Source organism: Oerskovia sp. PE-21s (genome assembly GCF_056158145.1).
Genome location: NZ_JBUXJM010000011.1, coordinates 1 through 55,790, shown reverse-complemented (window position 1 = coordinate 55,790; position 55,790 = coordinate 1). Strand labels below are relative to the sequence as shown.

At 72.9% G+C, this 55,790-nt stretch carries 58 protein-coding genes; 14 read left to right on the top strand and 44 right to left on the bottom strand.

All coding sequences use genetic code 11. The annotated features are described in order from the left end of the window. Positions 1 to 50: 50 nt before the first annotated feature. The gene (locus tag ACZDYF_RS17910) at positions 51 to 560 is read right to left on the bottom strand and encodes a MarR family winged helix-turn-helix transcriptional regulator (RefSeq protein ID WP_475060696.1); all 510 of its coding nucleotides are present in this window, start codon (positions 558 to 560) and stop codon (positions 51 to 53) included. Between the two features lie 196 nt (positions 561 to 756). Here ACZDYF_RS17910 and ACZDYF_RS17905 point away from each other — a divergent pair, with 196 nt between their 5' ends. Beyond that, complete coding sequence (locus ACZDYF_RS17905) at positions 757 to 1,308, top strand: YceI family protein (protein WP_475060693.1); 552 nt, start codon at positions 757 to 759, stop codon at positions 1,306 to 1,308. 101 nt (positions 1,309 to 1,409) lie between these two features. Here ACZDYF_RS17905 and ACZDYF_RS17900 read toward each other — a convergent pair whose 3' ends face one another. Further along, entirely contained in the window at positions 1,410 to 2,105 is a 696-nt protein-coding gene (locus ACZDYF_RS17900; protein WP_475060690.1) for a redox-sensing transcriptional repressor Rex, read from the bottom strand. 97 nt (positions 2,106 to 2,202) lie between these two features. Continuing rightward, positions 2,203 to 2,538, bottom strand: coding sequence for a glutaredoxin family protein (locus ACZDYF_RS17895; protein WP_475060688.1), 336 nt, complete (start codon positions 2,536 to 2,538; stop codon positions 2,203 to 2,205). 106 nt (positions 2,539 to 2,644) lie between these two features. Here ACZDYF_RS17895 and ACZDYF_RS17890 point away from each other — a divergent pair, with 106 nt between their 5' ends. Next, positions 2,645 to 3,454, top strand: coding sequence for an HAD family hydrolase (locus ACZDYF_RS17890; RefSeq protein WP_191791710.1), 810 nt, complete (start codon positions 2,645 to 2,647; stop codon positions 3,452 to 3,454). A 117-nt stretch (positions 3,455 to 3,571) separates the two neighbouring features. On the opposite strand, the gene ACZDYF_RS17885 is transcribed toward ACZDYF_RS17890, so the two are convergent. Both ACZDYF_RS17885 and ACZDYF_RS17880 read right to left on the bottom strand, forming a co-directional pair. After that, positions 3,572 to 3,670, bottom strand: a complete 99-nt coding sequence (locus ACZDYF_RS17885; protein ID WP_003792170.1) for a 30S ribosomal protein bS22 — start codon at positions 3,668 to 3,670, stop codon at positions 3,572 to 3,574. A gap of 191 nt (positions 3,671 to 3,861) precedes the next feature. After that, entirely contained in the window at positions 3,862 to 5,058 is a 1,197-nt protein-coding gene (locus ACZDYF_RS17880; protein ID WP_307823978.1) for an acetoin utilization protein AcuC, read from the bottom strand. Positions 5,059 to 5,274: 216 nt separating this feature from the next. On the opposite strand from ACZDYF_RS17880, the gene ACZDYF_RS17875 reads away from it, so the two are divergent. After that, a complete protein-coding gene (locus ACZDYF_RS17875; RefSeq protein ID WP_191791709.1) occupies positions 5,275 to 6,651 on the top strand; it encodes a TrkH family potassium uptake protein in 1,377 nt (458 codons plus the stop codon). 99 nt (positions 6,652 to 6,750) lie between these two features. Then, positions 6,751 to 7,422, top strand: a complete 672-nt coding sequence (locus tag ACZDYF_RS17870; RefSeq protein ID WP_191791708.1) for a potassium channel family protein — start codon at positions 6,751 to 6,753, stop codon at positions 7,420 to 7,422. 48 nt (positions 7,423 to 7,470) lie between these two features. On the opposite strand, the gene ACZDYF_RS17865 is transcribed toward ACZDYF_RS17870, so the two are convergent. From ACZDYF_RS17865 to ACZDYF_RS17835, 7 genes are all read right to left on the bottom strand, one after another. Beyond that, on the bottom strand, positions 7,471 to 8,205 hold the full coding sequence (locus ACZDYF_RS17865) for a hypothetical protein (RefSeq protein WP_475060679.1): 735 nt from the start codon (positions 8,203 to 8,205) through the stop codon (positions 7,471 to 7,473). Between the two features lie 96 nt (positions 8,206 to 8,301). Further along, on the bottom strand, positions 8,302 to 9,021 hold the full coding sequence (locus ACZDYF_RS17860) for an ABC transporter permease (protein ID WP_475060865.1): 720 nt from the start codon (positions 9,019 to 9,021) through the stop codon (positions 8,302 to 8,304). 101 nt (positions 9,022 to 9,122) lie between these two features. Continuing rightward, a complete protein-coding gene (locus ACZDYF_RS17855; protein WP_475060676.1) occupies positions 9,123 to 9,899 on the bottom strand; it encodes an ABC transporter ATP-binding protein in 777 nt (258 codons plus the stop codon). Further along, positions 9,889 to 10,539, bottom strand: a complete 651-nt coding sequence (locus ACZDYF_RS17850) for a TetR/AcrR family transcriptional regulator (RefSeq protein WP_475060673.1) — start codon at positions 10,537 to 10,539, stop codon at positions 9,889 to 9,891. Before ACZDYF_RS17850 ends, ACZDYF_RS17855 begins: the two co-directional genes overlap by 11 nt. Positions 10,540 to 10,585: 46 nt before the next feature. Further along, positions 10,586 to 11,452 (bottom strand): pyrroline-5-carboxylate reductase, encoded by an 867-nt coding sequence (gene proC, locus ACZDYF_RS17845; RefSeq protein ID WP_475060667.1) that lies wholly within the window; start codon positions 11,450 to 11,452, stop codon positions 10,586 to 10,588. Between the two features lie 117 nt (positions 11,453 to 11,569). Beyond that, complete coding sequence (locus ACZDYF_RS17840; RefSeq protein WP_475060662.1) at positions 11,570 to 12,268, bottom strand: hypothetical protein; 699 nt, start codon at positions 12,266 to 12,268, stop codon at positions 11,570 to 11,572. An 87-nt stretch (positions 12,269 to 12,355) separates the two neighbouring features. Then, the gene (locus tag ACZDYF_RS17835; protein ID WP_475060655.1) at positions 12,356 to 12,886 is read right to left on the bottom strand and encodes a potassium channel family protein; all 531 of its coding nucleotides are present in this window, start codon (positions 12,884 to 12,886) and stop codon (positions 12,356 to 12,358) included. A 141-nt stretch (positions 12,887 to 13,027) separates the two neighbouring features. Between ACZDYF_RS17835 and radA the strand changes: the two genes are divergently transcribed. Both radA and disA read left to right on the top strand, forming a co-directional pair. Continuing rightward, complete coding sequence (gene radA, locus ACZDYF_RS17830; protein ID WP_475060652.1) at positions 13,028 to 14,512, top strand: DNA repair protein RadA; 1,485 nt, start codon at positions 13,028 to 13,030, stop codon at positions 14,510 to 14,512. A 116-nt stretch (positions 14,513 to 14,628) separates the two neighbouring features. Further along, entirely contained in the window at positions 14,629 to 15,684 is a 1,056-nt protein-coding gene (gene disA, locus ACZDYF_RS17825) for a DNA integrity scanning diadenylate cyclase DisA (RefSeq protein ID WP_191791764.1), read from the top strand. Positions 15,685 to 15,752: 68 nt separating this feature from the next. Here the strand turns inward: disA and ACZDYF_RS17820 are convergent, their stop codons facing one another. Further along, on the bottom strand, positions 15,753 to 16,583 hold the full coding sequence (locus ACZDYF_RS17820) for a hypothetical protein (protein WP_475060648.1): 831 nt from the start codon (positions 16,581 to 16,583) through the stop codon (positions 15,753 to 15,755). Between the two features lie 147 nt (positions 16,584 to 16,730). Here ACZDYF_RS17820 and ACZDYF_RS17815 point away from each other — a divergent pair, with 147 nt between their 5' ends. Beyond that, positions 16,731 to 17,702, top strand: a complete 972-nt coding sequence (locus ACZDYF_RS17815; protein WP_475060643.1) for an HhH-GPD family protein — start codon at positions 16,731 to 16,733, stop codon at positions 17,700 to 17,702. 42 nt (positions 17,703 to 17,744) lie between these two features. Here ACZDYF_RS17815 and ACZDYF_RS17810 read toward each other — a convergent pair whose 3' ends face one another. Both ACZDYF_RS17810 and ACZDYF_RS17805 read right to left on the bottom strand, forming a co-directional pair. After that, the gene (locus ACZDYF_RS17810; protein ID WP_191791690.1) at positions 17,745 to 18,272 is read right to left on the bottom strand and encodes an amino-acid N-acetyltransferase; all 528 of its coding nucleotides are present in this window, start codon (positions 18,270 to 18,272) and stop codon (positions 17,745 to 17,747) included. 37 nt (positions 18,273 to 18,309) lie between these two features. Beyond that, positions 18,310 to 19,314 carry a sugar-binding transcriptional regulator gene (locus ACZDYF_RS17805; protein ID WP_191791689.1) on the bottom strand — a complete coding sequence of 335 codons (1,005 nt, stop codon included), beginning with the start codon at positions 19,312 to 19,314 and terminating at the stop codon, positions 18,310 to 18,312. A gap of 252 nt (positions 19,315 to 19,566) precedes the next feature. Here ACZDYF_RS17805 and ACZDYF_RS17800 point away from each other — a divergent pair, with 252 nt between their 5' ends. The 5 genes from ACZDYF_RS17800 (at position 19,567) to ACZDYF_RS17780 (ending at position 28,229) form a co-directional block, all read left to right on the top strand. After that, positions 19,567 to 21,315: a glycerol-3-phosphate dehydrogenase/oxidase gene (locus ACZDYF_RS17800; protein ID WP_475060633.1), complete on the top strand. Its 1,749-nt coding sequence runs from the start codon at positions 19,567 to 19,569 to the stop codon at positions 21,313 to 21,315. Between the two features lie 218 nt (positions 21,316 to 21,533). Further along, positions 21,534 to 22,295, top strand: coding sequence for an MIP/aquaporin family protein (locus ACZDYF_RS17795; RefSeq protein ID WP_191791687.1), 762 nt, complete (start codon positions 21,534 to 21,536; stop codon positions 22,293 to 22,295). Between the two features lie 171 nt (positions 22,296 to 22,466). Beyond that, positions 22,467 to 23,984, top strand: coding sequence for a glycerol kinase GlpK (glpK, locus tag ACZDYF_RS17790; protein ID WP_475060627.1), 1,518 nt, complete (start codon positions 22,467 to 22,469; stop codon positions 23,982 to 23,984). Positions 23,985 to 24,079: 95 nt separating this feature from the next. Further along, positions 24,080 to 25,378, top strand: a complete 1,299-nt coding sequence (locus ACZDYF_RS17785) for an alpha/beta fold hydrolase (protein WP_475060624.1) — start codon at positions 24,080 to 24,082, stop codon at positions 25,376 to 25,378. A 220-nt stretch (positions 25,379 to 25,598) separates the two neighbouring features. Continuing rightward, positions 25,599 to 28,229, top strand: coding sequence for a helix-turn-helix transcriptional regulator (locus ACZDYF_RS17780; protein ID WP_475060621.1), 2,631 nt, complete (start codon positions 25,599 to 25,601; stop codon positions 28,227 to 28,229). A 57-nt stretch (positions 28,230 to 28,286) separates the two neighbouring features. On the opposite strand, the gene ACZDYF_RS17775 is transcribed toward ACZDYF_RS17780, so the two are convergent. Next, positions 28,287 to 28,886, bottom strand: coding sequence for a hypothetical protein (locus ACZDYF_RS17775; protein WP_475060618.1), 600 nt, complete (start codon positions 28,884 to 28,886; stop codon positions 28,287 to 28,289). Between the two features lie 386 nt (positions 28,887 to 29,272). Between ACZDYF_RS17775 and ACZDYF_RS17770 the strand changes: the two genes are divergently transcribed. Together ACZDYF_RS17770 and ACZDYF_RS17765 are read left to right on the top strand one after the other, a co-directional pair. Then, positions 29,273 to 30,229 carry a hypothetical protein gene (locus ACZDYF_RS17770; RefSeq protein WP_475060615.1) on the top strand — a complete coding sequence of 319 codons (957 nt, stop codon included), beginning with the start codon at positions 29,273 to 29,275 and terminating at the stop codon, positions 30,227 to 30,229. A 153-nt stretch (positions 30,230 to 30,382) separates the two neighbouring features. Next, positions 30,383 to 31,669 (top strand): hypothetical protein, encoded by a 1,287-nt coding sequence (locus ACZDYF_RS17765; protein ID WP_475060610.1) that lies wholly within the window; start codon positions 30,383 to 30,385, stop codon positions 31,667 to 31,669. Between the two features lie 98 nt (positions 31,670 to 31,767). On the opposite strand, the gene csrA is transcribed toward ACZDYF_RS17765, so the two are convergent. The 28 genes from csrA to fliD form a co-directional block, all read right to left on the bottom strand. Further along, a complete protein-coding gene (gene csrA, locus ACZDYF_RS17760) occupies positions 31,768 to 32,025 on the bottom strand; it encodes a carbon storage regulator CsrA (protein ID WP_307823973.1) in 258 nt (85 codons plus the stop codon). Between the two features lie 49 nt (positions 32,026 to 32,074). Next, positions 32,075 to 32,923 (bottom strand): hypothetical protein, encoded by an 849-nt coding sequence (locus ACZDYF_RS17755; protein ID WP_475060603.1) that lies wholly within the window; start codon positions 32,921 to 32,923, stop codon positions 32,075 to 32,077. Continuing rightward, positions 32,895 to 34,943: a flagellar biosynthesis protein FlhA gene (locus ACZDYF_RS17750; RefSeq protein WP_475060859.1), complete on the bottom strand. Its 2,049-nt coding sequence runs from the start codon at positions 34,941 to 34,943 to the stop codon at positions 32,895 to 32,897. The genes ACZDYF_RS17755 and ACZDYF_RS17750 overlap by 29 nt, the downstream gene beginning before the upstream one ends. Positions 34,944 to 35,121: 178 nt before the next feature. Beyond that, positions 35,122 to 36,270, bottom strand: a complete 1,149-nt coding sequence (locus ACZDYF_RS17745; RefSeq protein ID WP_191791679.1) for an EscU/YscU/HrcU family type III secretion system export apparatus switch protein — start codon at positions 36,268 to 36,270, stop codon at positions 35,122 to 35,124. Next, the gene (locus ACZDYF_RS17740; protein ID WP_191791678.1) at positions 36,270 to 37,022 is read right to left on the bottom strand and encodes a flagellar biosynthetic protein FliR; all 753 of its coding nucleotides are present in this window, start codon (positions 37,020 to 37,022) and stop codon (positions 36,270 to 36,272) included. The genes ACZDYF_RS17745 and ACZDYF_RS17740 overlap by 1 nt, the downstream gene beginning before the upstream one ends. 5 nt (positions 37,023 to 37,027) lie before the next feature. Beyond that, a complete protein-coding gene (gene fliQ / locus ACZDYF_RS17735; RefSeq protein ID WP_191791677.1) occupies positions 37,028 to 37,303 on the bottom strand; it encodes a flagellar biosynthesis protein FliQ in 276 nt (91 codons plus the stop codon). A 1-nt stretch (position 37,304) separates the two neighbouring features. Continuing rightward, entirely contained in the window at positions 37,305 to 38,153 is an 849-nt protein-coding gene (fliP, locus tag ACZDYF_RS17730) for a flagellar type III secretion system pore protein FliP (RefSeq protein ID WP_204807823.1), read from the bottom strand. Beyond that, positions 38,150 to 38,836 carry a FliO/MopB family protein gene (locus tag ACZDYF_RS17725; protein ID WP_475060588.1) on the bottom strand — a complete coding sequence of 229 codons (687 nt, stop codon included), beginning with the start codon at positions 38,834 to 38,836 and terminating at the stop codon, positions 38,150 to 38,152. The genes fliP and ACZDYF_RS17725 overlap by 4 nt, the downstream gene beginning before the upstream one ends. 4 nt (positions 38,837 to 38,840) lie before the next feature. Next, on the bottom strand, positions 38,841 to 39,545 hold the full coding sequence (gene fliN, locus ACZDYF_RS17720; RefSeq protein WP_191791674.1) for a flagellar motor switch protein FliN: 705 nt from the start codon (positions 39,543 to 39,545) through the stop codon (positions 38,841 to 38,843). Positions 39,546 to 39,548: 3 nt separating this feature from the next. Continuing rightward, positions 39,549 to 40,448 carry a flagellar motor switch protein FliM gene (locus ACZDYF_RS17715; protein ID WP_307823972.1) on the bottom strand — a complete coding sequence of 300 codons (900 nt, stop codon included), beginning with the start codon at positions 40,446 to 40,448 and terminating at the stop codon, positions 39,549 to 39,551. A gap of 61 nt (positions 40,449 to 40,509) precedes the next feature. Next, a complete protein-coding gene (locus ACZDYF_RS17710) occupies positions 40,510 to 41,412 on the bottom strand; it encodes an OmpA/MotB family protein (RefSeq protein WP_191791673.1) in 903 nt (300 codons plus the stop codon). Then, on the bottom strand, positions 41,412 to 42,185 hold the full coding sequence (locus tag ACZDYF_RS17705) for a motility protein A (RefSeq protein WP_191791672.1): 774 nt from the start codon (positions 42,183 to 42,185) through the stop codon (positions 41,412 to 41,414). The genes ACZDYF_RS17710 and ACZDYF_RS17705 overlap by 1 nt, the downstream gene beginning before the upstream one ends. Before the next feature lie 5 nt (positions 42,186 to 42,190). Continuing rightward, entirely contained in the window at positions 42,191 to 42,496 is a 306-nt protein-coding gene (locus ACZDYF_RS17700; protein WP_191791671.1) for a flagellar FlbD family protein, read from the bottom strand. A gap of 238 nt (positions 42,497 to 42,734) precedes the next feature. Further along, entirely contained in the window at positions 42,735 to 43,916 is a 1,182-nt protein-coding gene (locus ACZDYF_RS17695; RefSeq protein ID WP_191791670.1) for a flagellar hook protein FlgE, read from the bottom strand. A gap of 15 nt (positions 43,917 to 43,931) precedes the next feature. Beyond that, positions 43,932 to 44,411, bottom strand: coding sequence for a flagellar hook assembly protein FlgD (locus ACZDYF_RS17690; RefSeq protein ID WP_475060574.1), 480 nt, complete (start codon positions 44,409 to 44,411; stop codon positions 43,932 to 43,934). Between the two features lie 52 nt (positions 44,412 to 44,463). Then, a complete protein-coding gene (locus tag ACZDYF_RS17685) occupies positions 44,464 to 46,005 on the bottom strand; it encodes a flagellar hook-length control protein FliK (protein WP_475060571.1) in 1,542 nt (513 codons plus the stop codon). Further along, positions 46,002 to 46,745, bottom strand: a complete 744-nt coding sequence (locus ACZDYF_RS17680) for a C40 family peptidase (protein WP_475060567.1) — start codon at positions 46,743 to 46,745, stop codon at positions 46,002 to 46,004. The genes ACZDYF_RS17685 and ACZDYF_RS17680 overlap by 4 nt, the downstream gene beginning before the upstream one ends. After that, positions 46,742 to 47,179, bottom strand: a complete 438-nt coding sequence (locus ACZDYF_RS17675) for a flagellar export protein FliJ (RefSeq protein WP_191791666.1) — start codon at positions 47,177 to 47,179, stop codon at positions 46,742 to 46,744. Before ACZDYF_RS17675 ends, ACZDYF_RS17680 begins: the two co-directional genes overlap by 4 nt. After that, complete coding sequence (locus ACZDYF_RS17670; RefSeq protein WP_475060564.1) at positions 47,179 to 48,582, bottom strand: FliI/YscN family ATPase; 1,404 nt, start codon at positions 48,580 to 48,582, stop codon at positions 47,179 to 47,181. The genes ACZDYF_RS17675 and ACZDYF_RS17670 overlap by 1 nt, the downstream gene beginning before the upstream one ends. Further along, on the bottom strand, positions 48,579 to 49,268 hold the full coding sequence (locus ACZDYF_RS17665) for a FliH/SctL family protein (protein WP_475060561.1): 690 nt from the start codon (positions 49,266 to 49,268) through the stop codon (positions 48,579 to 48,581). Before ACZDYF_RS17665 ends, ACZDYF_RS17670 begins: the two co-directional genes overlap by 4 nt. Continuing rightward, the gene (fliG, locus tag ACZDYF_RS17660) at positions 49,258 to 50,415 is read right to left on the bottom strand and encodes a flagellar motor switch protein FliG (RefSeq protein ID WP_239527331.1); all 1,158 of its coding nucleotides are present in this window, start codon (positions 50,413 to 50,415) and stop codon (positions 49,258 to 49,260) included. The genes ACZDYF_RS17665 and fliG overlap by 11 nt, the downstream gene beginning before the upstream one ends. Next, on the bottom strand, positions 50,412 to 52,037 hold the full coding sequence (gene fliF / locus ACZDYF_RS17655; RefSeq protein ID WP_475060557.1) for a flagellar basal-body MS-ring/collar protein FliF: 1,626 nt from the start codon (positions 52,035 to 52,037) through the stop codon (positions 50,412 to 50,414). Before fliF ends, fliG begins: the two co-directional genes overlap by 4 nt. Position 52,038: 1 nt before the next feature. Continuing rightward, complete coding sequence (fliE, locus tag ACZDYF_RS17650; RefSeq protein ID WP_475060552.1) at positions 52,039 to 52,380, bottom strand: flagellar hook-basal body complex protein FliE; 342 nt, start codon at positions 52,378 to 52,380, stop codon at positions 52,039 to 52,041. A gap of 5 nt (positions 52,381 to 52,385) precedes the next feature. Next, positions 52,386 to 52,778: a flagellar basal body rod protein FlgC gene (locus ACZDYF_RS17645; protein WP_191791661.1), complete on the bottom strand. Its 393-nt coding sequence runs from the start codon at positions 52,776 to 52,778 to the stop codon at positions 52,386 to 52,388. 1 nt (position 52,779) lies between these two features. Beyond that, positions 52,780 to 53,121: a flagellar basal body rod protein FlgB gene (locus ACZDYF_RS17640; protein WP_191791660.1), complete on the bottom strand. Its 342-nt coding sequence runs from the start codon at positions 53,119 to 53,121 to the stop codon at positions 52,780 to 52,782. Between the two features lie 266 nt (positions 53,122 to 53,387). Then, a complete protein-coding gene (locus ACZDYF_RS17635; protein ID WP_475060546.1) occupies positions 53,388 to 53,885 on the bottom strand; it encodes a hypothetical protein in 498 nt (165 codons plus the stop codon). After that, positions 53,875 to 54,300 (bottom strand): flagellar export chaperone FliS, encoded by a 426-nt coding sequence (gene fliS / locus ACZDYF_RS17630; protein ID WP_475060542.1) that lies wholly within the window; start codon positions 54,298 to 54,300, stop codon positions 53,875 to 53,877. Before fliS ends, ACZDYF_RS17635 begins: the two co-directional genes overlap by 11 nt. A gap of 21 nt (positions 54,301 to 54,321) precedes the next feature. Then, on the bottom strand, positions 54,322 to 55,692 hold the full coding sequence (gene fliD, locus ACZDYF_RS17625) for a flagellar filament capping protein FliD (protein ID WP_475060538.1): 1,371 nt from the start codon (positions 55,690 to 55,692) through the stop codon (positions 54,322 to 54,324). Between the last annotated feature and the right edge of the window lie 98 nt (positions 55,693 to 55,790).

Here is a 55,790-nt window from a genome sequence, read left to right as displayed (position 1 = left end):
GCAGGCGGCGTGCTCCCGGACACAGCGCCCGCGCGCCCGAGCCCGCGCGCCTAGCGCGGCTGGGGCTCCTCCGCGAGGCGGCAGGCCTCGGCGATCGCCGCCATGGCCTCGCCGAGGTTGCGGAGCTGCTCGGGGGTCAGGACGTCGACCATGAAGCGGCGCACCGCACGGACGTGCCCCGGCGCCGAGGCGACGAGCTCGGCGTACCCCGCGTCGGTCATGACGCAGTTCACCCCGCGACGGTCGGTCTCGCTCGCGGAGCGGCGGACGAGCCCGCGCTGCTCCATGCGGTGCACGGTGTGCGTGACGCGGGACCGGGACCGGGCGAGCCCGTCGGCCAGTGCGGACATGCGCATGGTGTGGTCGCCGGCCTCCGAGAGCCGTACGAGCAGCTCGTACTCGCCGAGCGTGAGGCCCGAGTGCTCCTCGTGGTCCCTGCTGAGGGCTTCGACGAACCGCGCCGTGCCGTCGAGGTACTGGCGCCACGAGTGCTGCTGCCCCTCGTCGAGCCAGGGTGCGTCCTGCGGCGCGTCCGCGCGCTTGTCCTGCTGAACCGTCATCTCCGCCTTCATCCGCCACGCCCCCACCGTCCGAACAACCGTCCCAGTCTCCCATCCGGGAACTGGTCCGCCCTCCAGGGAATAGAGGGGTGGGGGCTTGCGTTGATGCGTTCGTATGAAGTTGAATCTTCAACTAATGGCACGTCGGACGGCGCGCCTGACGCATACGCACCACGACTTCCACAGGAGAACACCCATGGCCACGACCCTTCCCGCCGGACTGACCGCAGGCACCTACGCGATCGACCCCTCGCACTCGCAGGCGACCTTCACGGTCCGCCACGCAGGCATCTCCAAGGTCCGCGGCTCGCTCGCGATCGCCGAGGGCACGCTGAACATCGGTGACGACGTCGAGTCGTCCAACGTCGTCGCGGCGATCGACGCCAAGTCCGTCAACACCGGCGACGCAGGGCGCGACGGCCACCTCCAGTCGGCCGACTTCTGGGACGCCGAGAAGAACCCCACCTGGAACTTCGTCTCGACCTCCGTCGAGGCCGACGACGACGACTTCGTCATCGCGGGCGACCTGACGATCAACGGCGTGACCAAGCCGGTCAAGCTCGAGACCGAGTTCACGGGCGCAGCCGTCGACGCCTACGGCAACTCCCGCGCAGGCTTCGAGGCCGAGACCGAGATCTCCCGCAAGGAGTTCGGCCTGACCTGGAACGTGGCCCTCGAGGCCGGCGGCGTGCTCGTCGGCGACAAGATCAAGATCGCGCTCGACCTCTCGGCGATCAAGCAGGCCTGAGCCTCTCGCCCCCGACCGGCCTCCGCGTCCTGACGCGGACCGGTGCGCCAGGAGCCGGCGACCCGTGACGGGTCGCCGGCTCCTGCGCTGTCCGGACGCCCCTAGGCGCCCTCGCTCTCGACCCCTCGGCCCTCCTCGCCCCGGCCCCGGTTCGCGAGCGCCCTGGCCTGCGCGTGGAACGCCAGGATCTGCAGCTCGCTCCCGACGTCGACCGACCGCACGATCACGTCCTCGGGAAGCTGGAGCGCGCGCGGTGCGAAGTTCAGGATCTCCCGCACGCCCGCGGCGACGACCCTCTCCGCGACGTCCTGCGCCACGTGCGCCGGGGTCGCCAGGACGACGATCGTCACGTTCTCGCGGGCGAAGACCTCCTCGAGCGCGTCGACGTGCTCGATCACGAGCCCCGCGGCCTCGGTGCCGACGACGTGCGGCGAGGCGTCCAGCAACGCCGCGACCTCGAACCCTCGCGTGCCGTAGCCCGAGTAGTTCGCGAGGGCGTGCCCCAGGGAGCCGATGCCGACGATCGCGATCCGGTGCTCGTCCTCGACCCCCAGCGCGGACGTGATGTACGTCGCGAGCGAGTCGACGACGTATCCCACCCCGCGGGTGCCGTACGACCCCAGGAAGGACAGGTCCTTGCGCAGCTGCGCGGACCCGACGCCCGCGAGCTCCGCGAGCTCGGTCGACGAGGTCGTCTCGACGCCGCGCCCCTCGAGGTCGCGCAGCGCGCGCAGGTACGCGGGGAGGCGCGCCACGGTCGCGCCAGGAATGCCGGTATCACCCAGGGTCTCTGCCACCCGAACCACCCATGCTTCGTCATGTCGTCGTCATCGTTGACGATCTCGCTGTCCTGCTGTCTCGGATCATCCCAGGCTCGGCGCCCGCGGCGGAGCGTCAGCCAGTGGCGCGCCCCCGCGAGAGCGCCCGGGCGAGCCTGGCTCGGTCGACCTGCCAGAACCCCTGCTGGACGCCGTCCACGGTCACGACCGGGACGTAGTCACCGTACTGTGCCGCGAGCGCGCCCGACGGGTCGGAGTCCACGTCGACCTCCGTCCAGCCCACCCCCTGGTCCGCGCACACGGAGCCGACCACCTCGCGGGCCTCCTCGCACAGGTGGCACCCGACGCGGCCGTAGAGCACGACGCGCTCGGGCGCGCTCACGACCTGGTCTGCGTCACGTCCGGCGGCGGTCTCAGGAACCTGTCCTGCGGCGGGATCTGCGGGGCTCACGACCTCAGCCTACGCATCTCGGACACCCCCTTCCGCCGACCCCCCGGCGGTAGTGCCCGGTGAACGCCGTCGGCGAGGGTCTGCGAGCGCCGATAGAGTGGACGCCATGCCGACGTCTGCTCCTGGGTCCACCCATCCCACGGCAGCCTTCTTCGACGTCGACAACACGATCATCCGCGGCGCCAGCTCGTTCCACCTCGCCCGCGCGCTGTACCAGCGAGGCTTCTTCTCCACGCCGGACCTCGTGACGTTCGCCCTCCACCAGGCCCGCTACCTCCTCCTCGGCGAGAACAAGCGCCAGATCGACCAGGTGCGCAGCCGGGCCCTGGACCTCGTCGCGGGCCGCTCGGTCGCGGAGGTCGTCGCGATCGGCGAGGAGGTCTACGACCAGGTCCTGTCGCTGCGCATCTTCCCCGGCACCCAGAAGCTCCTCGACGAGCACATCGCGGCCGGCCACCAGGTGTGGCTCGTGTCCGCGACCCCGCTCGAGATCGGGCAGCTCATCGCCCGCCGCCTCGGTGCCACCGGGGCCCTCGGTACGGTCGCCGAGCACGAGGAGGGCCTCTACACGGGTCGGCTCGTGGGCGACATGATGCACGGACGGGCCAAGGCGGCAGGTGTGCGCGAGCTCGCCGAGCTCCACGGGATCGACCTGGCGTCGTCGTACGCCTACGGGGACTCGCTCAACGACGTGACCATGATGCAGTCCGTGGGGCACCCGTGCGCCATCAACCCGGACACGCGCCTGCGCCGTCACGCCAAGGACGTGGGCTGGCCCATCCGCGAGTTCCGCGGCAGGCGCCGTCGGGTCGCGGGGCGTGGGCTCAAGACCGCGAGCTGGGCCGGGGCCGCGTGGGTCCTCGGGCTCGTGCTGCGCTCCATCCGGCGCTCGATCAAGGGCCGCGCAGGACTCTGACCGGCCCCGGCGCCCGGCCCGGGCGCGCACGGCGGGATCGGTCCAGGCATGCGAAGAGCCCGGACCCCTGCGGGGACCGGGCTCTCGCGACAGCATACGCGTGACCGCGCAGCGCTGCTACTTCTTGTTGCGACGCTGGTGGCGCGTCTTGCGAAGCAGCTTGCGGTGCTTCTTCTTGGCCATACGCTTGCGGCGCTTCTTGATGACGGAGCCCATGGGTCCTCACAATGCTGGATCGGTGTGCGATCGGGATCGCCCCGATCATGGTGGTCCACGGCTGATCGGGAACCGACCAACACGAGAAAAAGTCCGTCTCCTAGACTACCTGCTCCCGGCGGGTGGCCCGAAATCGACGCCGGGTGACGTCGTCGGGCCGCACGGTCCGGCGCTTGCCGTAGGCGCTCGGGTCAGTCGAAGTGTGCGTCCAGCCCCAGCAGCGGGAAGACCGCCTTGCGGGTCGCGACCACGGCGCGGTCCACCTCGTCCTCGGGGTCGTACCCCTTGCCCCACGCGCTGAACTCGACGTCGCCGTCGCCCATGAACGCGGGGGTCTCACGGTGCGCGACCGCACTGATGTGGTCCCGCCACGCCCCCGGTACGGGCGTCGAGGGGGCCACGGGCGCGTGCACGACCTCGGCCACGACGTTCGACCACGCGTACGGGACGACCGACGTGACCGAGTAGCCCCCGCCGCCCAGGGCGACCCAGCGTCCCCCGGCGAGCTCGTGCGCGAGCTCGTGGATCCAGTGCACGGCGGCACGCTGCGCGTCGACGCTCACGTCGAGGTCGCTCAGCGGGTCGTGACCGTGCGCGTCGCACCCGTGCTGGGACACGAGGACCTGCGGCTCGAAGGCCCGCAGGACGGCCGGGACCACGGCGTCGACGGCCCGCAGCCAGCGCGAGCCGTCGGTGCGGCGCGGCAGGGCCACGTTGACGGCCGTCCCCGCAGCCCGGGGGCCGCCCGTGTCGGTGGCGTGCCCCGTACCGGGGAACAGCGTCGCGCCGCTCTGGTGCACCGAGACGGTCAGGACCCGCGGGTCGTCCCAGAACGCCTGCTCGACCCCGTCGCCGTGGTGCGCGTCGAGGTCGACGTACGCGACGCGCTCGGCCCCGTCGTCGAGCAGCCGGCGGACCGCGGCCGCGGCGTCGTTGTAGATGCAGAAGCCCGACGCCGCCCCGCGCTGGGCGTGGTGCATGCCGCCGGCGATGTTGACGGCGTGCAGCGCCCGCCCCGACCACACGGCCCCGGCGGCTTCGTACGAGCCGGACAGGATGCGGGCCGCGGCCTCGTGCATGCCCGCGAAGACGGGGTCGTCCTCGGTACCCAGCCCGAGGGCCGGGTTCTCGACGCCGTGCTCCGACGCCTCGTGGACCGCGGCGACGTAGGCCGGGTCGTGGACCAGGGCGAGCACCTCGTCGGACGCGGGCGACGTGCCGACGACCTCCACGCCCGGCGCGTCGAGCAGGCCCAGCGCGCGCACGAGGCGCATCGTCAGGTCGAGCCGCGTCGGGGACATGGGGTGCCCGTGCCCGAAGTCGTAGCCCAGGAGGTCCGGGCTCCACACGACCTGCGCGGCGAACGGCACGGCGCCTGGCTCGTTCACGTGCGCTCCTCGGTCCGGTGGTCGGTGGCGGGCAGGGAACACGGTATCCCCCGCACGGCCCGACGGCGCCCCGCGGTTCAGCCGGTGGGCACCGGCCGTCCTGTGGCAGAGTTGGGCGACACATCGGCACGCACGGCGACCGGTTCGGTCCCGCAGGGGCCCCGGCACCACCCGTCCACCCGGACGAGGACGCACGGACAGGGAGACGGAGGACCGATGGCCCAGGGCGTCTCCGGGCGTTTCTTCGCAGGTCGCGAGCTGGTCGACCGCCTCGCCCGACACTCCCCTGCCCGCCTCGCGGTGACGGTCTTCGCGGCCGTGATCTCCCTCTTCACGCTGCTCCTCATGGCGCCGTGGGCCACGACGTCCGGGAGATCGGCGCCGTTCATCGACGCGCTGTTCACGGCGACGTCGGCCGTGTGCGTCACGGGCCTCGTGGTCGTCCCGACCGGGACGTACTGGTCCACCTACGGGCAGGTCGTGATCCTCGTGGGGATCAAGATCGGCGGCCTGGGCGTCATGACGCTCGCCTCGATCCTCGGCATGGCCGTCTCGCGACGCATCGGCCTCACGCAGAAGCTGCTCACCGCCTCGGAGACCAAGACGACGCGGCTCGGCGAGGTCGGCTCGCTCGTCCGGGTCGTCATCATCACCTCGACCACCATCGAGCTGACCATCGCGCTCCTGCTCCTGCCGCGCTTCATCGTGCTCGAGGAGACGTTCGGGGAGGCGGCCTGGCACGGGTTGTTCTACGGGATCTCGGCGTTCAACAACGCGGGCTTCATCCCGACGGCCGAGGGCCTGACGCCCTACGTGGGCGACTGGATGCTGCTCATGCCGATCATCGTCGGCGTCTTCATCGGGTCGCTCGGCTTCCCCGTCATCCTCAACATCATGCGCAACCGCAGGCGCGCCTCGCGGTGGAGCCTGCACACCAAGCTGACGCTGACGACGAGCGCGGTCCTGGTCGTCGTGGCCGTGGTCCTGTTCGCGGCGTTCGAGTGGACCAACGAGAAGACCCTGGGGCCGCTGAGCCTCAACGAGAAGGTCCTCGCCTCGCTCTTCGCCGGGGTCATGCCGCGGTCGGCGGGCTTCTCGACGATCGACATCAACGGCATGCACGAGTCGAGCTGGCTCATCACCGACGCGCTCATGTTCGTCGGTGGCGGCAGCGCGTCGACCGCAGGCGGCATCAAGGTCACGACGCTCGCTGTCATGCTGCTCGCGATCGTCTCGGAGGCCCGCGGGGACCGCGACCTGGAGGCCTTCGGACGTCGCGTCCCGCGCGAGACCCTGCGGCTCGCGGTCGCCGTGTCGTTCATCGGAGCCACGGCCGTGCTCGTCGCGAGCCTCCTGCTCCTGGAGATCACGGGCTGGACGCTCGACGTGATCCTCTTCGAGACCATCTCGGCGTTCGCGACCGTGGGCCTGTCGACGGGCGTGACCGCCGACCTGCCGACGGCCGGCAAGTACGTGCTCGTCGTGTTGATGTTCATCGGCCGTACCGGGACCATGACCCTGGCGGCCGCGCTCGCGCTGCGCGACCGGCGCCGCGTCATCCGCTATCCCGAGGAACGCCCCATCATCGGCTGACCGGCCCGGGCCGGCCGCCGCACAGGTCCCTCGGAACCCCTCAGAGACCCCAGTACCTACCCCAGCCTCCAGTACCCCTCTCGACGAAAGGCCCCCAAGGTGCCCGACAAGAAGGCCCCCGAGAAGAACGCGGGCGTGCTCGTGATCGGCCTCGGCCGGTTCGGGTCCGCGATCGCGGCGACGCTCGACCGGCTCGGGCAGGACGTGCTCGCGGTCGAGCGCTCCCCCGAGCTCATCGCGCAGTGGTCGGGCCAGATCCCCCTCGTCGAGGCCGACGCCTCGAACCCGACCGCCCTCGAGCAGCTCGGCGCGCGCGACTTCCCCGTCGCGGTGGTCGGCGTGGGCACGTCGCTCGAGGCGAGCGTGCTCATCACGGGCAACCTCGTGGACCTCGGGACCCCGCAGATCTGGGCCAAGGCCATCTCGGCCGAGCACGGGCGCATCCTGCAGCGCATCGGCGCGCACCACGTCGTCTTCCCGGAGGCCGACGCGGGCAGTCGCGTCGCGCACCTGGTCTCGGGCAAGCTGCTCGACTACATCGAGGTCGAGGACGGTTTCACGATCGTCAAGATGCGCCCCCCGAAGGAGACCCAGGGCTTCACGATCGAGCAGACGAAGGTCCGCGAACGGTACGGCGTGACGATCATCGGCGTGAAGTCCCCGGGGCAGGACTTCGTGTACGCCGAGCCCAGCACGCGCATCTCGGCGAACGACCTGCTCATCGTCTCGGGGCACGCCGAGCTGCTGGAACGGTTCGCGGCCCGCCCCTGAGGGCCCGCCGAGGTGGCTCGCGCAGGCGCCCGGGCCCGACGGCGTCGCTCAGGTCGTCCGCGCGCGTCGCCGGCGTCGGGCTCCCGTGAGCGCGACGACGCCCGCGACGACGAGCGCTCCCGCAGCGGCGAGCGCCCCCACGACGGCCGCCCCGGTGAACGCCAGGCCTGCTGCGTCGTCCGCCTCGAGGTGCACCTTCCCGGCAGCGACCGGCTCGGCGTCGAGCGGGCCGGTCGCCGCCAGGCCTCCGTCGTCGGCGCCGCCCACCACGGGTCCCGCCCCGGTGCCCGGCTCTGCGCCGCCCGCGCTCCCGCCGGGCTCGGCAGGCGCCCCGATCTCGAAGGGCGCCGTGTCGAGGTAGCCCCCGGTGCCGGGGTCGGTCACGCGCACGAAGTGCGTCCCTGGCTGCACCGAGCCGGGCAGGAGGGCCGAGAGCCCGAACGTGCCGTCGGCGAGGGAGATCGCGGTGGCGAGCCGGACGGGTGCCGCGTAGGCGGAGTGGAGGTGGACGTCGTAGGGCGTGAGCGGGACCAGCCCCGACCCGCGGACGCCCAGGGCGCCGCCTGGCACCGCGCCCTGCGCGTCGGCCTCGACCTGCGACTGGCTGGTGACCCCTGAGACGTCGACCTGGAGGCCGACGCCCTGCGGGTCGCGGTCATCGGTGAGCGACCCCGCGCTCGCCGCAGCGGGTCCGGTGCCGAGCAGCAGGCCACCGAGCAGCAGCGAGGCCGCTGCCGCACCGCCGAGCGGGCGGGAGCCTGCCCGTGGGTCCACGATTCGCACGTACGTACTCCTTTGTCGCTTTCCGCCCCCGAGCGCGCTGATCCTCCCACGGGGGTCGGCCCTGTCGGAAGGTGGGAGCGGGTGAGAAGTCGTCGGCTAGACCGTGCGGCGCCGCAAGGTCAGGGTCCCCAGCACGATCGCTCCGACGATGAACGCGACGATGACCGCGACGGCGCCGCTCACGTCCGCGAAGGTCCCGCCGGCTGCGACGTCCTGCAGCGCCGAGACGCCGTACGTCAGGGGCAGCACGCGGCTGATCGCCTCGAGCACCGGGGGCATCTCGTCGCGGGGCATGAGCAGCCCGCACGTGATGAGCTGCGGGAACAGGATCACGGGCATGAGCTGGACCGCCTGGAACTCCGAGCGCGCCAGCGCCGAGGCCGCGAGCCCGAGGCACGAGCCCAGGATCGCGTCGAGCACCGCGACGAGCACGACGACCCACACCGGTCCGGACACCTCCATGCCGCAGACCCACACGGCGAACGCCACGACGACGAGGGCCTGCACGGTCGCGAGCAGCGCGAACGCCAGGGCGTACCCGCCCACGAAGTCGCCCTTGCCGATCGGCATGGTCATGAGGCGCTCGAGCGTCCCGGACTGACGCTCGCGCAGCGTCGTGACGCTCGTGACGAGGAACATGATGATCATGGGGAACAGGCCCACGAGGATCGGGCCGAACTGGTCGAGCACGGGCGTGCCGTCGAACATCCAGGCGATGAGACCCAGCAGCACGCACGGCAGCACGACGAGCAGGGCGATGGTCCGCGGGTCGTGGCGGACCTGGCGCAGGACCCTGCCTGCGGTCGCGAGGGTCAGGCGCGGGGTGGCCGCACGCGGGGCACGCCGGTCGGGCGCGGCTCCCTGGTGCGTCGACGTACCCGTCGAGAGGGTGGCCGAGCCGCGTGCGTCGGGCGTGCTCACGACGACTCCCCTCCGAGGTGGCGGGGGATCCTGGCGGGCGCGGCGCCGTCGGGCACGGACGTGTCCTCGACGAGGCGCAGGAACGCGTGCTCGACGTCGTGGGCGCCCGTGCGCTCCAGGAGCCCGGGGAGGGTGTCGTCCGCGAGCAGGCGACCGGCGCGCAGCAGCAGGAGCCGGTCGCAGCGGGTCGCCTCGTCCATGACGTGCGACGACACGAGCAACGACGTCCCGGCGTCGCGCAGCCGGGCGAACAGGTCCCACAGGTCACGGCGCAGGACGGGGTCGAGACCGACGGTCGGCTCGTCGAGCACGAGCAGCCGCGGCTCGCCCAGGAGCGCGGCCGCGAGCGAGACGCGCGAGCGCTCGCCGCCCGACAGCGTGCCGACCCGGCGGCGAGCGTGCCGTGCGAGGTCCACCGCGTCGATCACGCGTGAGACGTCGCGGGGGCCCACCCCGAGGATCGACGCGAAGTAGCGCAGGTTCTCGGTCACGCTGAGGTCGGCGTAGACGCTGGGCGACTGGGTCACGTAGCCGACCTGGTGGCGCAGCGTGGGGTGCCCCGCGGGCCGCCCGAGCACGTGCACGGTCCCGGCCGTGACCACCTGGACACCGACGAGCGTGCGCAGGAGCGTGGTCTTGCCGCTGCCGCTGGGCCCGAGGAGCCCGACGACCTGCCGCTCGGGCACGGTGAGGTCGAGCGCGTGCAGCACCGTGGTCCCGCCGCGGTCGACGCGCAGCCCCTGGACGCTGATGACGGGCCCGTCATTCCCCATATGAGGAATTGTGCTCCTCGTGCGAACCCGGCACAAGACCCTCGTCCGCACCCTCGAGGAAGCGCTGGAGCGTCGGAGCGATCGAGAGCGCGAGCTCGTCCGCCGGCATCGACGCCACGGGCTCGAGGCGCAGCAGGTGACGCGCGACCAGCACCCCGAGCACCTGGCTCGCCACGAGGCTCACGCGCCGGGCCGCGACGGCCCGCGGCAGGAGGGCCGCGACCTGGTCGAACACCGTCCGCTGGAGATAGCGCGGCAGCTCCTGGACGTGCTCGTCCGCCGACAGCATCCCTGACAGCACGAGCCGCAGCTGGACCTGGCCGTCCGGGGCGTCCCACACCGCGAGGACCGTGCGGGCCAGCCGCTCCCCCAGCCCGTCCAGCCCGCCCTGCGCGAACCGGCCCGCGAGCGCCTGCGGGTCCGCTCCCGCGGGGACGAGCGAGGCCGCGAACAGCTCGCCCTTGCCGTCGAAGTAGTGCCGGACGAGCCCGGGATCCACCCCGGCCGCCCGGGCCACGCCGCGCATGCTGACCGCGTCGAAGCCCTTGGCGGCGAACTCCTCGCGCGCCGCGGCCACGATCGCCGCACGGGTGTCCTCCCCCGCGGGTCGACGCCCCCGCCTCACCGCACCAGCGCTCATGCCCCGATTGTGCCCGACGGTCCGCCGGGCCGCGCTCGCCCCAGCGTCACCCCTGGGACTCGAGGGCCGCAGCCAGCTCCTGGGACCGGTCGCGCGCCGCCTCGAGCGCGGACAGGAACGAGGCCCGGACCCCGCCCTCGTCGAGCGCTCGCAGGGCCGCGACCGTGGTCCCGCCGGGCGAGGAGACCTTCTCGCGCAGGATCACGGGGTGCTCGCCCGTCTCGTCGAGCATCCTGGCCGAGCCCAGCACGGTCGCCGTCGCGAGCTCGAGCGCCACGGACCGCGTCAGGCCGAGCAGCACGCCGGCCTCGGCGAGCGCGTCCACGACGTAGAAGACGTAGGCCGGCCCAGAGCCTGACAGCGCACCGACCGCGTCCTGGTCCTTCTCCGCGACCCGCACCACGAGGCCCGTCTCGCTCAGGAGCCGCTCGACGAGGCGCACGTCGTCCTCGCTCGCCGCCGACCCGCCGCTGACCGCGCTGACCCCGGCACCGATCACCGACGGCGTGTTGGGCATGACGCGCACGACCGACGTCCCGGCCGGGAGCCTGTCCTCGTAGAAGCGCGCCCGGAGCCCGACGACGACGCTCACCACGACCGCACCCTGGCCCAGGTGCTCCGAGACCTGCGCGAGCAGGGCGGCCACGTCCTTGGGCTTGACGGCGACCACGACCAGCCCCGCGCCGCGCACGGCCTCGGTGTTGTCGGTCGTCGTGGTCACGCCATGACGCTCGTGCAGCTCCTCGCCGCGCTCGGGGCGTCGCACGGTCGCGACCACGTCGGACGCCGACCAGCCGGCGCGCAGCGCCCCCGCGAGAACCGTCTCCCCCATGACACCGGTCCCGAGGACCGCGAGCCGCGGGGTGAGGCCGGCAGGCTCTGCCTGGTGGGTCGTCGTGCTCGAAGTGGACATGGTCGTCTCCTGCTTCCTCGTCGTGCGTCCCGGTCGACCGCTGCGGGCCTGCCGACGGGGCGAGACCGACGACGAGCACCGGAGGGCCACCGTTCCCTCGGTGCCCCTCGTCGCAGACTAGAGGGGGAACGCCGTGTAGAACGTCTCGATCTCGTCGGCGGGCCCCGTCCCCTGCAGGACGACCGTGCCGTTGCGCCACGTGACCGTCGCCGTCGCGGCCGCGCCGTCGACGGGAGCGACCGGCGTGACCGCGTAGGCGCCGGCAGGTTCACCGTCGACCTCGACGTCCCCCGTCGACGTGGCCGCGCCGCCTGCCGCGACGGCCGCGGCGAGCAGCTCGTCGTACGCGGCCGTCGCCTCGTCGTCGGTGCCCCACTGGCCCGCGAGCACCGTGACGCTGGTCGCCCCCTCGCCCTCGGCGTCCGCGTAGGTCAGCTCGTGGCCCTCGATCGCCCCCGCGTCGACGTACGCCTCGGTCGGCGCCTCGGAGCGGAGCGCGAACTGGAGCACGCTCGCCGGGAGAGCCTTGGCCAGCTCGGTCGTCGCGGTGCGCTCGACCGGTGCGATCGTCGGGGTCGCGGGCGGCGCGGTCACCGTGACCTCGTCCGGCTCCTCGGCCCCGCTGCTCACGGCGAACCCGGGCCACACGAAGGCGAGGAGGGCGACGACGGCACCTACCAGAGCGAGCAGGAGGACCAGGGCGACCAGGCGCCGTCGGGCGTAGACGGCCGACGAGGGAGCCCGGTGGTGACGACTGTCCCGCAGCCCCGGACGGGCCGGGGTGGACTGACGCGGGCGTCCCGTCTGCTGGCTCATTGCACTCTCCTCGTGGCGACGCTGTGACCGCGCCAGACTAGTGCGCACGCGCCCCCGGTCCACGCAGGCCGCGCAGACCCGCGCGGGTCAATTCCCGCCGGGGGGATGCGGATGGTGCAGCTCCGCGCGCTCCTTCATCCGTTGCGTCGCGACCGCGACCAGCACACCGATGACCGCCAGGTCGAACAGGATCTGGACCATGGTGATGACGCGCGCCGCCTGCCCCACCGGATGGACGTCCCCGAACCCGACGGTCCCGAGCGTGACGACCGTGAAGTACAGCGCGTCGGTCCGGGTCTCGATCCCCACGAACTCGGCGTCGCTGTGGATGGCCAGGAGGTAGTAGGCGATCGAGAAGAACACGATGATCGGGGAGAGGAGCCCGACGACCGACTGGACCCGCACGCTCGGCTCCCGCCCGGCGCGGAGCTGGCGGCGCACCTGGAACCTGATGAGGTAGCACAGCCCCACGAAGCCGACCGCGAACAGCAGGATCTGCACCCACTCGCGGTCGGCGTCCCCGAGCGGCACGCCGTAGTAGAGGAGCAGGCACGCCGCGAGCGAGCCGAGCGTGGTGATGACGGTCCACCACGGGCTGTCCTTCCGGAGCCTGCGCATGGGTTCATGATGGGCACGCGCCGCGCGCTGCGCCATCGGGACGGCCGACACGCACCACCCGCGCCCCTGGGCCGAGGGACGCGGGTGGTGGGAAGCCGGTGGGGGCGGGGACGTGTGGGTGCCGGCGGCTAGCGTGACCGCGTGACCACATCGACCTCCGCCTCGCGCGCCACCAGCAAGCGCCCGGCCAAGCCCGCCTACCGGTGCAGCGAGTGCGGCTGGACCACCGCCAAGTGGATCGGTCGCTGCGGCGAGTGCCAGGAGTGGGGCACCGTCACGGAGGAGGCCGCGGCGAGCGCCGGGCCACGCACCGCGGCCGTCGCCCCGACCCGCAACCCGGCGCGTCCCATCGGGGAGATCGACGTCGAGACCGCGCGCGCCACGCCCACGGGCGTCGCCGAGTTCGACCGCGTGCTGGGCGGGGGCCTGGTCCCGGGGGCCGTGGTGCTGCTCGCGGGCGAGCCGGGAGTGGGCAAGTCGACGCTGCTGCTCAAGGTCGCGAGCAACGTCGCGGCGGGCGTGAGCGACAAGGCCACCACCCCGGACGACGCCGGACGTCCCGCGCCCCGGCCCCGCACCGTCCTGTACGTCACGGGCGAGGAGTCCGCCGGGCAGGTCAGGCTGCGCGCCGAGCGCGTCGGGGCGCTGGCCCCGGGGTTGCTGCTCGCGGCCGAGACGGACCTCGCGACCGTGCTCGGGCACATCGAGGCCACCGACCCGGCGCTGCTCGTCGTCGACTCGGTCCAGACGATCGCCTCGGCACAGGTCGACGGCTCGCCCGGAGGCGTGAGCCAGGTCCGCGAGGTCGCCGCAGCGCTCATCGCCGCGGCCAAGGAGCGGGACCTGCCCGTCATCCTCGTGGGGCACGTGACCAAGGACGGGTCGGTCGCCGGACCGCGCACGCTCGAGCACCTCGTCGACGTCGTGTGCCAGTTCGAGGGCGACCGGCACTCGCGACTGCGCCTCGTGCGGGCCGTCAAGAACCGCTACGGGCCGACCGACGAGGTCGGTTGCTTCGACCTCTCGGAGACCGGGATCGTGGGCCTCGCGGACCCCAGCGGGCTCTTCATGTCGCACGCGGGGGCCGGGGCGCCCGGCACGTTCATCACCGTGACGCTCGAGGGGCGCCGCCCCCTCGCGCTCGAGATCCAGTCGCTCGTGGTGCCCAGCTCGCTGACCAACCCACGACGCACCACGAGCGGCGTCGACTCGAGCCGGCTCGCGATGATCCTCGCGGTGATGCACCGGCACGCCGGGGTCCGGCTCGTCGACCAGGACGTGTACGTCTCGACGATCGGCGGTGCCCGCGTCACCGAGCCCGCCGCGGACCTGGCGATCGCGCTCGCGACCTTCTCGGCACGCGAGGACCAGGTGATGCCGCCCGGGACCATCGCGATCGGCGAGGTCGGGCTCGCGGGCGACATCCGCCCGGTCTCGGGCCTGGACCGGCGCCTGGGCGAGGCCGCGCGCCTCGGTTTCACGCGGGCGGTGGTGCCTCGCGGGTCCTCGCCCAAGCCCCCTTCGGGCATGACGGTGCTGCCCGCGCAGCACCTCGGCGAGGCCGTCGAGCTCGCCCGGGGTGGCCACCTCCCGCCGCAGCAGGAGCGCACCCGCTTCGACGAGTGAGGACCGTTGCGCCATCGTGACCTGCGGATGTCCCACGGAGGGCGTTTTCCCACCCCTGGGACGGCCCGGCAGCGTAGGATGCCCACGTGGCCAACTCCCCCGTGCACCCTGACGACATGCTCCGGGAGACCCTCGCAGCAGTGGCTCCGGGCACCGAGCTCCGTGACGGCCTCGAGCGCATCCTGCGGGGCCGGACGGGCGCACTGATCGTCCTCGGCCTCGACAAGGTCGTCGAGACCATGTGCTCGGGTGGCTTCGTCCTGGACGTCGGCTTCTCCGCGACCCGTCTGCGCGAGCTCTCCAAGATGGACGGCGCCGTGGTCCTCGACCGGGACGCCAACCGCATCCTGCGCGCCGCGGTCCAGCTCCTGCCGGACGCGACGATCGAGACCACCGAGTCCGGCACGCGTCACCGCACGGCCGAGCGCGTCGCCAAGCAGTGCGGGTTCCCCGTGATCTCGGTGAGCCAGTCCATGCGGATCGTCGCGCTCTACGTGGGCGGACAGCGCTACGTGCTGGAGGACTCGGACACCATCCTGTCGCGCGCCAACCAGGCCCTCGCGACGCTCGAGCGCTACCGTGCCCGCCTCGACGAGGTCAGCGGCACGCTCTCGGCCCTCGAGATCGAGGACCTCGTCACGGTCCGGGACGTGTGCGCCGTGGTGCAGCGCCTCGAGATGGTCGGCCGCATCTCCGAGGAGATCGCGGGCTACGTCGTCGAGCTCGGCACGGACGGCCGCCTGCTCGCGCTCCAGCTCGACGAGCTCATCGGCGGGATCGGCTCGGACCGCGAGTCCGTCATCCGCGACTACGTCGAGCTCGGCCGCAAGGACCGCTCGCTCGCGGACGTCAAGAACGCGCTCGGAGCCCTCGACTCGACGCAGCTCCTCGACCTCACGCTCATCGGCCGGGTCCTCGACCTCCCCGGCGGCGGAGAGGCTCTCGACGCCGCGGTCGCCCCGCACGGCTACCGGCTCCTGTCCAAGGTCCCCCGCCTGCCCGGCACGATCATCGACCGCCTGGTCTCCCACTTCGGCGGGCTGCAGAAGCTCCTGGCCGCGAGCATCGACGACCTCATGGCCGTGGACGGCGTGGGCGAGCAGCGGGCGCGTGCGGTGCGCGAGGGCCTGTCGCGCCTCGCCGAGTCGAGCATCCTCGAGCGGTACGTCTAGCCCTTCCCGAGCGCACGGCTCGGGCGAGGCCCGAGGCGCCGAGCCGTGAGCGGTCGTTCAGCGAGCCGTCAGCCCTGCGGCGGCGCGTCGCCCGCCGGTGTTCCGGTCCCGTCGTCGGGGGCCGTCGCTCCGCCTGCGGGAGGTTCCGCGCCCTCCGCGGGGACCTGAGCGGTCCCGTCCGTCGGCGGCTCGCCCTCGGTGGGGGCCTCGCTCGCGGGTGCCTCGGGCGGGGGTGCAGGAGCCACGAGCGTGAACGGCACGGCCGGGCTCGTCAGCCCCTCGGCCTCGTTCGACGCCGCGACGGCGCCGTAGCTCCCCGCCTGTGTCGCGGGCAGACCGGTCGGGCACCCGGGAGCCGAGCGGTCCCTGTTCCACGTGACGGTCTCGGGCCACACGTCACCCGGCGCCATGAGCAGGTCCTTCGACGGGGCCGGGCAGTCGGCCGACGACCAGATGCGGTCGGTGCCCGACGTGATCGTGATCTCCTGGACGGCGGACGAGGCGTCGATCAGGCAGGGTCGGGGTCCCACGTGCGTGAGGGTCGTGGTGAAGGAGGGCTGCTCGCCGACCGCGTACTGGGTCTTGGAGACCGTGAGCGAGAGCGTCACGTCCTTGGCCTTGCAGGCCTTGTACCCGGTCGCCGTGACCTCCTGGGGCGCGGGCGGTGCGACCTTGCCCTGCGGTTCGTCGGCGAGCAGGCCCGCCCCGAACGCGATCGCGGCCTTGACCAGCATCACGACTCCGACGACGATCACGGCGAGCAGGACGAGCGCCATGACCCGGCGGACCCGCAGGGTCCTGGACGTGGGTCTGCCCGACGCCGCCGCGCCGGAGCCCGCGGGTCGCCCCTGGCCCGGGGTCGGCCCGGTCGGTGGCCGGGTGCCCTGCGGCGTGCTCACGTGCTGCTCCGTTCGACGGTCGGCGCGGGTGCTTCCTGCGCTGGGGCAACGGTACGTCCCCTCGGGCGCCCTTCCGGCGCTGCCACACCGCGCGACGGTCATCGTGGTGACGACCGGATCGCGCGCGTCGGTGAGAATGGTCGGACAATGTCGCCCTCGTCGCCCTCCCCCGCCACGTCCGCTCCTGCGGCCGCCACCCGCTCGACCGCCCCCCGCACGCCCCTGACGACCCTCGCCGGCCCGGACCCGCACGCGGACCTGCGCGACGCCGTCGGGCGGTGGTTCGTGGCGAACGCCCGCGACCTGCCGTGGCGTCACGACGACTGCTCGCCCTGGGGCGTCCTGGTCAGCGAGGTCATGCTGCAGCAGACGCCCGTGGTGCGGGTCGAGCCCGCGTGGCGCGCCTGGATGGAGCGGTGGCCCGAGCCTGTGGACCTGGCCGCGGCCTCGACAGCCGACGTGCTGCGCGCCTGGGGGCGCCTCGGCTACCCGCGCCGGGCGCTGCGCCTGCAGGACTGCGCGCGGGCGGTCGTCGAGCGCCACGCGGGCCGCGTCCCGCAGGACGCCGACGCGCTGCTCGCGCTGCCCGGCGTCGGGGAGTACACGGCCGCGGCCGTCTCGGCCTTCGCGCACGGGCGGCGGGCCGTCGTCGTCGACACGAACGTGCGACGGGTCCTGGCGCGCGCCGTGTCGGGGACGGCGCTTCCCGCACCGTCCTACACCGCGGCCGAGCGCCGGCTCGCGACGCAGGTCGCTCCCGCCGAGGACGCCGACGCCGCGCTGTGGGCCGCGGCCTCGATGGAGCTGGGCGCGCTGGTGTGCACGGCGCGCTCGCCGCGCTGCGAGGCGTGCCCGGTCGCGGACCGCTGCGCGTGGCGCGCCGCGGGCAGCCCGCCGGACGAGCACGGTGCCCGACGCCGGACCCAGGCCTGGGAGGGCACCGACCGGCAGGCGCGGGGCCGGGTCATGGCCGCGCTGCGCGGGGCGGACGGTCCGGTGCACCGCGAGGTGGTCGCGGGGCTGTGGCCCGACGCGGCCCAGCTCGGGCGGTGCGTCGCGAGCCTGGTCGAGGACGGGCTGCTCGAGCAGGACGGCGACGTCTACCGGCTGCCGGCCTGAGGCGCGGCCCGCGCGGGCGTTCGGAGTGTGATCAGAGGGGGATCAGAGGGTGATCAGCATCCGGGTGTTGCCGAGGGTGTTGGGCTTGACCCGGGCGAGGTCGAGGAACTCGGCCACGCCGTCGTCGTGCGAGCGCAGGAGCTCGGCGTACACGTCGGGCGAGACGGGGGTGCCCTCGATCGCCTCGAACCCGTGCGCGCGGAAGAAGTCGACCTCGAACGTCAGGCAGAAGACCCGCTTCAGGCCCAGAGCCCTCGCACGGTCGAGGAGCTCGACCACGAGGCGGTGCCCGACCCCGGTGCCGAGCCACGCGCGGTCCACCGCGAGCGTGCGGATCTCGGCCAGGTCGTCCCACATGACGTGCAGCGCGCCGCACCCGACGACCTCGGGCGCGTCCGGTCCGCCGACGTCGGCGACCACGAACTCCTGGACCGCCTCGTAGTAGCCGACCATCTCCTTGGCCAGCAGGATGCGTTCCTCGGCGTACGGCTCGACGAGCGATCGGATCGCGCGCACGTCGGCCGGCAGGGCGGGGCGGAGCGTCAGGGTGGGCGTGGGGCTGCTCGTCACGCGGACAATCTACGCCTCCTCGACGCCGGGTGCGTACTCATGCACCGGACTGCATACCTTCGAGCCGTGTCCGTGCGACCGCGATCCTCCCCGTCTCCTGCTCGATCAGGTGCGAGGCGGTGATCTCGTCGACGACGAGGTGCGTCACGACCCCCGCGCGCAGCGCTGCTCGCAGCGGGGCGACCTTGTTGTCCCCCGCGACCGCGCAGATGCGCTGCGGGATGCGCTTGAGCTCGTCGGGCCCGGGACCGGTGGCCCGCTCGTTGAGCGCGATGTCCTTGTAGGTCCCGTCGGCGCGCAGGAAGACCGTGCACACGTCGCCGACCACGCCCTCGGCGTCCAGGACCGCGATGTCCTCGGCCTCCAGGTAGCCCGCCGAGTACACGTGGCTCGGCACGCCGCCCGAGACGGCCCCCACCGAGAACAGCGCGACGTCGGCGCGTCGCTGGACGTCGAGCACCCGCCGGACCGACCGCTCGCGCCACATCGCCCGCTTGGTCTCGGCGTAGTCGAAGAACGCGGGCACTGGGAAATGGTGCACGTGCGCGTCGAACGCCTCGCCGAACCCCGCGATGAGGTCGCCCGCGTAGTGCACCCCCGACGTACGGGTGTTGGCCGCCCCGTTGAGCTGCACGACGGCCGAGCCCCGCGTCGGCTTGCGGCTCAGGTGTCGCGAGACGGCCGCGAGCGTGGTGCCCCACGCGATCCCCAGGATCATGTCGGAGTCGAACCACGACCCGAGCAGGCGGGCGGTCGTGAGAGCCACCTGGTCGAGCCGGTCGACCTGCTGGGTCGAGTCCGGGACGGGGACGACGTAGGCGTCGATGCCGTAGGTGGCGGAGATGTGCGCCCCGAGCCCGGGGGCCCTGCTCTGGGTAGGCCGGAGCGTGATCTCCACCAGACCCGTCTCACGCGCTCTCTTGACCAGACGCGAGACGGTCGAGCGCGAGGTGCGCAGGTGCTTGGCGATGGCCTCCATCTTCATGTCCTGGAGGTAGTACATCGAGGCTGCCCGGAGGACGTCCTGCTCCCGATCGGCCATCTGCTGGTCTCCTGCCACTGGTACCGCCCCGGCTGCACGTTTGTGCACTGCGCTTGCGCGTTCGTTCCTGACATGTTGACGTTAATACGTGCAGCGCCGTTCCGACAGCGCTGTACCGCGGCACGGTGCCCTCCTGGGTCCCGCCACGCACCGCTAGCGCGGGACGCGGAGCCGTGGGAACGTCACAGGAGGGAGTCCTGCACGGGACCCCGCCGATGACGCACCAGATCGACGACGAGAGAAGGCCATCGGATGACTTCCAGCAGACTCACCGCAGAGTCTCGCCAGCGGGCGCTCAACGCGCTCGAGGCGAGCACGAGCGCGGACCAGGAGCTCGACGTCCTCGTGATCGGCGGCGGCGTGACCGGGGCGGGGATCGCCCTCGACGCCGTGACCCGCGGGCTCTCGACCGCGATCGTCGAGGGCCAGGACTGGGCGTCCGGCACGTCGAGCCGATCGAGCAAGCTGGTCCACGGAGGTCTGCGCTACCTCCAGATGCTCGACTTCCACCTCGTCCACGAGGCCCTGACCGAGCGCGACCTCCTCATCAAGGACCTCGCTCCGCACCTCGTGCGCCCGGTCCCCTTCCTCTACCCGCTCGAGCACCGTGTGTGGGAGCGGGCCTACGTCGGTGCCGGTATCGCGCTGTACGACACGCTCGCGAGCATGGCTCCCGGCAAGCGCGCCCTGCCCCTGCACCGCCACCTCTCGCGCAAGCAGATGGAGCGCAAGTTCCCCGACCTCGCGCACGACGCCGCGATCGGCGCCGTCCAGTACTGGGACGCCTCGGTCGACGACGCGCGCCTGGTCTCGACGCTCGTCCGCACCGCGACGTCCTACGGCGCGCACGCCGCGTCCCGCACCCAGGTGGTCGAGCTGACCAAGGGGTCGACCGGAGCGGTCAACGGCGCGATCCTCGAGGACCTCGAGACGGGCAAGCGCATCACGGTCCGCGCCCGCGCCGTCATCAACGCGACGGGCGTGTGGACCGAGGACACCGAGTCCCTCGCGGGCTCCGAGGGCGGACTGCGCGTCCTCGCCTCCAAGGGCGTGCACATCGTCGTCCCGCGCGAGCGCATCAAGGGCCAGGTCGGACTGATCCTGCAGACCGAGAAGTCGGTCCTGTTCATCATCCCGTGGTCCCGCTACTGGGTCATCGGCACGACCGACACACCCTGGGAGCAGGACCTCACGCACCCGGTGGCGACGGCCGCCGACATCGACTACATCCTCGAGCACGCCAACGCGGTCCTCGCCCAGCCCCTGACACGCGACGACATCATCGGCACCTACGCAGGCCTGCGTCCGCTGCTCCAGCCCGGGACCAAGGAGGGCACGAGCTCGGCCAAGGTCTCGCGCGAGCACACCACGGCCTCCCCGACGCCCGGCCTCACGGTCATCGCGGGCGGCAAGCTCACGACCTACCGGGTCATGGCCAAGGACGCGGTCGACTTCGCGATCGGCCAGCGCTCCGCGGCACTGCCCTCGATCACGGACAAGATCCCGCTGGTCGGCGCCGTCGGTCTGGGTGCCGTCCGCCGCCAGGCCCGCCCGTGGGCCTCGAAGTTCGGCTGGACCCCGCAGATGGTGGACCACCTCCTGCACCGCTACGGCTCCAACCTGCGCGACATCGTCGCCCTGTGCGAGGCAGACCTCACGCTCGCACGGCCGCTCGAGCACGCGCCCGCCTACCTGCGGGCCGAGATCAGCTACGGCGTGACCCACGAGGGAGCCCTGCACCTCGAGGACCTGCTGCTGCACCGTACGCGGCTCAACTACGAGGTGCTCGACCGCGGGATCGGCGCCCTCCCGGAGATCGCCGACATCGCGGCGCCGCTCCTCGGGTGGGACGACGAGCGCAAGGCCGCGGAGATCGCGTCCTACACCGCGCGCGCCGCCGCGGAGGAGGCGGCGGAGCAGGAGCCCGACGACGCCACGGCCGAGCGCACGCGCCTCGCCGCCGACGACGTCGCCCCGCTCAAGCCCCTCTCCGGAGCCTGACCACCGCGACCGACGCACCTGCCCCGGGAGCCGCGCCGGCTCCCCCGAGTACAACTTCATAGCCCGGCCCCGGCTCCGCCTCGACTCGCGCGAGGTGGAGCCGGACCGGCACCCCTCAACCTCACGGATGCGCGCAGTGCGACGCACGCCGGGGCCCCGCCGCACGGATGCGTCGGGGTGGTTGCGACAACGAAGTCCACCAAGAAAGAGAGAATCTGATGGACACACTCATCCTCAACGCCTTCTGGTCCGAGATACTCGGCACCGCGACCCTGATCCTGCTGGGTGCCGGCGTCGTAGCCAACGTGATCCTCCCCAAGACCAAGGGCTTCAACGGCGGCTGGCTCCTCATCAACTTCGGATGGGGCCTCGCCGTCTTCACCGGCGTCTACGTCGCGTACAAGTCCGGGGCGCACCTCAACCCCGCGGTCACCATCGGTCTCTTCACCGCGGACCGCCCGTTCTACTCGGTGACGGGCCCCGAGGGGATCCTCACCGCCACGATCGAGCCCACCGTGGGCAACATGTTCATCTACTTCGGCGCGCAGATGATCGGCGCGATCATCGGTGCCGTGCTCGCGTTCATCGCGTACAAGAAGCACTTCGACGAGGAGGCGCCCCCCGCCACCAAGCTCGCGGTCTTCTCGACGGGCCCCGAGCTCCGCTCGTACGGCTGGAACTTCATCACCGAGGTCATCGCGACGTTCGTGCTCGTGTTCTTCGTCGTCGCGTCCGGCAACACCCCCTCGGGGCTCGGCCCGCTCGCGGTCGCGCTGGTCGTGGTCGGTATCGGCGCCTCCCTCGGTGGTCCCACCGGGTACGCCATCAACCCTGCTCGTGACCTCGGTCCGCGCATCGCCCACGCCCTGCTGCCCATCAAGGGCAAGGGGTCGAGCGACTGGGCCTACTCGTGGGTCCCGGTCGCGGGCCCGCTCGTCGGCGGCGTGCTCGCCGGCCTCCTCGGCAAGGCCTGGGGCTGACCCCGGGCGCCTGCTCCTGACACACCGTGTGACCGGGACGGGGCGACCCGCCCCGGTCACACGACCACCCGCCGTCGGGCCTCTTCGCGGGCCTCGACGCCACCCTCGCACCCGGCCGCGCACCGCGCGGCACCCGCTCTCAAGCACACCGACGTGAAGGACTGACACACCATGGCCGACTACGTTCTCGCCATCGACCAGGGAACCACCAGCTCCCGGGCCATCGTCTTCAACCACTCCGGGGAGATCGTCTCCTCCGGCCAGCTCGAGCACGAGCAGATCTTCCCGCGGGCCGGCTGGGTCGAGCACAACCCCGAGCAGATCTGGAACAACGTCCGCGAGGCCGTCGGCCTGGCCCTGACCCGCGCCAACGTCACGTACACCGACATCGCCGCGGTCGGCATCACCAACCAGCGCGAGACCGCGGTCGTGTGGAACCGCAGGACGGGCAAGCCCGTCTACAACGCGATCGTCTGGCAGGACACCCGCACGCAGAAGATCGTCGACGAGCTCGGCGGCGACGCGGGACCCGAGAAGTACAAGGCGATCGTGGGCCTGCCGCTCGCGACCTACTTCTCCGGCCCCAAGGTCAAGTGGATCCTCGACAACGTCGAGGGCGCCCGCGCGGCGGCCGACGCCGGCGACCTCGTGTTCGGCAACACCGACACCTGGGTCCTGTGGAACATGACGGGCGGCGTCGACGGCGGGGTGCACGTCACCGACGTGACGAACGCGTCGCGCACCATGCTCATGGACCTCGACACCCTGTCGTGGCGCGAGGACATCGCGGCCGACATGGGCATCCCGCTCTCGATGCTCCCCGAGATCAAGTCGTCCTCCGAGGTCTACGGGAACGGGCGCCCCGGCGGGCTCCTCCCCGGGGTCCCGATCGCGGGCATCCTGGGCGACCAGCAGGCCGCGACGTTCGGCCAGGCGTGCTTCGAGGTCGGCCAGGCCAAGAACACGTACGGCACGGGCAACTTCATGCTCCTCAACACGGGCACCGAGAAGGTGGCCTCGAAGAACGGCCTGCTGACCACGGTCTGCTACAAGATCGGCGACCAGCCTGCCCGCTACGCGCTCGAGGGCTCGATCGCCGTGACGGGCTCGCTCATCCAGTGGCTGCGCGACAACCTGGGCATGTTCTCCGACGCGCCAGACGTCGAGTGGCTCGCCCGCAAGGTCGACGACAACGGTGGCGCGTACTTCGTGCCCGCGTTCTCGGGCCTGTTCGCGCCGCACTGGCGCTCCGACGCCCGGGGCGCCCTCGTGGGCCTCACGCGCTACGTCAACAAGAACCACATCGCGCGCGCCGCGCTCGAGGCCGTCGCGTTCCAGACCCGTGAGGTCCTGGACGCCATGAACGCGGACTCGGGCGTCGACCTCACCGAGCTGCGCGTCGACGGCGGCATGGTCCAGAACGAGCTGCTCATGCAGTTCCAGGCGGACCAGCTCGGCGTGGACGTCGTGCGGCCCAAGGTCGCGGAGACGACGGCGCTCGGCGCCGCGTACGCCGCGGGCATCGCGGTCGGGTTCTGGCAGGGCGAGCAGGACGTCATCGCCAACTGGGCCGAGGACAAGCGCTGGACCCCGTCGATGGACGAGGACGAGCGCGAGCGCCTCTACCGCAACTGGAAGAAGGCCGTGAGCAAGACCCTCGACTGGGTCGACGAGGACGTCGAGAAGTAGCCCTTCTCGCCTCCACCGCCTGTCAGGACCAGCGTGACCTCGAGGTCACGCTGGTCCTGACATGTCCCGGGGCATTCGTGGCTAGGCTCATCACCATGACCTCCGTGAGCTACACCCTCCCCGGGATGCACGTGACCGACCACGAGGTCGAGGTCCCCCTCGACTGGTTCGACGAGCAGGACCCGCGCCGGATCACGATCTTCGCGCGCGAGCTCGTCGACCCGGTCCGGCGGCGCGAGGACCTGCCGTTGCTCGTCTTCCTCCAGGGCGGCCCGGGCGGCAAGGGCCCGCGGCCCACCGGCCCCGAGGGATGGGTCGGGACAATGCTCGCGACGCACCGGGTGATCCTGCTCGACCAGCGCGGCACGGGCCGCAGCTCGGCCGTGCGCGGGCGCGCGCTCGCGGGGCTCGGCGACGCCGCCGCGCAGGCCGAGCACCTCACGCACTTCCGCGCGGACTCGATCGTGGCGGACGCCGAGCACCTGCGGCGCACCCTGTTCGGCGGTCGCCGCTGGGAGTCCCTCGGCCAGAGCTACGGCGGGTTCCTCACGCTCACGTACCTCTCGCGCGCCCCCGAGGGCCTAGCGGCCTGCTACGTCACGGGCGGCCTCGCGGGCCTCGAGGCCGACGCGACCGAGGTCTACCGCCGCACGTACCCACGCACCGCGGCCAAGAACGCCCGCTTCGCGGCACGCTACCCCGACGACGTCGCGCTCCTGGGGCGTGTCGCGGACAGGATCGCGGTGGGTGACGTCACGCTGCCCGACGGCGACACGCTGTCGGTGCGCCGGCTCCAGACGCTCGGCATGGACTTCGGCATGAAGCCGGGCTTCGAACGCGTGCACTGGCTGCTCGACGAAGCGTTCGACCACGGCGACGACGACCTGAGCGACACGTTCCTCAGCGAGGTCCGGGACCTCACGTCCTACCGGACGAACCCGCTGTACGCGGTGCTGCACGAGTCGATCTACGCCTCGGGTCGCGGGGCGACCGGCTGGGCCGCCGAGCGCCTGCGTGCCGAGCACCCGCAGTTCGCCCCCGACGCCCGCCCGCTGCTCTTCACGGGCGAGATGATCTACCCCTGGATGTTCGAGGAGATCGCGGGCCTGCGGGACTTCCGCGGCGCGGCCGAGGAGCTGGCGCGCCGCGAGGACTGGACCACGCTGTACGACCTCGACGCGCTCGCTGCCAACGAGGTCCCTGTCGCGGCCGCGGTCTACTACGACGACATGTTCGTCGACGCCCACCTGTCGCTCGACACGGCCTCCCGGGTGGGCAACGTGCAGGCGCTCGTCACGAACGAGTTCGAGCACGACGGGCTGCGGACGGGTGACGTGCTGGAGCGGCTGCTCCCCCTCGTGGACCAGCAGGGAGGGCCGCTCCCCCGCGGCTGACCCCACGCGGGCGTGGTTGCCGGCCGTCCCCCCGATGCGTCCGCGCGCACCGGGCTCCGGGGTGTGTCGCGGACCGCCTACCCCGCGAAAACGCTCGCCGTCACATAAAGTGGCACTCCGGAGAGCGGCGCGGTGCCGGCTCCAGTGCCAGAGGCGACGCAGCCGACGGCAGGCTGCCCAGGCACCTCACCAGGAGAGGGCGGGAGGCAGGATGCCGGTAGTGAGCACGACCCCCGGCAGACTGCACGGCGCTCCGCGACCACCCCACCTCGAGCTCGTGCGTGAACGGCTCGTCGACCGGCTCGACGCCGATGCGGCCCTGCGCGTGGTCCGTGGCCCGTCCGGCGGTGGGAAGACGTCCCTCCTCGCCGAGTGGGCGCGACGACGGGGGGCGGACGGGGTCTGGATCTCGACGAGCCCTGGCGCGACCCGGACCGAGCTCTGGCGCACCGTCGCCCGTCGGGCCACCCAGGCCGGCCTGCTGCGCTCGGAGACCACGACCGGTCTCGACGAGCTGACGACCGCGGCGCTGACGGCACGGCTCGCCGAGGCGTTCCTCACGGTCCCGGGCGAGGTGCTCGTCGTCGTCGACGACTACCAGAACGTCCGGGACGCCGAGGTCCACCAGGACGTCCTCGGGCTGCTGCGCACCTGCCCGAACCTGTCGTTCGCGCTCGCGACGACCACGAGCTCGATGCTCGAGGCGCCCGTCGTCGGCCTCGAGCTGACCCGCACCGTGATCACGGCCGACCAGCTCCCGCTCACGCTCGACGAGACCGCGCGGATGCTGCGTCAGGTCGGCGCGGACCTCGACCCGGCGCAGACGCACGTGAGCACGGGCGGGCAGCCCCTCTACCTGCGGGTCGCGATGCTCGCCGCCGAGCTCGCCGGCTCGCACGGCACCCCCGCCCATGTCCAGGTCGCGGCCGAGCTGCTCCGGGCGGCCGTCGACAAGCAGCTCCAGGGCCCCACCCGGCACCGGCTCGAGCTGTTCCTCGCGCGCTGCGTCGTCCCGGAGATCCTGACCGGAGACCTCGCGGTGGCGCTCACCCTCGATCCCGACGCGCCCGAGCTGCTGTCCGACCTCGAGGCGCGGGGACTCGGCACGTGGGAACGGCGCCCCACGGGTCTCGTCTTCGTCCTCTTCCCCGTCGTGCGGTCCCTCCTCCTGGAGACGTGCCGGCTCGAGGACCCCGAGGCGTCCCGCGTGGTCGAGGCGGCGACGGCCCGGTGGTACCTCCAGCACGGGTACCCGGTCGAAGCCGTCCGGCACGCGGTGACGGCCGGCGACCTGGCGATCGCCTCGGCCGCGGTGTCCCGCTACTGGACCCAGGTCTTCGAGGAGCGCACGATCGCGCACCTCGACGTCCTGCGCGCCGTCCCGGTCGCCGAGCTGCGCCCCTGGCCCCTGCTCGCGGGAGCGCTCGCACGGCACTACGACGCGATCCCCGGCGGGCGGGACGAGGCGATCGAGCTCTACCACGCAGCGCTCGCCGGGCTGCGTTCGGCGCCACGCCCCGCGGCACCGGGCGACCGCGTCGTGCTCGAGGTCCTCGAGAGCCTCGCGCTGCGGTCGACCGGCTCGGCCGAGCGCGCCCTGTACCCGGCGCGCCGCGCGGGGCGCATGCTGGGCGAGCTCCGGGTCACCGAACGACGCTCCATGGCGCGCGACCTGCCGCGGCTGCGCGCCGAGATCGCACGGTCGATGCTCCGTGGCGGCGCGGTGAGCGAGGCGCTCTCGATGCTGGAGGACCTCGGCGACCCGTTGGGGGACCCGCCCGGCGAGCCCCTGGCGCTGCACGGTCTGACGCTGCGTGCGCTCGCCCACGCCGTGCACGGCAACATGCCCGAGGCGCGCCGCGACCTCGCCGTCGTCGAGGCGTCCTCGCACGAGGAGACCACCCCGCGGCGCAGCAAGGACGTCTACCACCTGGCGCACGCGCTCGTACGCATCGAGCGGTTCGACGCACGGGGTGCGCAGGCCCACCTGGACGCCGTGCGTCCCTACCTCTCGACGCTCGAGTCGCGACCGCAGTTCGCGCTGGCGCAGGCCTCGGTCGACCTCCTGACGTTCGAGCCGGCGCTCGGCGCGGAGCGGCTGCGCCGGTACATCGAGTCGGAGCGGGGCAGGCAGCGGATCTCCGCGCGGGACAGCGACCAGCTCGGCTATGCCGGCGGCCTGCTCGACCTCGCCCGTGGTCGGCTGGGCGCGGTGCACGCGACGCTCCGGGGCGCTTCCCCGTCGTCCGAGAACGCCCCGCTCCTGCGCGCCCACCTCGCGCTGCTCACCGAGTCCTGGCAGGTCGCGCGGGACGTCCTGGTCGAGCACACGCCGCCGGTCGACGCGTCGCCGCGCCTGAGGGTCGCGCACTCGCTGCTCCTCGCGGCCGCCCTCGTCAACGGCACCGACGAGTCCCACGCGTGCGACGCGCTCGGAAAGTTCGCGGCCGTCGCCGACGACCGCCAGCTGCTCTTCGCCCTCACGCTCCCGCCCCGGCGGGAGCTCGTCGCGCTCGTCGACCTGGCCGCGCGCAGCAAGGACAGGACGGCGCAGCGGGTGCTCGCCGCCGCAGGTCCGGTCCCCGAGAGGTTCGCCGCGATGGTGGGCTTCCCGCAGGCGCTGACGGACCGCGAGATCGTCGTGCTCGACAGCCTGCGCCGGCACGCCACGGCGGCCGAGATCTCGCTGAGCCTGACCGTCTCGGTCAACACCGTCAAGAGCCAGCTCCGGTCGGTCTACCGCAAGCTGGGGGTGCGCCGACGGGAGGACGCGCTCGCGAAGGGGATCGAGCTCGGGCTCATCGTGGCCGACCACGTCGACCCCGCGTCGGCGCGCGACGACCGGTGGTGACGACGCACGACCGCGGGAGTCCCGACCGACCGTGACGACGCCGTCACACCGGGCGTGTCAGACGAGGTCGTCGACGATCCTGGCCGCAGCCCTCGTCCGCTCGTGCGACTCGCCGTCGTCGATCTGCCGCCCCGCCGCGACGAGAGCCGCGCGGCGGAGCCAGGAGAAGACGACCAGGACGGGGTACGTGTCCTCGCCGACGTAGACGCGGCGGCGCCAGGACGCCCAGGCGACCACACGGGCCAGCACGGGGACCGGGTCGTCGAGCTCGCTGGCCCGGTGCGCGACGTTCTCCCAGCCGTGCTCGGCGTCGCTCATGAGCTGCGCTCCCTCTCGGCCCAGCGGACGCGCGAGCGCTGCGAGTCCGATGTCCTCGCGGATCTCGGTGGCCTCGGTCGGGACGAGGTCCAGCCCGTCGCGGTACGTCCCGAACGCCGCGGGGTCGACATGACGCCAGGGGTCGCCGTCCGGGAGCGAGTCGAGCAGGTCGGTGAGGGCCCCCGCGAGGAGGGTCACCGCGCGCAACCGCTGCTCGCGGGCCTGGGCTCTCATCGCCTCGAGGTCGGCGACACGGTCGTACGGATCGATCAGCGGTTCGACGAGCCCGACGGCCCACGCCGCCCAGGTCGTGTCGTCCCACGGGGCCGGGGTCGTCATCGCCGGCTCGCCCCGGCACGTCGTCGACGACCGCCTGCAGGGAGGCAGGTCCGACCTGGCGAGCACGCGCCACGCGGGTGTACGCCCGAGGAGTGCCTCGTCGCCGAGGACGGTGCGCAGGTCCTGCCGCCCATGCTCCACCTCCTGCTCGTCTGCGTGTCCGCGCCCAGGTCGGCGAGCGATCGCCGACGCGGAAGTGTATCCATCACCGGCACCGGCACAGAAGGGGCGGACGACACGAATCGCCGTCCGCGCGGGTGAATTCTCGACCCCGGGCCCCGGCAAGTCCCAGCATGGCACCACCTATAGCACCAGCGAGGGTGAACTCCGGTGTGAAAACCGTGTTCAGACGTGAAAGTAGTGCGAAGCGGCCGCATGCTGAGGGCATGAACGTGCGGCCCCCATCCGGCACGTGCCCGGACCGGGCGCGTGCAGCGCGCTCCCTGCGTGCCGCAGAGGAGCCGCTCCTCGACGACGACCACGACGCGCCCTCCGACGCCATGCGCTCCGAGGTGGCGCGCATCGTGCAGCTCGGCGACGACACCCGCTACGGCGCGGAAGTATCGACCTTCATCGCCGGCCACCGCGACCACTGGCGACGCATCGCCGCGAGGCTGTGCCGGACCAACTCGGTGCCGGTGACCCAGCACCTCGAGGACGTCGAGGCGATCGTCACGGAGACCGTCTGGGAGATGCTCGAGCGGTCGCGGCAGGACCCGACCTACCTGGCCACCATGCGTTCGTTCCTGGCGATCGTCGTCTACACCGCGCGCCCCAAGGTCCGCTCGTTCGTGGACCACGCGACGGCGCCCGCGTCGGGCATGGTCTCGGCTCAGCGGCGTCGGCGCGAGCTGGCCCGCACCCGCGCCGAGCTCGCCGCGCTGCGCGGCACCGTCCCGACGGTGCAGGAGGCGGTGCAGGCAGCCAACGACAGGCTCGGCGCACACCGCTCCGACGTCGTGCGTCAGGGGATGGTCGTCACAGAGGCCGACGAGCTCGTCCTGTCCGGCACGCTCTCCTTCGACGAGACCCTCGACTCCCCCCGGCTCGTCCAGGACGACCACGACTGCGTGCTGCACCCGGTCGAGGCGCCCACCCTGGTGCGCTCGGTGGTCGACGCCGCACAGGCCGAGAACCCGACACGGGGCAAGGTCGCCGCCCTGTGGATGGCCGAGGCGTACGGCAGCGGACCGCTCCCGGGCCAGGACACCGTCGTGTGGATCTCCCGGACCCTCGGCCTGCCCCGTCGGAGCACCGCGGCCCACATCGACCGGGTCCGCGAGCTGGCTGCCGCCCGCCTGCATGCGATGGGCATCGGTACCGACCTCCTGGAGTCGGCGTGAGCGCGGCCGCCCTCCCGTCTCCTGCGGTTCTGCGCACGGGCACGTCGACCGACGGCACGAGGACCTCGCGCCGGCGGGTACCCGCACCACCGCACGATCGCCGTGACCACGGCCGTACCGACCTGCGTGCCCGTGGGCAGGAGAGAACGCTGCATGTCTGACGCACTTCCTGCGCGTCAACCCCTCGGGGTCGACGCACTTTCCGCCCTCGCCGCCCTGCCCGCACACGCCCGCGAGCACGCCCTCGCCGAGTTCCTGGCCTCCCGTGCGGGTGAGCTCGCCCGCGAAGCACGCCGCGTCGTGCGGACGTACCGGGTCGCTCCCGCCGACCGTGCGGCAGCGCACGACGCGGTGACGACCGCCCAGCAGGCGCTGATGCGCGACGTCGCCACGGGGCGCCGTAGCGTCGACGCCCGGAGCTGGGCCCCCACCGTCCGCGCCGAGTCGGCACGAGCGGTCCGCCGCTCGGCCGCCCAGGGCGCCTACGCCGTCGTTCCCTACCGGCAACGCCTCGCGGCGCAGCGCGCGACCCTGCTCGCGGTGCGTGAGACCGCCGCGGAGGGTGTCCCACCCGCTGCGGACCCACGGCCGGCCGTCGTCGCCCTCGCCTCGGCCGGGGTGCCGTCGGCAGTCCCCCCGACCTCTTCCCTCGTGGGTGGGACCGCTGCAGCGCATGTCGTGAAGGTACCGGTCGAGCACGTGGCCCGCAGGCCCACCGGGCCCGCCGGCACTCCCCGGCACGCCCGCCGACAGGCCCGAGCCGTCCTGGGCAACGGCCTGTCCCCCCGCAAGTCCCTGCGGTGGAGTGCGGCGGCGCTGCTGTCCACCGTCACGATCGTGGTCGGCGCAGCGGTCGCTCCCGCCGAGGAGCGACCCGACGACGGGACGGGCGCGTCGAACGTGACCTTCGTCGACCGGCTCACGATGCCCATCGTCGGCCTGTGGGACAACCTCGTCGGCAACGGCAAGGACAACGGCACGGGCGCCGTCGTACCGGTACCCGTCGAGTCCCCCACCCCGTCCCCTCCTGCGGTGCAGCAGACACCGGCTCCGACGGCCACGCAGGTCCCCGTCGCACCGGCCGTGCCGGCGGTTCCAGCCGCACCCGCCGCACCCACCGCGCCCGTCCCCGGCGGCGGGCCGGGTCGCTCGCAGGCCCCCCAGGACGGCGGTCGGCACGGCAACGGTGGCGGCTGGCGCGACCACGACGACCTCGGGCGCGGACAGTGGCACGAGCGCGACGACGAGGACGACGACCGGGACGACGACGAACGGCGCGGCGACCGGCACGGACGTGACGATCAGCGGGGCCAGGGGCGGGGCGACCGGGACGGCGACCGCGGCGCCGGTCACCGCGACGACCGGTCGCGAGGCCGGGGCCGGGGCCGGAACGTCGGCGAGCGCAGGCACGGCCGGTCGAGCTCGGTCCCGCGCGTCTAGCGCGCGCGGACGACCCGGCACGGCGGCAGCCAGGTCGCGCCGCACGGCTGCCGCGGACTCCTGAGGCCCTGCGGGTGCGTCGGCGCGTCGTCGAGGACTCAGGACGCCGGTCGCAGGGCGAGCAGCGCACGCACCTCGTCGGCGCTCCCGTCGCCCGCGGCGGCTGCACGGTTGCCCTCGGCCACCTGGTCGACGATCTCCGCCCGGTGGATGCGCACGTCACGCGGCGCCTCGATCCCGATCCGCACCCCGTCGCGGCCCGCGGAGACCACCGTCAGGACGATGTCCTCGCCGACGAGGATCCGTTCGCCCACCTTGCGCCCCAGCACCAGCATCGACGTCCTCCTGACGTTCACGACAAGTCGTCCTGACCTTCCGGGAGCACCTATGCGGACCTGCCGTCGGTCAGCCCGCGTCCCATCCCTCGGGCAGCCCGAGGAGCTGGACCGTCTCCGGGGTGCGGGTCAGCGACCTGCCGACCACCACCATGGCGTGCACGTGCACGAGGGCCCGCAGGCCGTCGACCCAGGCCGCGGTGTCCGCGTGCTTGCGCGAGGCGTCGACCACGACCCACACCTGCTCGGGCGCGAGCTCGTCGAGCACCCGGAGACCGTCCACGAGATCCGCGGCGACCCCCACGGCGACCGCGGTCGCCGTGCCGGCGTGCACGCCGCGTGCCCGCGCCTCGGTCGCACCGCGCCGGTCGACGACCCGGTGGGACTCGCCGTCGTGCGCGTGGCCCGCCGAACCCGTGAGGAGGCCGAGGCGCGCGCGCATCGCGCGGGCGACCGGCAGGGCGTCGCCCCCCAGGCCGACGAGCGCGACGAGGTCGCCGGGGGCGGTCGAGGGCCCCACCTGGCTCGGGGCCCGCGCCGGTTCGGGGAGGGCCGTCTCGGCGATCAGCTCGTCGAGCATCGCCGCGAAGTCGTCGCCCCCGGTCGACATCTCGAGGTCCTCCGCCCGTTCCGAATGGGCCGGCTGGAGCCGGTCGGCCTCGTCGGCGTCGTCGAGCAGGGCGGCGATGCCCGCCCGGCGCGCCGCGGGGAAACGGACCGGGTGCTCGGTGGGACGCGACGGGGCAGGGGACGCGACCTCGACCACGGCCTCGTAGTGCTGCCTGCCGAAGAGTCCCTTGATGCCGCCCGTGATGACCCTCTCGGCGGACACGATCCGCACGTCGGGGCCGTGCTCGCGCCGTGCCTCGTCGAGGATGGCCTCCAGGGTGTCACCCGCGAGCCGCAATCGCCGGGGCATCGTTCACCACCCCGACCGTCTCGATGAGGGCGTTGCCCGAGGTCACCTCGGTGTACGAGAGCACCGCCAGGTCGGCGAGCTGCGTCGCCACCAGGCGACGGATCGCCGGGCGCAGCGACGGCGCACAGACCAGGACCACGTCGTGCCCGACCGCGCGAGCGGACTCGGCGACGTCGGCGACCGAGGTGCGGAACGCGTCGAGCCGGGCCGGGTCGACGACGATCACCGTGCCGTGCTCCCCTCCCGGTTGCCTGCCCGCGAGCATTGCCTGCTCGAGCACGGGCGAGATCGTCACGACCCGGATGGTCCCGTCGACCGTGTAGCGCGCCGGGACCGCCGGCCCGAGGGCGGCGCGCGCCGACTCGACGAGGTGCTCCGCGTCGGTCGACCGCTTGGCCGCGAGCGCGAGCGCCTCGTAGATGCGCGGCAGGTCGTTGACGGCCACCCGTTCCTCGAGCAGCCCCTGGAGCACGCGCTGGATCTCGGCGAGGGACAGCAGCGTCGGCGTGAGCTCGTCGACCGCCGAGGGGTTGGTGCGCTTGACCTCGTCGGTCAGCACGCGCACGTCCTCGCGCGAGAGCAGGCGCGCGGCGTTGGCCGAGATGATGGCCGACAGGTGGGTCACGAGCACCGAGACGCGATCGACGACCGTGGCGCCCGCCATCTCGGCGCTGTGCCGCATCTCGACGGGCACCCACTTGCCCTCCATGCCGAACACCGGGTCCACGGTGGCCTGACCGGGCAGCGACGCGAGGTTGTCCCCGAGCGCGAGGACCTTGCCCGCGGGTGCCTGGCCCCGACCCGCCTCGACGCCCGCGATCCGCACGGCGTAGGTCGAGGCGACGAGCTCGATCGAATCGCGCGTGCGCACGGGCGGCACGACGACGCCCAGGTCCATCGCGATCTTGCGCCGCAGGGCGCGCACGCGCCCCAGGAGGTCGTCGTGCGCGCCCGTGACCAGGTCGACGAGGTCGGGGGCCAGCAGGATCTCCAGGGCGTGCACGCGCATCTGCTCGATGAGGTTCTCGGTACCGTCCGTCGAGGCGGCCGCGCCCTTCTCGAGCTGCTCGGCCGCGGCCCGCGCGACCTCGGCCCGCTGCTGGCGCGACTTGATCTGCTGCGCCGCCACGAGGAGGCCGATCCCGAGGACCAGGAACGGCAGCTTGGGCATGCCCTCGATGAGCGCCATGGCGAACGACGCGACGCCCGCGATCGCGATGGCGTGCCGCGACTGGACGAGCTGGCTCGAGGCCTGCGACCCGACGTCGCCCTCGCCCGAGTTGGAGCGGGTCACGATCATGCCGGTCGCGACGGCCATGAGCAGCGCCGGGACCTGCGTGACGAGGCCGTCGCCGATCGTCAGGATCGAGTAGGTGTCGACCGACTCCCCGATCGGCATGCCGTGCATGACGACGCCGATGACGATCCCGCCGACCAGGTTGATGATCGTGATGACGACGCCCGCGATCGCGTCGCCCTTCACGAACTTCGAGGCGCCGTCCATCGCACCGTAGAAGTCCGCCTCCGCGGAGACCTCGGCACGCCGCTCGCGGGCGTCGGTCTCGGAGATGAGGCCCGCGTTGAGGTCGGCGTCGATCGCCATCTGCTTACCGGGCATCGCGTCGAGGGTGAACCGCGCCCCGACCTCGGCGACGCGCTCGGCGCCCTTGGTGATCACGAGGAACTGGATGACCACCAGGATCAGGAACACGACCATGCCGATGACCAGGTTCCCGTTGACCACGACGTGGCCGAACGCGCTGATGACCTCGCCCGCGTACCCGTTGCCCAGCACGAGGCGGGTCGAGGCGACGTTGAGGCCCAGCCGGAAGAGCGTCGCGACGAGCAGCAGCGACGGGAAGACGGAGAAGTCGAGCGGCTTGGTGACGAACATCGACGTCAGCAGGATCACGAGCGAGAGCAGGATGTTGACGATGATGAGCACGTCGAGCATCCCCGCGGGGATCGGCACGACGAGCAGCAGGACGATGCCGACGACGCCGAGGGGCACGGCGATCATGGCGAGGGAGCGGTTCTTCACGCGGAACCCTGGTCCTTCCCGGTCCGGAACGGTGGCAGGTGCTGCCGCGAGGCCCTATGCACGTCGCGCCGACGGCAGCGCGGGTCGGCCTCGCGGTCGGCCTCGCGGTCGGCCTCGCGGTGGGCAACGGCGCGGTCGGTCGGGCACGTCGGTCGCCTCACGCCGTGCGCGCCTCGCCGTCCCCCGCGGCGCCCTCGACCGGCCACTCCCCCGGCGCGATCGCCGGCCGGCCCAGCCGGTGCGGCACGGAGGAGACCGCGGCCCCCCGGCGTGCGAGGGCCATGACGAACGCGAGGACGCGCGCGACGGCCATGTACAGCTCGACCGGGACCTCCTGCCCGACGTCGCAGACCTTGTGGAGGGCGCGCGCGAGCTGGACGTCGCGGACCATCGGCACGCGCGCCTCCTCGGCCTTCTCGCGGATGCGCGCGGCGAGGTGGTCCGCGCCCTTGGCGACGACGCGCGGTGCGGACTTCCCCGCCTCGTAGCGGATCGCGACCGCGACGTGCGTGGGGTTGACGATCACGACGTCGGCGTCCGCGACCGCGGCGAGCATGCGGTTGCGCGACAGGGAGCGCGCCATCGAGCGGCGCTGCGACTTGACCATGGGGTCGCCGTCGCTGTTCTTGTGCTCGTCCTTGAGCTCCTTCTTCGTCATGCGGGTCTTCTTGCGGTTGCGCTTGGCGACGACGAGCACGTCGAGCAGCGCGAGCGAGATCCCCGCCGCGGTCGCCCAGAGCAGCAGCGCCCTGACCCCCGACCCGGCTGCCTCCAGCAGCGACGAGACCGGCAGCCCGCCCGCGGACAGCAGCACGGGCATGAGCGACTGGATCACGACGTACAGCACGACCCCGACCACGGTCGTCTTGAGCAGCGCCTTGACGCCGTTCCACAACGCCTGCGGGCCGAGGATCCGCTTGAACCCGGAGACCGGGTTGAACTGCTGGAACTCACCCCGGAACTTCTTCAGGTGCAGGCCGCCCTGCACGACCGAACCGATGATCGCGGCGAGCGCCACGGCCGCGAGCAGCGCGCCGATCGTGGGCAGGATCGACCCGAGGGCCTCCTGCAGGAGCACGACCGCGACGGCCGGCTCGGGGTTCTCGATCACGGTGCGGATCGAGAGCACCTGCTCGGTCGCGGCACCCGCCGCGTTGCCGAGCGTCAGGGGCAGCAGCGCCCCCGCGACCGCGATCCCGACCCAGGCCGTGAGGTCCTGCGACCGGCCGAGCTGGCCCTTCTCGCGGACCTCCTTCATCTTGCGGTCGGAGGCCTGCTCGGTCCTCTCCTCGGACGTGTCCGCCATCAGCCCACGCCTCCCATCAGCTTCAGGGCCTGCGCCGTGAGCGCGGACAGGGCGTGCGGCAGGGCGATGAGCACCGTCCCGACGAGCGAGAGGGTCAGGAAGATCTTGAGCGGGAAGCCGAGCGCGAACGCGTTGAGCGCGGGGGCGACACGGGTGACCAGGCCCAGTCCGACGTCGGCCAGGAAGAGGACCACGACGATGGGCCCGGCGATCTGGAGACCTGCGACGAACGACCCCGTGAGCGCGTCGACGAACGACCCGGCCGGGACCCCGGCGAACGCCCCCACGGGCACCACGTCGTACGAGCGCGCGAGGCCGAGGATCACGAGCTGGTAGGCGTCCGAGGTGAACATCAGGACGACGGTGGCCAGCGCGAACAGACGCGTGAACTGCGACCCGCTCACGTTCGTCTGCGGGTCGAACGCCATGCCGACCGAGAATCCCCCGAACAGGTCGAGGTGCGAGCCGGCCGCGGTCACGGCCGAGAAGACGATCATGACCATCGTGCCCAGCATGGCGCCCGTCGCCGCCTCGGCGACCACGTGGGCGAAGAACGTCGCCGTGCCCACGGGTTCGTACGTCGGCGCGACCCGGCCCGAGACCACCAGGCCCAGCGAGACCGCGAGGATGGCGCGCACCTGGCGCGGGATGGCCTTGTGGGAGAACGGCGGCGCGAGCAGCATGAACGCGGCCAGGCGGACCCCCGCGAGCAGGGTCGCCTGGAGCCACGCCTGGTCGATGTCGAACGTCACCGACGTCAGCCGCCGCCCAGCAGCGACGGGATGAGGTCGAACATCGAGTGGGTGAACGAGACCAGCTCGCCGATCATCCAGTTCCCGCACACGATGAGCGCGACCGCGACCGCCGCGGCCTTGGGCACGAACGAGAGCGTGACCTCCTGGATCTGGGTCACCGACTGCACGAGCGAGATCGAGAACCCCACCACGAGCGAGGTGATGAGCACGGGGGCCGCGAGCTTCGCGGCGAGGATCATCGCCTGCGTCGCGATGTCGAGGACTGCCGAGGTCTCCATGTCACCCCACCCCGTACGAGCCGATGAGCGAGGTCGTGATGAGCGCCCACCCGTCGACGAGGACGAACAGCAACAGCTTGAACGGCAACGAGATCATGGTGGGCGGGAGCATCATCATGCCCATGCTCATGAGCGCCGCCGCCACGACCAGGTCGATCACGAGGAACGGCACGAAGATCACGAAGCCGATGATGAACGCGGCCCGCAGCTCCGAGATGACGAACGCCGGCACGAGCGTGGTCAGCGGGACGTCGGCCATGGTCGCCGGGTTGTCGAGGTCGGCGGCGCGCGTCATGAGCGCGAGGTCCTCCTCGCGCGTGTGCGCGAGCATGAACTCGCGCAGCGGCACGGAGCCCGCGTCGAGCGCCTGGCTGAACGTCGTGGTGCCCTCGAGGTAGGGCTGGACGGCGGCGTCGTTGATCTCGCCGAACACCGGCCACATGATGAACATCGACAGGAACAGCGCGAGCCCCGCGAGAACCATGTTGGGCGGCACGGTCCCGGTGCCGAGCGCGTTGCGCGTCAGGGACAGCACCACGAAGATCTTCGTGAACGACGTCATCATGAGCAGCAGCGTCGGGGCCAGCGACAGCAGCGTGATGCCCACGAGCGTCACGAGGGACGACGACGGCTCGCCGTTCGGACCGTTGATCTCGACCGAGAAGCTGCTGCCCCCGTCAGGGGCGGTCGGGTCCACCGGCGCGGTGGGCGCCGTGGGGTCGGTCGGGGCGGCGCTCGCGGACGGGGCGAGCAGCACGGTCGCCACGAGGACGAGCGCGACGAGGAGAAGGGCCGCGGCCAGGGCCACGACGCGGCGCGACCCCTGACGCGCCGGGGTGTCGAGGGTCATCGCCGGGGCCCCCACACGGCGCGCGCGGCCTGCCGCCAGGTGTCGACGGCGAGGAGCGAGCGCGCCGCGGCAGGCTCGAGCAGGGCGGTGGGGACGCCCGACGGCGCACCCGCCACCGCGAACACGGTCGCCGCGGGCGCGGGCGCGGGCCCTGCCGGACCGGAGGCCGACGGGTCGGTGGCCTCGTCGTCCGTCGGGACGGTCGTCTCGCCGAGCCAGACGTGCGCGGCGAGGACGGCCTCGTCGAAGGACTGGCTCGGCTCGGCGGGACCGGTGTCCCCGAGCGGGCCTGCCTCCGCTCCACCCACGGGGGCGGCCACGACCTGCGGCCCGGTCGTCGACTTCACCACGTTGAACGGCCCCACGCGCGAGGCCGTCGCTCCGCGCAGCGCGTGCTTGGGGGTCGCGGGGCCGGTCGTCGCGGACGTCGCGGGCGCGGGGCCCTGGTCGATCACCGTGACCGACGACTCGGTGACCCCCAGCAGGTAGCGGGTACCGCCCGAGTCGAGGAGCACGGCGGCGCTCTTCTGGCTCAGCCCCTGACGGGCGACGACGGTGAGCTGCGCGCCACGGCCCGCGGGGGCCGTGCGCCTGCTCCGGTCGGCGACCCGGTACGACAGCCACAGCAGCCCCATGACGACCGCCAAGGAGAAGGCGACGCGCAGCACGGTGGTGACGTCCACGGGCTCAGTCGTCCGCGTCGAGGATCTTGGTGATCCGCACGCCGTAGTCGCCGCCGTCGACGACCACGACCTCTCCCTTGGCGATGGTCCGACCGTTGAGCTGGACGTCGGCGGGCGCACCGGCCGAGCGGTCGAGCTCGACGACGGCGCCGGGCTCGAGGTTGAGCACCTCGCGCACGGGCATGCGCGTGTGCCCGACGACGACCGCGAGCCGCATCTCGACGTTGGAGATGCGCGCGAGCCTGCTGCCCGTCATGGCCTCGTCGGGCAGGCCGCGCAGGGTCTTGCGCGTGCGGACGACGAACCAGCCCGCGGTCGGCCCGCCCCCGGCGGAGAGCTCGAAGACGACGGCCTCCTCGTCCTCGAAGAGCTCGGTCGCGTCGGAGACGCGGACGTCGCCGAGCACACCGACGCCGGTCGTGGCACCGGCCGCCTCGAGCGCCGGGCGCAGGAGGTCGGTCACGTCGAGCGTCGGGGTCTCGGACGCGTCGGCGAGCGAGGACTCGTCGATGAGGGCGAGCGCCATGTCGGTGCCGGTGTCCCCGACGTATGAGGCGACGACGGCGGTCACGGCCTGCGGGCCGACCGGGGCCCCGCCGGAGATCGCGGCCGAGAGCGGCGTGCTCGTGGGGACGAGTTCGACGAGTGCCCGGGCGGCCTCCGCCGCGGCCTCGACGGCCGTGCGGTCGGCGGTGGTGGCGGTGCTCATGTGTCAGTTCTCCTCGGTGGTGACGATGCGGCAGGCGAGGCGGGAGCCGGACGAACCGACGGCGCCGCGCGCCAGGACGTGGCCGTCGACGATGACGTCGAGCGGGCGGGAGCGGTTGTGCGGCAGGCGGATGACGTCGCCGACCGCGAGGTCGACGACCTCGACGGGCGTCATCACCGCGCTCGAGAGCTCGACCGTGACGTCGACCAGGGAACGTGCGAGGTGTCGTCGTGTGCGGGCCGCGGCGTCGGCCGGGTCGTCGGCAGGGTTCGCCTCGCCGAGGTGCGGGAGCAGCGCGATCGCGGGCAGCGCCAGGGTGGCCGTGCACGGTCCGTCTCCGACGCGCAGGTTGAACTCCGCCACGATCATGAGCTCGGCGGTCGGCGCGGCCTGCACGAACTGCGAGTTGTGCTGGATCGACCCGATCTTGAGGGGGGTCTCCAGGAGACGCCCCATCGAGTGCCGCAGGTCGCGGAGCGTCTCCGTGACCAGCGAGGTCACGAGCGCTCGCTCGACGTCGGTGAACTTGCGGTCGATCGCCGGGATGTACGGGCCGGCGCCGAGCATGTGCGCGATCCACGTGAGGGCGTCGGTATGGGGGAACTGCAGCACGGCCCGCGGGTTGATGCCGTCGATCTCGCACACGACGACCGCGGTCGTGACCGGCAGGTCGGCCACGTAGTCGTCGTAGGTGCGCATGGTCACCGCGGCCAGGCTCACCTGGGACACGACCCGGACGCGCGCCGTGAGCTGCGTGCCCCACTGGCGGGCGAAGCTCTCGAACGCCATCTCGAGGATGCGGTGGTGCTCACGCACGAGCGTCGTCGGACGACGGAAGTCGTAGACCTCGACCTTGCGCCGGTCGGCGGGACCCTGGACCCTGACGGGTGTCGTCGTGCTCACGCTGGTCTCCTATGCACGCACGCGCAGCAGAGCCTGCGCGTCGGCGGGAGCCCGTGGTGGGTCAGTCCTGCGCGGTCGCCGCCTCCGCCGCGCTCGCCTGGGCTGCGCGCTGCGCCGCCTCCGCCGCCGGCACGTCCGCCGCGGTGAGGGTGCCGCCGAGCACCTCGGGGATCAGCGCGCGCACGGCCTCGGGCTGGGCGGACAGCACCATGATGTCGACGCGCCGGTTCGTGGCGAGCGCCTCGTCGTGGGTGCCCGCGGCGAGCGGGCGGGCGGACCCGAACCCCACGGCCGCGATCCTGTGCTCGGTGAGTCCGCTGTGCTCGACGAGGTAGCGCAGCACCGAGGTGGCACGCGAGGAGGACAGCTCCCAGTTCGTCGGGTAGCGCGAGCCCACGGTCGCCTTGTAGTCCGCGTTCCCCTCGACCTGGATCTCGTAGGGCGTCGGAGCGAGCACGGGGCCGATGATCGCCAGCACCGCCCCCGCCTCCTCGGTGAGGTCGGCGCTGCCCGGCGAGAAGAACGTGTCGGCCGACACGAGACGGACGGTGAGGCCGCGCTCGTCGATCTCGAACCGCACGGTCTCGGACATGCCGTACGCCTGCAGGTCCTTCGACATCGCGTCGCGCAGCCCGGTCAGGTCGGCGACCTCGGCCAGGGCCCGCTCGAGGTCGGTCTCGACGTCGGCGGGCGGCTCGGTCGCGGGGTTGTCGATGACCGCCTCCACGACGTCGGCGTCCTCGATCGTGCCGAAGCCCGCCGCGAGCGACGACTTGAGCTCCTGGTACTTGTCCTGGTCGACCGAGCTGATCGCGAACAGCACGATGAACAGGCACATGATGACGGTGACCATGTCCATGTAGGACACCATCCAGCGACCGCTGCCGCCCGTGTCGTGCCCTCCACCACCACCGCCACCGCCACCGCCTCGCCTGCTCCGGCCGTGCCCACCGCGCCGGCTCATCAGGCTGCCTTGCCCGGGGGCAGCGACCACTCGGGGACCATGGTCTTGAGGCGTTCGTCGATGACGCGGGCGCGGGCGCCCGCCTGGATCGACATGTACCCCTCGAGCAGCACGTCGAGCCGCTGGATCTCGAGGTCGGAGATGCGCTTGAGCTTGGCGCCGATGGGCAGCCAGATGAAGTTCGCGGACAGGATGCCCCACAGGGTCGCGATGAACGCGGCCGCGATCATGTGCCCGAGCTCTGCGGGGTCGGACAGGTTCTCCAGGACGTGGGTCAGCGAGACGACGGTGCCGACGATGCCGATGGTCGGGGCGTACCCGCCGATCGCGTTGTAGAAGTCGTACGCGACCGCGTCCTCGCGGCTCTTGGTCTCGATCCGTTCCTCGAGCAGGGTGCGCAGCTGGTCCGCGTCGGCACCGTCGGCCAGGGACTGCAGGGCGCTGCGCTGGAACGGGTCGTCGGTCTTCTGCGACTCCGCCTCGAGCGCGAGGAGGCCGCCGTCGTTCTGCACGATCTCGGCAGCGCGCACGACCTCCTCGATCGCGTCCGCCGGGCGGGCGGGCTTGCTCATGAAGGCCCTCGGCAGCGCCTTGACCGCCTGGAGCGCGTCGCGCACCGTGCCCGACGCGACCGCGACGAGGATGCTGGCCCCGAAGACGAGGATGATCGGCGCGGGCAGCAGGATCGACGTGATCTGGGCGCCCTCGAGGAGCACCATCGCGACGAGCGCACCGAACGCGAACAGGATGCCGATGATGGTTGCGGGATCCATGGGGCCTACTTCCTCGGGGTGGGCAGCGGGGTCACGGGGACCGGGACCCGGTCGTGCGCGGCCGGCTCGGGCCGGTCCGGCACGATGCCGAGCGGCGTGCGCTCGTTCGTGACGGTCATGGACTGCGCGAGCAGCAGGACGCGAGCCTTGTGCTCCTCGACCAGCCGGATCACGTCCTCCATGGACTCGGTGACGATGTATCGAGAACCGTCGATCAGCGTGACCCGGGTGTCCGGGTTGGTCTCGACTCGGGCCACGAGGTCCGCGTTGATCGCGATGCGCTCGGAGCTGAAGCGCGTGAGGACGATCACGGTTCCACCTTCGGGTCGGGTCGGGTCGCAGGGTGCGAAGGGCGTCTGGCCAGGTCTTTCGCGGCGCGGTGCACCGGTCGGCCCTGCCCCGCTGATCCGTACTCTCGGCAGCCGTCGTGCTCTCGTGAAGGCGAGGGTGGCTGAACCGTCCGGGCCGCCCCGAGCATGACGGTGCCCCCGGGACGGGTCGTCCCGGGGGCACCGTGGTGACCGCGCGCCGCCCCGCGCGCGGCCGTCGTCAACGCTTGAGGTTGACGAGTTCGGTCAGCACCTCGTCGGAGGTGGTGATGACGCGCGAGTTCGCCTGGAACCCGCGCTGGGACACGATGAGGTTCGTGAACTCCTGCGAGAGGTCCACGTTCGACATCTCCAGGTAGCCGGCCGTGATGGAGCCCATGCCCTGGTCCCCTGCACCGCCCACGATGACCTCGCCCGAGTACTGCGTCGCGGCGTAGGTCGAGCCGCCCGCCTTCTCGAGGCCGCCCATGTTGGTGAAGGACGCCAGCGCCACCTGGCCGAGGACGGCCGTCTTGCCGTTCGAGTAGGTGCCGATGATCGACCCGTTGCCGGAGACCGAGTACGACTTGAGCGACCCGGCCGCGGCGCCGTCCTTGGCCGAGACCGCGACGTTCGACAGCCCCGCGTAGGACGTGACGGTGCCCAGGTCGATGGCCACGCCCGCGACCGTGAGCGACCCGCCCGCCGTGAGGGCGCCGTCGGTGAAGGTCAGGTCCTGCGGCCCTCCGATGACGGTCCCCGTCGCAGCGTCGAGCGCGCTCACCGACCACGTGCCGCCGGTCGCGGTGAACTCGAGCGACATCTTGGTCGACGTGCCGAGCTCGTCGAAGATCTCGATGTCGCGCACCACCTTGGTGCCGTCCTTCGCGTCGGCCGGCAGGTTGCCGCCGAGCGTGACGCTCGTCGTGGCCTCGGGCGGGGCGACGTCGCCGACCGGGATCGTGAGACGGCCGAGGGGGCCGCTCGTGTTGACGACCCCGTTGACCGCCGTCCAGCCGCGGACGAACGCGCCGTCTGCGTTGACCAGTCGGCCGCTGGCGTCGAAGTCGAACGCACCGTTGCGGGTGTAGAGCTGCTGGCCGCCGCTCTCGACGACGAAGAACCCGTCGCCGTCGATCATGAGGTCGGTCGCGACGCCCGTGGCCTGGGACGCACCCTGCGTGAACTGCGTCGTGATCGCCGCGGTCGTGACGCCGAGGCCGATCTGGGCGGGGTTGGAGCCACCGACCTGCTGGTCAGGCGCGACACCCGCGGCGACGAGCTGCGAGAGCGTGTCCTGGAACTGGGTGCGCGAGGACTTGAAGCCCGTCGTGTTGACGTTGGCGATGTTGTTGCCCGTCACGTCCAGCATGGTCTGGTGGGCTCGCAGACCGGAGATTCCGGTGTTGAGAGAACGGAGCACGAGAGTCCTTTCGGGTCAGGCGGCTGCGCCGGCCTGGCTGTCGGTTGCGCCGTCCGTGGCGGGTGGGGGTTCGGTGGCATCCGTGCTGACCGTGCCGGTGACGCCGGAGACCTTGTCGAGCGCGATGCTCTTGTCGCCGATCGTCACCGTGGGGACGGCGTCCTTGTAGGACACCGCGGTGGCGATGCCCGTGTGCTCGACGCCGTCCGCGTCGAGGTAGGACACCTCCTTGCCGAGCAGGGTGGCGGCCGCGTCGCGCATCTGCAGCGCGAACGCCTCCTGCTGCCGCACCGCGGAGTCCTCGACGAGGGTCCGCATGGCGCTGAGGGACTCCATCATGGCCAGCGACGTCGTCTGGGCGACGATCTCGCTGGTCTCCATGGAGCTGGACGGGTCCTGGTTGCGGAGCTGCGTCACGAGCAGCCCGAGGAACAGCTCGCTGTCGTACTCCTGCTTGGGGGCGCGCGCGTTCTGCGTGCGCGGGGCGGTCTCCACGGGGGCGGAGACGGGCCCGGTGACGGGGGGGGACCGGCACGTCGTTCCTCTCTCAGACGAGGACGTCGAGGCGCCGGGAGGCCCCCGGCGTCGTGTCGTCCACTGTCGGCTGGATGGTCTGGTCGGTGGTCGCCCCGGGGACACCGGGACGTGCACCGGTGCGGGACTGCCACGGGTGCTGCTCGCCGGGGCGACCGGCGGTGCCGGCTCCTGCGTCTCCCGCGGTGCCGTTGCCGGACCCGGCCTGGTGGCCGGTCCCCTGCGCCGGTGCCTCCTTCGCGTCCGAGACCGACAGCGACGCCGTGGGCGCGATGCCCGCGAGGTCGCGGCGGAGCTCGGCCGCGAGGGCACGCAGGGCGTCGCGGCCCGCGTCGTGCGGGGCGAAGAGCTCGATCCGCAGCTCGCCGCCCGCGATGTGGGCCCGGACGGTCACGGGGCCCAGGTTGTCGGGGGTCACCGACAGCGTGAGCACGTGGTCGCCGTCGCCCGCGTCGAGGAGCTGGAACACGGGTCCGGAGACCTGGGCGTGGAGCGTGGGCGTCGCCTGGGGCGTGGCGGGGGCAGGGACGACCTGCCCGACGGCGCCGCTCACCGGGGCCTGCACCACCGGCACCGGCGCGGGGACGACCTGGCCGGGCGCCGCCGTCGGCTCGGGGGCGACCTCGCCCGCGCCGGTCGGGAGAGCCGCGCCGGAGGCGGGAGCGGTCGCGGCCGGTGCCGTTCCGGAGGTCGGCGACCCCGTCGACGTCACCGTCACGGCAGCGTCGGGGTGCTGCTGCCCGCCGCCCGACGAGGAGCCCGCTCCCCCGCCGGAGCTCTGCCCGGCGGTGGCGGGAGCGGTCGCGGCACCGAGGGGCGCGGCGTCGGTCGGAGCGGTACCCGGCGCGGTCGCCCCTGTCGAGGTCCCGCTCGGAGCGACGCCCTGCCCGGCGATCTGCTCCGCCGTCCGGCCGACGCCGTCCGTAGGCTCCCCCGCGCCGCCGACCGGTGGCACGGGCGCACTGGCCTGCTCTTCCGGTCCTGACGAGGCGGGCCCGCCGACGTCCACGTGGCCGCCCGCAGCGCCGAGAAGGCCGGGGACACCGGCGCTCCCCGCCGTGCCGACCTGGTCCGGCGTCCCGGTCGGTCCCGGCAGCACGGGGACGACGGGCAGGAGCACGGCGGCCGCCTGACCGTCGAGCGTCCCGGCCCCCTCGACGCCGCTCCCCCCGTCGGACCCGTCGGTGCCGTCGGCCCCGGCAGCGCCACCTGCGCCACCGGACCCCGCGGCGCCTCCGCCCCCGACGAGACCGTCGGCCACCGTCCCGTCCGCCCCCGGCCCCCACCCCTGGCCCCCGTCGGCGGGCGTGCTCGCCTGTCCGCCCGAGGACCCGGGCAGGCCGGGACGCCCCGGGTGCGCGGCGCCGTCGGGCAGGGTGCCCACGACGCTCGACCCCTCACCGGAGGTCGGTGCGCCCCCCGGCCCGGCGGCCTCGTCCGACGCCGCGGCGAGCGACCGGCCGAACGCGTCCGAGGAGTCCCCGGCACCGCGGCGCGCACCGGGCGCGGCAGCGGGCGCGAGGACGCTCGCGAGCGACGACGTGACCGCGGTCATGCCGCCACCCCCGCGCCCAGCACCCGACGGATCGTGGTCACGGACGCGTCCGTGACCGAGGTGATCTCGACCGTCTGCCCGGGCTTGGGCGAGTGGATCATCTGCCCGTCGCCCAGGTAGATGCCGATGTGCTTGCCACCCCGCTGGACGATCAGGTCGCCGGGCTGCGCCTGCGCGAGCGACGCGACCTCGGTGCCCTGACGCATCTGGTCGCGCGCGACCCGCGGGAGGTCGATGCCGTGCGCGCCGAACACGAGCTGGACGAGTCCCGAGCAGTCGAGACCGCCCTCGGCCAGGCTCTCCCCTCCCCAGACGTACGGCACCCCCAGGTACTGCTTGGCGGTCTCGAGGATCGCTCCCGCGCTGCCCGTGGCACCCGTGGCCGGGGCCCCCGACGCCGGGGACACCGCAGCGGTCGCGCCCGCCGTGGTCGCGCCCCCCTTCCCGGCGAGCGACGAGAACAGCCCCGCGAGGTCGAGCGTCCCCGTGCCCGTCCCGGTGCCCGTGGCGGACCCGCCGAGCGAGGACAACAGGCTGCCGAACAGGTCGGACGAGCCGGCCCCCTCCCCCGCGCCGACGGCGGCGAGGACCGACGCGAAGTCGGTCGCGCCCGTCGCGCCCGTGCCCGAGGTGGTGCCCGTCCCGGACGTCGACGCGCTGCGCGTCGCCGTGGGGTCCTGGAGGGTCGCGATCTCGGTGCGGATCTCCCCGACGCGAGCCAGGGCCTGGGTCATGCTCATGCTCCGGTGGTCCTTCCGGTGGTCGGTCGCCACGTCGACGAGGCGACCTCGTCGAGCGTGACCTGCTCGGCGCGGCCCTCGGCGCGCGCGACGTCCTGGTCGTGGCGGTCCTCGAGCTTCTCGAGCCCCAGGCGCGCGGTCCGCGCTCCCTGGAGCCCGCTGAACGCCGCGTCGACCTCGGCCGACTTCCGTCGCGCCTCGGCCTCGAGAGCCGCGAACATCGCGCTCGTGGCGGCCCGCGAGGCCGCGATGGCGGCGAGGGACGCCCCCGTCGTCGCACGGTCGGGCGACGACTCGAGGTACGCCGAGAGCCCGCCCGCCTCCTCGACGGTCTGCGCGAGGTCCGCGTGGGCGCTCGCGAGCCGCGCCTTGGCCGTGTCCTCCTCGAGCCGCCGCAGCCGCAGCACCCCCGCGAGCCGGAACTTGGTGCTCATCACGCCTCCCCGTCGATCAGGGCCTCGGTCAGCCGCGCGAGGCGCGACCACGTCTCCTCGGCCGGTGTGCCGTCCGTCATGGCTTGCTGGAGAAAGGCGTCGATCGCGCGCTCGTGCGCGATCGCCGCGTCCACGAGCTGGTCGGTGCCCTTCTTGTAGGCCCCGATGTCGAGGATGTCCTGGGCCTTGCGACGTGCCGCGAGCACCTTGCGCAGGGTCAGCGCGAGCGACCTCTGCTCGGGAGTCGTCACGCGCGACGCGACGCGCGAGATCGACCCGAGCGGGTCCACGGCCGGGTAGTGGCCGGACACCGCGATGGCCCGGTCGAGCACCACGTGCCCGTCGAGGATCGAGCGCGCCTGGTCGGCGATCGGCTCGTTGTGGTCGTCCCCGTCGACCAGGACCGTATAGATCCCCGTCACGGAGCCGCGCACGCCCGTGCCGGCCCGCTCGAGCAGGTTCGCCATGAGGGAGAAGGTCGACGGCGGGTAGCCCCGCGTCGCGGGTGGCTCGCCGACCGACAGCCCGATCTCGCGCTGCGCCATGGACACGCGCGTGAGCGAGTCCATCATGAGCACGACGTGCGCGCCCTCGTCCCGGAACGCCTCGGCGATCCGGGTCGCCGTGAACGCAGCCCGACGGCGCATCATGGCCGGCTCGTCCGACGTCGCGACCACCACGACCGACCGGGCCAGGCCTTCGGGCCCCAGGTCGTCCTCGAGGAACTCGCGGACCTCACGACCGCGCTCGCCGACGAGGGCGATGACCGAGACCTCGGCGTCGGTCCCGCGGGCCACCATCGACAGCAGCGACGACTTGCCCACGCCCGAGCCCGCGAACAGGCCGATGCGCTGCCCGCGCCCGAGGGTCACGAGGGAGTCGAGCACGCGCACGCCCGTCTGGAGCGGCGTGTCGATGCGGGCACGATCCATCGCCGAGGGCGCCTCGTTGTCGACCGGCACCCGCGCGTCGCTGACGATCGGTCCCAGCCCGTCGACCGGGCGCCCGAGCGCGTCGATGACGCGGCCGAACAGGCCGCGACCCGTGGGGACGAGGATGCCCGTCCCGCTCGTGCGCACGGGGGCGCCGGCACCCACCCCGGTCAGCCTGCCCAGCGGCATGCACCGAGCCAGCCCCTGCGACGTCGCCACGACCTCGGCCGCGACACCGTGCGGCGCGTCCCCGATGTGCACCAGGTCGCCCAGGGCGCACCGCACGCCCGCGACCTCGACGCTCAGACCGACCGCCGACGACACGACCCCGACCCGCTCGGGGCGGGCGGCCGCGGCCAGCGCGTCGAGCGCGGCAGGGCGCCACGAGGCCCGCCCGAGGGCGTGGGCCGGCGCTGACGGAGCGCCAGGTGCGGGCCCGGACGGCTTCTCGGCCACGTCGGTCGCGGTCATGCCACGGCCCTCCCGGCACCGGGCCGCCGGCCCGGGTGGCGCCCCTCGGCCGAGCCGTCGAACCCACCCGTCCCGGGGTGCTCCGCCGCCTCGACGAGGGTCGCGAGCTCGGCCCGGGCGCGCTCGACCGCCGCCCCGACGCGGGCGTCGAGGTAGCCCTTCTCGAGGTCCGCCACGGCGTCGCCACGACGGAGCGACGCGTCGGGCACGAGCACGGGCTCCCGGACACCGGCCTCGGTGAGCAGGCGCACGTCGTCCGGGTGCAGGCGGACCTCGACGACCGCAGCCTCGGCGCTCGACGTCACGCGGGCGAGAGCCGCGTGCGCGGCCAGGGAGCGATCGGCGAGCTGCAGGCCGACGATCGCCTCGGCGAGGTCCAGCGCCCCGCGCAGGGTGGCCTCCTGCGCGGCCTCGACGACCGGCACCGTCCGCTCGGCGAGCGCTCGCGCGGCCTCGTGCAGCAGCACGACCGTGCGACGGATGCTCTCGACCTGCTCGGCCGCCCGGCGTGCGTGCTCCTCCTCGAGGGAGGCCCGCAGCCGGTCCACGCCCTCCTGTGCAGCACGGGCGCCCGCGGCGTACCCCGCGGCGTACCCGCGGGCGGACGCGGCCGCCTCGACCTCCTGGGCCCGCGAGCTGTGCAGCACCGGGACCGCGTTCGGGACGAACGCCGACTCAGTAGACAAGCTCGTCCCCGTCCGTGCGGTGGATCGTGATCTTCTCGTCGGCCTCGAGGTCCCGGACGATACGGACGATCTCGGCTCGTGCCTCCTCGACCTGGCTCACGCGCACGCCACCCAGGCCCGCGATCTCCTCGTCGAGGAGCGTGCGGTTGCGCGCCGAGATGTTGGTCGTGACGGCCTCGACGACCCGCGCGGTCGTCCCCTTCATCGCGAGCGCGAGCACGGACATCTCCACGCCCCGCAGGATGATCTGGACGTCGCGCGCCTCGAACGAGGCGATGTCCTCGAACGTCAGCATGCGCGAGCGCACCTCGTCGGCGAGGGCAGGGTCCCGCGCCTCGAGGCCCTCGAGCAGCGCCTTCTCCGTCGCGACGTCCGAGCGGTTGATGATGTCGACGAGGGGCTGGACGCCGCCGATGATCTCGACCGGCTGCCGAGGCGCGATGCTCGCCCCCATCCGGGCGCGGAACTGGTCCGAGACGAGCTTGACCGCCTCGGGGGACGCCGTGCCCATCGTGGCCAGCGCCTGCGCCACGTCGGTGCGGTAGTCGTCGGCGAGGTTGGCCAGCACCGACGACGCGACGGTCGCGCTCAGGTGCGCGAGCACGAGGGCGACGGTCTGCGGGTGCTCACCGTCGAGCAGCGAGATGATCTGCCCCGGCTCGGTCCCGTCCAGGTACTCGAAGGCCTTGCCCTGCATGCTCGCCACGAGGCGCTCGACGACGTCGGCAGCCTTGTCGACTCCCAACGAGGCCTCGAGCAGGCCCACCGCGAGGTCCTTGCCTCCTCGCGGGCGAGGGCTGCCGGACAACGCCATGTCGTAGAACTCGTCGAGCGCAGCGACCGCGAGGTCCGGGTCGACGACCTGGGTGCGCATGATCTCCGCCGCGACCTCGCCCGTCTCCTCCTCGGAGAACAGCGACATGACCGTCGCCGCACGCTCCTGGCTCATCTGCATGAGGACGAGCGCGACCTTCTGGACACCGGACATGCCGGCGATCCTGCGCACCGTCTCGACCGGGAGCTGCGGCTCCCCGGAGGCCGGGGCGTCGACCGTGATCGTCTGCGTCACGCCCGCCCCCGAGGTGCCGACCGTCCCCGCCGGTGCATCCTGCACGCCGGTGCCCGGCGCGTTCGTCGTGATCGTCATCGCCGCACCGACCGGTCCTCGGCCAGCAGCACGCGCAGGTACTCGGCCGTCTTGTCCGGGTCGGCCCCGGCGAGCGCGTCCACCTCGGCCCGACGCTGGTCCAGGCTCGAGAAGCGGGGCGTCGGAGGCTGGATCTCGGGGCGCGTGGGCACCGGCTCGAGCAGACCGTCGCCGTCGTCACGACCGCCGCGCACCGGCCCGAACTCGTCGAGACCGTCGTGCACGGGGTGCAGCTCGAGGTCCGCGATGTCGACCGTCTCGCGGCGCTCCCGGCGCCGGCGGGCCCGTGACCAGACCACGAGACCCAGGACGACGAGCAGGAGGATGCCCGTGATGACCGCCCCGGTCCGCAGCATCTGGCCCTGCTGCTCGGCGGCCGCTGCCGCCTCGGCAGCGGCGAGCGCGGCCTGGGCGGCATCCGCAGCCCCCGTGTCGAAGACGAGACGCTCGACCTCGATCACGTCCCCGCGCTCCGCGTTGATGCCGGCCGCAGCCGCGACGAGGCTCGTGATCGCCGCGGTGTTGCCCGCCCCGGCCGCGTCGGCGTTGAGCGCGACCGACACCGTCTGGCGCGTCAGGGCGCCCGCGGGCCGCGTCGTCGTCTCCGTGGTCTTGTCGATCGCGTTGTTGCGCGTCGCGTCCTGCGACGTGTAGCTGCTGTCACCGGTGCCGCCGTTGGGGACCGCGATGTTGTCCGGCCCCAGCACTCCCGCGCCGCCGCCTCCCATTCCGGTGTACTCCTCGGTCGTGGTCGACTCGTTGAGCACCGGCGCGTTCTCGGGAGCGGTGAACGTCTCCTCTAGACGCTCCGAGCTCGACACGTCCATCTCGGCGGTCACCGCGACGGTCGAGTTCCCCGCACCGACGACGCGGTCGAGCATGGCCTGCACCGCGCGGGCCGTGCGCTCCTCGTACTCCGAGCTCTGCTTGCCCGACGACCGGGTGCCCACGCCGACCTCCGACAGGACCGCGCCGCTCTGGTCCACGACCGCGACGTCGGTGGGCGACATGCCGTCGATCGAGGCCGACACCAGGTGCACCATGGCCTCCACCTGCTCGGGGGCCAGCGACTTCCCACGGGTCGGGGCCACGAACACCGACGCCGTCGGCGTGCCCTTCTCCGCGGCGAAGACCGTCGCCTCCGGGATCGCTAGCTGCACGGTCGCGGTCGAGACGTTGTCCATGGCGCCGATCGTGCGCGCCAGCTCGCCCTCGAGCGCACGCTTGTACGTCACGTCCTGCTGGAACTCGCTCGACGTCACGCCCATCTCGTCGAGCAGCGAGTACCCGCCGGTCGACTCGTCGGCGGGCAGCCCCGCCGCGGCGGCCGCGAGCCGCTGCTCGTACACCTGCTCCTCGGGCACGAGCACCGTCGCTCCGCCGTCGGACAGCTGGTAGGGGACGCCCTGCGACCTGAGCTGGTCCACGATCGCCGAGGCGTCCGCGCTCGACATGCCCGAGTACAGGGGCGCGTAGCTCGGACGCGACACCCAGGACACGAGGCCGACCACGGCGACCACGAGGATCGCGAGGGCGAGGACCGCGAGCGTGCGCTGCGCGATCGTGAAGTCGCGGACGGCGCCGAACGCGCGCCCGAACGACGACTTGATCTTCTCCGGCATGTCAGGCCTGCATCCTCATGATCTCGTTGAACGCGTCGACCGCCTTGTTGCGCACGGTGGCGACGAGCTCGAGGGTGGTCGCGGCACGCGTCGAGGCGATCGTCGCCTGGTGGATGTCCGCCAGGTCGCCCGAGACGGCGGCGATCGTCAGCTCGTTGGACGCCGCCTGCAGCTGCTGGGTGTTGTCGACCGCGCCGCCGAGGACCGAGGCGAACGCGCTCGCGCCCACCTGTCCGGTCGACGCGGGGGCCGTGGTCGGCGACAGGGCGGACAGCGCCGACGCCGCCTCGGCGCCCGACAGGTAGCCGGTCGCGGTCGTGGGCTCGATGGGAGACACAGGCATGGGGCTCACTTCCCGATCTGGAGTGCTGCTTCGTAGGCCGTCTTGGCCCGGTCGACGACCGCCGCGTTCGCCTGGTACCCGCGCTGGGCCAGGATGAGATGCCCCATCTGCTCGGACATGTCGATGTCCGGATAGCGCACGTACCCGTCCTCGTCGGCGAGCGGGTGGTCCGGCTCGTACGTGACGCGCCCCTCCTCGCTGCCCCAGGCGGCGCCCGCGACGAACGCGCCGGGGCTGTCGTTGCCACCCTCCTGGACGGTCACGTAGCGGGCGCGGAACGCGGCGTCGTCGGTCGACGTCACGGTGTTCACGTTGGAGAGGTTGTCGGCGACCGCGTCGAGCCACTTGCGGTGCACGGTCAGGCCGGAGCCGGCGATGCCGATCGCGTCGAAGGTCATCTCAGCTCGTCCTCATCGCCGCGCGCAGCGAGGCCGCCTCGCCACCGACGGCCTGCGTCGCGAACTGGTAGCGCAGCACGGTGTCGATGTTCGAGAGGGTCTCGGTGTCCAGGTTGACGTTCGAGCCGTTGAGCTGGGTCGGCTCGAGCGAGCGCGCCACGCTGAACGCCACACGTCCCTCGCCCGAGGCGACGGAGGAGGCCAACGCCTGCTCGAACTGCACCCGCTTGGCGGTGTACCCGGGGGTGTTGATGTTGGCGATGTTCTCCGCGATCACGCGTTGACGGGCGGAGAGCCCGTCGAGCGCGCTCTGGAGCGCCAAGGAGGTCACGGAGTCGAACACGTTCGCGGTATCCCCACGTCGAAGGTGTGTCGGCCGTCCCATGGCCTGCGGAGTGAGCGGTCCGTGCTCACCATGACCTCTCGGCCGCTCCGCGGCCGTCGTGCGTCGCGCACCCTGACCCGGGTCGCGGGTGAGGTGATGCGTCGTCGTGTCACGTCGAGCCCTATGCAAGGCTGCGGGGAGTCAGTCGTCGTCGACCGTGCCGCGGCGTGCGCGGAGGCGTCGGGCGCGCCGGGCGACGTCGTCGAGCGCCCGGAACGGAACGGTCAGGCCTCGACGTCGAGGTAGGCGGCGACCGGTGCGTCGTGCACGGTCGGCACGGCGGACAGCGCTCGCGCGTGCCGGCGGTTCTCCGCGACCGCGTCGTGCAGGTGGTCGACGACGTGCGCATGGCCCGCCAGGACCTCGAGCGCGCGGTCCACCAGGGAGGCGGGCAGACGCCCCAGGTCGGTCGGCGGGGTCCACAGGACGAGCCTGCCCATGACCTCGCCGCCGGCGTCGGGGCCCGCCCCTGCCGCCATCGCCGCGAGGTCGTCCAGGACGCGGGACCAGGCGGCGTGCGGGTCCGCGGCCGCGTCGGTGTCACCGTGCGGGTCGAGGGCTCCGCGAAGGTCGAGGGCGAGGTCCGGCTCGGGAGCGGCCGGCGGTTCGGGCACGTCCGCGAGGGGCGGGGAGCCCTGCTCCCGCGAGGGCTCCCACACCGCCGGTGCCGCCGGTGCCGCCGTCCCTGGCCTGGCAGCCACGAGCTGCGAGTCAGGCGACACCGGACACACCGCCCGTGCGGACGGACGAGGTGCTGTCGTGCCCTGCCGGGAGCACCTCGGCAGCCTGGCGCCACGTCTCCTGCAGCGGCAGGACGAGCTCGAGCACCTCGTGCGTGCGCGCGATGTCCCGGTGGACGTTCGCCGCGACCAGCGCCTCGTGCACGTAGACGTACACGGCGAGGAGGTCCTCGCCGCCGTCCCAGACGGAGGTGTTGAGCGAGCCCATGAGCTCCGCGACGATCGCCTGCGCGTGCAGGAGCTGCTCGGAGGCCGCCGTCCAGCGCTCCTCGCCCTGCGCGACCTCGGCCCGGCGCAGGTCGAGCACCAGCCGGTCGTAGAGCATGGTCAGCAGACGCGCCGGCGACGCGGTGAGGATGGCGTCGCGCCCGTAGGCGCTCTGGGCGAGGTTGGTCACGGGGTTTCCTTCGCGGGAGGGTCAGCGCTTGGACGGGTTCAGGGCGTTGAGCTGTCCCGTGAGCCACTGCTGCTGGGAGTCGAGCTTCGCGAGCTGCACCTCCATCGAGGTGAACTGCGCGCTGAGCCGGTTGTAACGCTGCTCGAGGCGCGTGTCCCACCGGACGATCTGCTCGTCCATCCGCTTCGCGTTGGTCTCGCGGTTCTGGATCGAGGTGGTCAGCTGGCCGTCGTACTTGTCCGACAGCGACTCCGCGGCCTCCTGGACGCGGGCAGCGACCTTGTTGAACGTGGCCGTGACCTTGTTCGGGTCCGCGGCCAGGGCTGCGTCGAGCTTCTTGGGGTCGAACACGACCTCGCCGGTACGCGTGATCTCGATGCCGATCGCGGACAGCGACTCGCCGTCGATCGGGTAGGACGCGGCGTCGGTCAGCGTCTGGCGCGCGTTGCGCACGACGGACTCCCCGGCCAGCGTCGCGCCCGTCGTCGATCCGTCGGCCGCGATCGTGACCTTGGTCAGCGCGGCCATGCGGGACAGGATCGACTGGACCGAGTCGACGAAGCCCTTGACCGTGGCGGTCCGTGCCTCGGTGTCCTCGTTGACCGTGATGGTCACCGGGTTGGCGGAGGCCTTGGCGACCGTGACGTCCACGCCCGGGAGCAGGTCCGTGAAGACCGCGGTGGACGACGTCACGGTCTGCTCGGCGGGCGTCCCTGCCCACAGGCGCACCTTCGAGTCGGCGGCGGCCGTCACGGTCGCCGCCCCCGGGGCGGTGAGGAGGTCGGTCGCGGTGCCGCCGTCCACCTCGGCCGCGGTCCCGGCGTGGAACGAGAACGCGTTCTCGGCACCGGTCTCGGTCGACGTGAGCTGCAGGCGGTAGAGCTTCTCGCCCGTGCCGGGGTCGGTGCCGGCGGACACCTTGACGGCACGGACGCCCGTGTCCGACCCGTTGAGGGCCGTGACGACGTCGTCGAGCGAGGAGGAAGCCGCCGTGACCTCGGTGTGCGCGCCCTTGGCGTCGGTGATCGTGAACTTCGTGCCGGGGGCCGTGCTCATGGCACCGGTCACGGACTTCTGGCCCGCGGCGACCGAGTCGACGACGAGGTCGATCGTGCCCGCTCCGGCCGCCGGCTTGGCCGTCACCGCGACGGCGTCCGACGAGCTCGTCGCCTTGAACTGCGCGAGGGCGTTGGGAGACGTGAGGTCCTTGGCGGACTTCGCGAGCGCAGCGATGCGCGTGTTGAGGTCCTGGAGCGCCGTGATCTCGGTGCGCTGGAGCTTGACCTTGGCCTGGAGGTTGAGCTGGGGGATCGATTCGACCTTCATGAGGTCCGCCACCAGCGCCTTGACGTCGAGACCGCTCGACGTCAGGCCGGAGAGAGTGATGCCCACGGGAAAAGCCTCCAGGACGTTGGGGTCGGCTGGGTCAGCCAGGATCAGGTCGGTGAGGGAAGAGCACCCGACGGACGGCGACCTGTGCGGACGCCGCC

What these genes read in the sequence shown, in the direction of transcription:
- ACZDYF_RS17835 (WP_475060655.1), bottom strand. Translation starts at nt 12,886, where the DNA reads ATGCGCAGGCTCCGGAAGGACAGCCCGTGGTGGACCGTCATCACCACG.
- ACZDYF_RS17815 (WP_475060643.1), top strand. Translation starts at nt 16,731, where the DNA reads ATGTCGCCCTCGTCGCCCTCCCCCGCCACGTCCGCTCCTGCGGCCGCC.
- ACZDYF_RS17645 (WP_191791661.1), bottom strand. Translation starts at nt 52,778, where the DNA reads ATGACCTTCGACGCGATCGGCATCGCCGGCTCCGGCCTGACCGTGCAC.
- ACZDYF_RS17795 (WP_191791687.1), top strand. Translation starts at nt 21,534, where the DNA reads ATGGACACACTCATCCTCAACGCCTTCTGGTCCGAGATACTCGGCACC.
- ACZDYF_RS17705 (WP_191791672.1), bottom strand. Translation starts at nt 42,185, where the DNA reads ATGGATCCCGCAACCATCATCGGCATCCTGTTCGCGTTCGGTGCGCTC.
- ACZDYF_RS17710 (WP_191791673.1), bottom strand. Translation starts at nt 41,412, where the DNA reads ATGAGCCGGCGCGGTGGGCACGGCCGGAGCAGGCGAGGCGGTGGCGGT.
- fliQ (WP_191791677.1), bottom strand. Translation starts at nt 37,303, where the DNA reads ATGGAGACCTCGGCAGTCCTCGACATCGCGACGCAGGCGATGATCCTC.
- ACZDYF_RS17905 (WP_475060693.1), top strand. Translation starts at nt 757, where the DNA reads ATGGCCACGACCCTTCCCGCCGGACTGACCGCAGGCACCTACGCGATC.
- ACZDYF_RS17685 (WP_475060571.1), bottom strand. Translation starts at nt 46,005, where the DNA reads ATGACCGCGGTCACGTCGTCGCTCGCGAGCGTCCTCGCGCCCGCTGCC.
- fliP (WP_204807823.1), bottom strand. Translation starts at nt 38,153, where the DNA reads ATGACCCTCGACACCCCGGCGCGTCAGGGGTCGCGCCGCGTCGTGGCC.
- ACZDYF_RS17890 (WP_191791710.1), top strand. Translation starts at nt 2,645, where the DNA reads ATGCCGACGTCTGCTCCTGGGTCCACCCATCCCACGGCAGCCTTCTTC.
- fliE (WP_475060552.1), bottom strand. Translation starts at nt 52,380, where the DNA reads ATGCCTGTGTCTCCCATCGAGCCCACGACCGCGACCGGCTACCTGTCG.
- ACZDYF_RS17755 (WP_475060603.1), bottom strand. Translation starts at nt 32,923, where the DNA reads ATGCCCCGGCGATTGCGGCTCGCGGGTGACACCCTGGAGGCCATCCTC.
- ACZDYF_RS17750 (WP_475060859.1), bottom strand. Translation starts at nt 34,943, where the DNA reads ATGATCGCCGTGCCCCTCGGCGTCGTCGGCATCGTCCTGCTGCTCGTC.
- fliG (WP_239527331.1), bottom strand. Translation starts at nt 50,415, where the DNA reads ATGACGATCACGACGAACGCGCCGGGCACCGGCGTGCAGGATGCACCG.
- ACZDYF_RS17840 (WP_475060662.1), bottom strand. Translation starts at nt 12,268, where the DNA reads ATGAGCCAGCAGACGGGACGCCCGCGTCAGTCCACCCCGGCCCGTCCG.
- ACZDYF_RS17775 (WP_475060618.1), bottom strand. Translation starts at nt 28,886, where the DNA reads ATGACGACCCCGGCCCCGTGGGACGACACGACCTGGGCGGCGTGGGCC.
- ACZDYF_RS17875 (WP_191791709.1), top strand. Translation starts at nt 5,275, where the DNA reads ATGGCCCAGGGCGTCTCCGGGCGTTTCTTCGCAGGTCGCGAGCTGGTC.
- proC (WP_475060667.1), bottom strand. Translation starts at nt 11,452, where the DNA reads ATGTCCACTTCGAGCACGACGACCCACCAGGCAGAGCCTGCCGGCCTC.
- ACZDYF_RS17745 (WP_191791679.1), bottom strand. Translation starts at nt 36,270, where the DNA reads ATGGCGGACACGTCCGAGGAGAGGACCGAGCAGGCCTCCGACCGCAAG.
- fliN (WP_191791674.1), bottom strand. Translation starts at nt 39,545, where the DNA reads ATGAGCACCGCCACCACCGCCGACCGCACGGCCGTCGAGGCCGCGGCG.
- ACZDYF_RS17670 (WP_475060564.1), bottom strand. Translation starts at nt 48,582, where the DNA reads ATGACCGCGACCGACGTGGCCGAGAAGCCGTCCGGGCCCGCACCTGGC.
- disA (WP_191791764.1), top strand. Translation starts at nt 14,629, where the DNA reads ATGCTCCGGGAGACCCTCGCAGCAGTGGCTCCGGGCACCGAGCTCCGT.
- ACZDYF_RS17800 (WP_475060633.1), top strand. Translation starts at nt 19,567, where the DNA reads ATGACTTCCAGCAGACTCACCGCAGAGTCTCGCCAGCGGGCGCTCAAC.
- ACZDYF_RS17855 (WP_475060676.1), bottom strand. Translation starts at nt 9,899, where the DNA reads ATGGGGAATGACGGGCCCGTCATCAGCGTCCAGGGGCTGCGCGTCGAC.
- ACZDYF_RS17785 (WP_475060624.1), top strand. Translation starts at nt 24,080, where the DNA reads ATGACCTCCGTGAGCTACACCCTCCCCGGGATGCACGTGACCGACCAC.
- ACZDYF_RS17765 (WP_475060610.1), top strand. Translation starts at nt 30,383, where the DNA reads ATGTCTGACGCACTTCCTGCGCGTCAACCCCTCGGGGTCGACGCACTT.
- ACZDYF_RS17770 (WP_475060615.1), top strand. Translation starts at nt 29,273, where the DNA reads ATGAACGTGCGGCCCCCATCCGGCACGTGCCCGGACCGGGCGCGTGCA.
- ACZDYF_RS17910 (WP_475060696.1), bottom strand. Translation starts at nt 560, where the DNA reads ATGACGGTTCAGCAGGACAAGCGCGCGGACGCGCCGCAGGACGCACCC.
- ACZDYF_RS17805 (WP_191791689.1), bottom strand. Translation starts at nt 19,314, where the DNA reads ATGGCCGATCGGGAGCAGGACGTCCTCCGGGCAGCCTCGATGTACTAC.
- ACZDYF_RS17675 (WP_191791666.1), bottom strand. Translation starts at nt 47,179, where the DNA reads ATGAGCACCAAGTTCCGGCTCGCGGGGGTGCTGCGGCTGCGGCGGCTC.
- fliF (WP_475060557.1), bottom strand. Translation starts at nt 52,037, where the DNA reads ATGCCGGAGAAGATCAAGTCGTCGTTCGGGCGCGCGTTCGGCGCCGTC.
- glpK (WP_475060627.1), top strand. Translation starts at nt 22,467, where the DNA reads ATGGCCGACTACGTTCTCGCCATCGACCAGGGAACCACCAGCTCCCGG.
- ACZDYF_RS17680 (WP_475060567.1), bottom strand. Translation starts at nt 46,745, where the DNA reads ATGAGCATGACCCAGGCCCTGGCTCGCGTCGGGGAGATCCGCACCGAG.
- ACZDYF_RS17885 (WP_003792170.1), bottom strand. Translation starts at nt 3,670, where the DNA reads ATGGGCTCCGTCATCAAGAAGCGCCGCAAGCGTATGGCCAAGAAGAAG.
- ACZDYF_RS17850 (WP_475060673.1), bottom strand. Translation starts at nt 10,539, where the DNA reads ATGAGCGCTGGTGCGGTGAGGCGGGGGCGTCGACCCGCGGGGGAGGAC.